This window comes from Blautia glucerasea, from assembly GCF_020537505.1.
Classification (GTDB): domain Bacteria; phylum Bacillota; class Clostridia; order Lachnospirales; family Lachnospiraceae; genus Blautia_A.
The window spans coordinates 1-57671 of sequence record NZ_JAJBMO010000012.1; the positions used below are offsets into that span (position 1 = coordinate 1).

The following is a 57671-nucleotide window of genomic DNA, read 5'->3' on the forward strand; positions in this document are numbered from 1 at the left end:
CAGTAGTCTTATTGTACTCTGAGGTATTTTCAAATTTCAACGTCTACGCTTTTTATTATACAGGAAGCTCCAATTTAGAGAAAACAGCTTCATTCTCCTTTACATACCCCTGTAATGCTGTTTTATCATTCGTTCGTTGCAAGAATCCACAAACCTGTTGCAAATCTGTTTGGAACCATTCAATGTTTTTGAAATGATACACTTCAAAAAGCAGCATTGGTTTTTCTGCAAATAATTTCTGCAGTTCCTCTGGAAAATCTTTTCCCCTAGTCAGATCGTCCATTTTGAAAGCTGATTTCCAGTGCTCCTTTCCAAAATAGACTACAATTTGAAGCACTGGATAAAAACGATCTGTCTTTTTCACTCCAGAAAGACGCTCAGGACCGTCTTTTAAATCATCGCAGTTCTTATGCTCCTTTTGTAGCTTTTTCCACTGATTATAGTAATCTATCCCTTTCTCGTGAAAAAGTCTGACTGGCATTGCATAATGCTCTAATGTCTGTAACTGAATCATAAACAAAAATTTTAGCTTCTTCCATGCCATCATAATAGATAAATCCGGCGTATTTTCTATAGCGACAACTTTGTTATTTTTCCTGTAGATATTATGTATCACTGGATTTTTCTCCACCAGATTATCTGTTGTAATAACTTGTTTGCCATGAAAGATAATTCCATTCAGAAGATCAACAATCCGCCGTGGATCCTTAAAGTACTCAATTGATGTTACGTTCTCTTCCCGCATGCACACTCCTTTCTGCATATGAAAAAGGTTACGTAAAGTCATGTGTATAATACAGAAATGAACATTTTGTACTACTATTAGTATATACATATATTTATCATATTTCAAGTATTAGTATATAAAAATATGACTTTATAACAACCGTTTCATTCAATACAAAAACATTCATAACAAATTGGAATTACCTGACCGAATGATCAGATTTAGATTTTTCTTTGGTGAAAGTAGATTAAATATACGACTTAGTGAAGGACATTGTCAATGATTAATGTAACAGCGACGGCTATTTTCTCATTTGACCGTCGCTGTATGTTACATAGAATTTCAGGGCTTCAGATTAACTTTCTGCCAATGAGCCATAGGGAACTACTGCCTTCGAAAAAATTCTAATAAAAAGAGAACTATCCGCTCTGTCAAAAGACAGTTTACTTGCTTCCAGCATTTCCCGGTGGGTAGTACAGGATAAATCAAAATCGTAACCGCATTCTAAGCAAACAAGCCTTGCAAATTCTCGCTGGGTTCTTCCATTTCCCTCCCGGAATGGATGTAATGCATTTAAATCTCCATAATTATCAGCAAAGACTCTTATAAATTCATCCCTGTTATTTTTTGCAGCTTTACACTGTGGAAAATATTTCCGAAACACAGAGTCTGCATAATCTGGAATAAATGCAGTTGCACAAAACAGATTCCCTTTTCCAATTTCTACAGTTCGAATTTTCCCAACCCATTGGTAAAGATCATGAAAAATATACTTATGAATGGCTCTTAAATGTGCGAAATCAAATTTGCCTTTAATGGGATTTTCCTGTAACTCATAAAGCCGAATCGCGGTTAATTCTTTTTCTGCCTCGGATAATTCCCGGACATCTGTGATATTTAATTTATTCTTTAGAACATTGGATCCTGGATAACAATATTGATTATCTGGCATATTTTTTGATTACTTCCTGTCTTAAAGACTCTGACGTACGTTTGCCATTGGCAACCTTAACAAGTTCGTCAACAAATTCTCTGCTAAGATACATATCTTCAATTGCCATGGTTGCGACAACATCAGTTACTCTTTTGGGCTGTTCATTTATTATCATAGCAAAATTTCCTTTTAGTGAGAGAAAGTCAGTTGTTTATATTTTTATCATTTACTATAATGATAACGACAAGCTAATATATAAACATTCTCTTCGTCAATTTTATAAATCAGCCGGTCTTTATCATTGATTCGGCGGCTCCAATAGCCGGTTAAATTGCCAACCAAAGGCTCTGGCTTCCCAATTCCGGTATTTCCATTTCTGCATATATCTTCTATAAGGGCATTGATTTTTTTGAGTGTTTTTCGGTCTTCGGTTTCCCAGTAAACATAATCTGCCCAGCCATTATCTGTAAATATTTTATTCATCAGGACCAACCTCTTTTAAATCATGGACAGACATATGCCCGGATTCTAACTGTGCCTTGGATTCCATTAACCAGTCATAATTCGCTTTATTTCCCATCACATGAAGATTTTCCAAAAGGTTGTTGTAGGATTCTTCGGACATCATTACGACGTTGCGGTTATTTTTTCTGGTAACGATCATGGTTTCGTAATCGTCAGTAACTTTGTCCATGCAGCTTTTCATATTCTCTCTTAAATTGGTGTAATTAACTGCTAACATACGAGCACTCCTTTACGTACAGTATTCTGTACTTTTATTATATGGAAGATTTATGAGAAAGTCAACGGGATTTGAAAAAAATTTAAAGAGATTTGCAAGACATAAACCTTAATTTTCTGATTGACAAGACCATTTATCAAGTCGTATACTTAACCTACTTTCACAAAAGAAAAATCTCAATCTGGTCATTCGGTCAGGTAATTCCAATTTGTTATGAATATTTTTTTATAGGTATGAAACGGGTTGTTGTGAAGTTATATTTTCGTATACTAATACTTGAAATATAATGAATATATGTATATATTAATAGTAGTACAAAATGTTCATTTCTGTGTTACGCACATGACTTTACGTGACCTTTTTCATATGCAGAAAGAAGTGTGCATGCGGGAAGAGAACGCAACATCAATTGAGTACTTTAAGGATCCACGGCGGATTTATCTATTATGATGGCATGGAAGAAACTGAAATTTTTGTTTATGATTCAGATACAGACATTAGAGCATTATGCAATGCCGGTCAGACTTTTGCATGAGAAAGGGACAGATTACTATAACCAGTGGAAAAAGCTGCAAAAGGCGCATAAAAACTGTGATGATTTAAAAGACAGTCCGGAGCGGCTTTCTGGAATGAAAAAGACAGATCGTTTTTATCCAGTGCTTCAAATTGTAATCTATTTTGGAAAAGAGCGCTGGCAGGCAGCCTTTCAAATGGACGATCTGACTAGGACAAGTTTTTTTCCGGAAGAACTGCGAAAATTATTTGCAGAGAAACCAATGCTGCTTTTTGAAGTGTATCATTTCAAAAACATCGAATGGTTCCAGACAGATTTGCGGCAGGTCTGTGGGTTCTTACAGAGAACGAATGATAAAACGGCATTACAGGAGTATGTGAAAGAGAATGAAGCTGTTTTCTCTAGACTAGAAGAAGACACTTTTGATTTACTTACCGTAATGTCTGGAATTAGGGCTATGAAACTTATAAAAAGAGATGTTGAAAGCGTGGGAGGTGGGTTTGATATGTGTAAGGCGTTTGATGATATGATGAGGGATAGTAAACGAGAAGGTAGACGAGAAGGCAAACGGGAAGGCAAACGCGAGGCAGAAGAACAGATGAGCAAATTAATTCAAAAATTAATTTCTGCTGGGCGTATTACTGATTTACAGCAGGCAAGTAGTAATAAAAAGTATCGAAAAAAATTGATGGCAGAGTTGGGGATTGCGTGAAGATAAAGCTGGGTGGTGGCTTTGAGGGCTGCCACTCTATTTGCCTGGAAATTTTATTGTGTTAAGATGAGTGAGAATCCGCGGCTTTTAGAGAGATTTCTTTTGAATTGAGTTTGTTCAATTATGGGGGGAATTGGGATGGGAAGGGCCGTGTTGGTTGCGATTAGTATTCCGATTTTTACTTCTCAGTTGGAGAAGTCTAGGGAGGCAGTTGATGCAGCTAATATCCGAGCTGGATATGCAGAATTAATGTCAGATGTTCTTACAGGAGACTACAAAACTGGTGACGGTGCAAAAACTTATTCAGTCGGACTTAAACAGCAAACAGGTGACTGGCAGAATGCAGATTTGGCTAACGGACTTAAAGAAAATATGGATTTTGACGGAACTCCAGCAAAAGACGGAACAGCAACTTTAACATATACCGCAACTCCAGAAACTGGTAAGAAAAATGTTACCGTAAAATTTAGTTAATGCCAATTAAATGATATGTTAAAAATGAACCTTGGGGTCTGACCCCAAGGTTCAATGATTCTACAGGATATTTTCATTAGAATATATAAAACTTTAATTAATCTAAAACAGCTGATTTGCCAGCAAGTCTAGTATTTATAAAGTTGTAAACAGATGATTCTTAAATGAACACAAATAAATTCAATTAAGCGACGACTTTTGCAGTCCACTGTTTTCCAGTTGCGTCTTCATCAAATGCAAAAGTAACTGTTATTTCACCAGCGGTACCGTCTTTTGCTGTCAAAGTAGAATCTAGATTAAATGGAAGTTCAGTTCCTAAGCCACTAAAGTTGTCAGATTTTTTTCCTTTTAAAGTTACCTGCTTTGGAATGGTAGTATCCCCAGATGTGCCGGCTGTTAAATAATCAGATGCTGCCTCAGCATAAGCTGCTCGAAGATTCGCAATAGAAACGGCATCCCTACTCTTCTCCAACTGGCTATTAAAAATCGGAATACTAATCGCAACCAACACGGCGATAATAGCTACAACAATAAGCAGCTCAGCCAATGTAAAACCTTTTTTGTTCTTTTTCGCTTTCTTAAACATTTTAAAGCCTCCTATTAATTATTTTTCATTTTTAAGATCTCGAAGCATCTCGGATTTTCAGTTGTCGGGAACGGCGATTTTGATGATTCCTTTGTCACCGTCGAGCTGAAATTTCAAGTAGCCGCCTACAGAATCGATCAGGTCACGCATCTTAATGATTCCCTTATCGAATTCCCGGATCATGCGGTCCTCACAGGAATACTGAATCTTGATCAGTGTCTGCTCCTGCATGTCCCGGCAACGGATTCTGATGTAGCGTCCCCGCGGGGGTGTGGTCTCAACACAATTTGATTTCGCTGTATCAAGGGCCATGCTAACTATCTGGCAAAGTCGATTACCTGATCGATTTTCCTTAAGCTCCTGAACCTCGGCAGATGTCCAGATATCGTCTGCTTCTGCTTCTGCTGTAAATCTGTTTAACACTTCATTCATCTCAGGATAAGATGTAAAAAAGCATTTGTTCTGTCTCTGATTCATTCCATCGATGGCATCTAACTTTTGCACTGCCACTATCCGTCTCGCTCCTTTCTCTTAGGATGTGTTTATTATATCAATAATTTTCTAATTTGTATACATAATGTCGATTATAGCAACATTTTTGTCAAAATTGGTTTTTCCCTGTCATTTTTGACATAAGTTCTGTAACTTTTGACATTTTATACCAGGAATGCCGCACCTCGTCTAGAGAAATATCTACATTTGAATTACTCCCGAAAAAAAGAACATATGCCAAAATGATTTCTCACTTTAACACACGCCCTTGATTTTTTTCGTATTTATTTGTTCTCACAGCTTCTCAAACATATAATCATAATAAACTTCCCGTGCCGCCCGCTGGTATTTCCTGGAGATGGGGATCTCATGGGACTGGACTACAAACTTGCTGGCGTCCATTTTTTCTACAAAGTACAGGCTGATGATGTAACTCTGATGACACCGGAAAAACAGTCTGCCGGGGAGCTGCTGTTCCAACTCGTCCAGCTTTGCGTAGCTCTCCATGCTTCCGCCGTCCTCCATGTGAAGGATCACCTTTCGGTTGGCGCTTTCCATATAGAGAATGTTGCGGCAGTAAACACGGCGGTAGCTGCCGCCTGCTTCTTTCAGCATAAGGGAAGCGCGCCGCTCCATATTTGGCTTTTGCCAGAAAAAGGTGATGCAGTTATGAAGCTCACTTACATCAAATGGATACAGAAGATACCCGGTAGCAAACACGGAAAAGGCCTCCGCGTAATATCTCTGGGAATCTGTGATGAAGCAGATCATCACTTTGCGGTTCCGGGCGCGGATGTTTGCTGCCAGCTTCAGACCATCCCCCTCGTGACGGATGGTGGTGTTCAGAATCAGAATATCAAAAGAAGAAGCGTCTTCGTTTAGATTTTCCAGATAGTCATATTCATTTGTAAATTCACTCACCTGAATATCCAGATTCGCACCCATAAGGCCAGCGCGGATGTATTCTCTGTGTTCTTTTGACTTTTCCACAATTGCTGCCCGCAGCATGATACGTTATCCCCCGTAATCCACAATTTTATAGAATGATACATGTGCACTAAATTCGAAAATATTCTGTGCTTACAACGTATGCTCTTTAACTTGAAACATTCCAAGCGAGTCAAAGCACGATTTTGGACTAATTATTTTAGCAACTATGAGACGTTGTAAAATCAATAGCTGCTATCCACTGCCTGCCCCGCAGCCGCAGATGTATCCGCCGGAAGTCCGCTGTCCGCTTTTCCGCCCTGCATGGTCTCATAAAAGGTAGCTGTGACGCCTACATTCACGCTTCCAGTCTCCAGATTGTCATCCCCTGCCACGAACCGGAGATCACTTACGATGCATCTCCACTCTCCTGTGCAAAGACTATTCACCAGGTCTGCTGCCTTATTATAATCGGAAGCTGAAAAAGTCAGGCTAAAGGACCGGCGGATCAGGTCTCCGTCCCTGGTCACATCGCTGAAACTGATATCATATGTATTTGCATCCTGAAGAAGCTGGTTCAGCTCGTCCAGCTCTGCCTTGGAATTGTTGTAGCTTCCCATTTTTCCCAGGCTGCCTCCCTGCTCGATGGAATCCAGCTCGCTCTGCATTCTGGACAAAGAAGCTGCCTTAGTCTGAAGGAGCATCATCTCTGTACTCAGCTCCTCCTGCTGGCTTTTTGCCTCATTAATGGCGGTCCGGATAGGCTGGTCTACTACCAGATAATAGCCCACCGCCAGAAGGATCAAGGTCAGCACCAGGAGCATAATTTTTTCTCTTACCGTAAAATCACGGCTCATTATCTTCATTACTGTGCCCCTCCTTCTGTACCATCCTCAAATCCATCATCTGCTGTGTCTGCGGCTGCATCTGCATCTGTATTTTCCGCCGCAGCGCCGGCTTCATTCACATCTGTACTTCCGTCCTGTTCCTGCACTGTCAGCGGATCCAGCAGATAAATCACGATCTGTCCCGTAACCTTATCCGCAGCTGCCTCCGCCTCCGTGTTTCCATCGGTAACTGCAGTCATCACATTACAATAATCCACGATCGGCTCCTGCTCCAGTTCCTGGACCAGGCTGTTAATATCGGAAAGGTTTTCTCCTGTCACCGGCAAAGACAGCTGATTTCCGCTTACACTCCAGCTGCTTACCATCACCTTCGGGAAAATAATATCCGTCATCAGCTTCAAAACCTCCGGACGGTTCAGAAAACTGAGCTCGTCCCCTGTCAGGCCCTGATATGTATAATGTGCATACGTCTCCTGCAGATCTCCAAAGCTGTCGATATATGCCGTGATATCATCCACCTGCTGCTGCATCTGGGAAACAGCGCTCTGGGCCTCGCTCATCTGCACCAGCCGGTCTGCAACTGCCACTTTTCCGATCACCCCGGCCACCACAACAATACCGCCGATTGCCGGAACCGCAACCCAATAATGCTTTTTCTTCTGCCCTGCAAGTGCCAGGTTGATCTGCTTCTTCGGCGCCTTCGCAGTACGTCCAAGTGCTGTACCAGCTGCGAGCATCCAGAGAGACGGTGCCTCCGAAACGCGTCCTCCGCCCAGTCCGTCCATGAGCTCGCTGGCATCATGAATGGTCACGTCCAGATTCTCCTTTAGGCTCTCTCGCATACTCTCAATGGATGCACCGCCACCACAGATGTAAATATCCTCCAGGCGGCTGTCCGGATTACTGAACTGATAGAAATTCAGCGCTCTCATCAGCTCTACACTAATCTGGGAAAAAGCATCCTGGCAGATCTCGCTGTTCACACAGTCCTCGTGATTGGTCAAAAGCCAGGTGTGCGCCAGATGAATGTCAATATGCAGGCTGTCTGCAAGCAGCTCTTCCACCTGCTCCATGCCCCGCTCGATAATACGGGTAACCTGGTGCCGGTCTCCTTTGAAGATCAGAAGACGGCTGGAGGTGCTTCCCAGATCCAGGATTCCGTATTCTTTGTCAGATTCCTCCTTCAATTTATAATGAAGAAGGTTTTCGCAGGCAGAAACCTCCGGTGCTGCAAAAGTAAGCTTCAGGCCAGCCTTCCTTGCCATAAGGCGAAGGTCATCTATGGCCTCAAGAGGGGCTGCTGCAGCAAGGAGCTCCATCTCGCCCCGCCTCTCTTCTGAATCCTCAGCCTTCTCATCCGGCTTTTCTTCGCCCTTTTTCTTCTTAGGCTGCTTTTTCGGCTTCTTCGCCTTCGGCAACTCCTCCGCGGAACCCCAGGAATAGTCGAACACATATTTTTTCAGTTCATCTGTAATATAATCACGGAATTCATAGGGAAGATTATAAACCAGCTGATCTGCCGTCATCTCCGGCATGGTCACATTTCGGAGAAAGCAGACTCCTGAAGACACCACAACAGCCGCTTCTTTGCAGCGGATCTTGTTTTCCTTCATGGTTTTGCGGATAAGTTCTCCTGTGGTCTCTACAGAAACGATCCTGCCTTCCTTCAAAAGGCCCTCCGGCATCTGCACAGAAACCGCCTTCTGAATGGTTTCTCCTTTCATGAGCACCAGTTTCAGCTGATCCTTACCTATATCAATTCCAAGACATGATTTTGCCATATTTTTCCTCTCTCTATGTCTCTATCTTGTTTCATTCTTTTTGGACAGGCAAAACTCCCACTGCGTTTTTCGTTTCCGCAAGCTTTCTGCCCTTGCATTTCCTAATTCACAGCAGTCCCATATACCAATTCACCAATCCATCCCCGTATAGCAGCATGGCATAAAAGGCCAGCGCAATGGCAGGTCCGAAGGGGATCTGAGGTCCGTTTCCCTCTTTTCCCCGCTTCTGTACCAGGCCTGTAATAAGACCAAGGATGCAGGAGAAAAACAGGGCAAACAGAGACGCCGCCACTCCCAGGTAAAGGCCCATTACCACGAAAAGCTTCAGGTCGCCGCCTCCCATGGACTCTTTTCCAAGGATTTTATCAAAAAGCAGGACCAGGGCAAGAAGAACGGCTCCGTAACCCACTCCCGAAAGCACATGATACAATACATCCATTCCACTCATTCCCACAAACGGGATTGCCGCGAACCAGGCGAGCACCGGGATCAGCACGCATCCATTGGGGATCTCGAAGATTTCCAGATCCACCAGGGAAAGGCAGAACAGACAGCAGGCCAGCACCATATTGCGCACAAACTCCGGGGAAAGGTCGAACCGAAGAAGGGTAAGTACGCTTACCAGGGCAAAAAACAGCTCAGTAAGCATATATCTGGAGCTGATTTTTGTTTTACAATAACGGCATTTTCCGCCGAGGAAAATCCAGGAAAAAACCGGGATCAGATCCAGGAAGCCCAGCACATGGCCGCAGCTTGTACAATGGCTTCTTCCTTTCACAAAAGATTCTCCGTGGGCGATCCGCCACGCCGCGCAGTTGAGAAAGGATCCCAGCACCGCGCCAAAAACGCCTGCTAACACACAACAGTATATCATAAAAAAGGTATCTTCATATATAGACATTTTAATTTTTTACCTGTTTTCTACTTAATTTACAAATTTTCTCAGTTATGAGAGTCACAACTAACGTTCTATAGCACTTCTTACTGTACACAACAACACGCTTCACGATGTACAGAAAGTCATGTTTTGCATAATTTCGCCAATTCTTCCTCTATTACATAACGCTGTACATCTGGAACATAGCAATATAAACAGCCAAAACAATATAACCTGCAACCACCGCCATGAAGATCAGCAGGGTTGGCTCCAGTTTTTTTAGAACATCCTGTACTGCCATGTCAAGTTCCGATTCATAATAACCGGAGACGGTATGTAAAGTGCCTTCCAGCTCACCGGTTTCCTCACCGACAGCGGTCATATCCACCAGAATATCCGGCAGGCAGTTTGCCTCGCGCATACACTCCCCGAGAGTGTGTCCCTCTTCCAGACGGGAAGTCATTTTTCCAACGCTCTGGCTGATGTAGTAATTGTTGATAACCCTTGCGGTGATGCTGACAGCTCTTGTAAGCTGCAGACCAGCACCGATCAGGGTAGTCAGGTTAGCCGCAAATTCACTTGCTGCGCTGAGAAGGGTCACATTTCCAAGCACTGGAAGCTTCAGCGCCAGCTTCGCCACGTTCATACGGCCTTTTTCTGTATTCGCATAGAGCTTAAAAAGGATGACGATGGCGGCGATCACAACAATGATCAGCAAAATATATTTCTGGAAAAAATTGGATACCCAGATCAAAGACTGGGTGATCAGCGGCAGCTCCGCATCATAGGATGCGAAAATGTCCATAAAGGTCGGCACAACCTTTACCATAAGGACGATTACAACGCAGACTGCAAGGGCAAGGACGAACACCGGGTAGATCAGGGCATTTCGCACCTTGGCGCGCATTTTTACCTGCTTGTCGTAATGCTGGTACATGGTCTCGAAGGCTCTGGCCAGGTTACCGGACTCCTCACCGGCACGGATGGTCTCAATAAAAACAGCTGGGAGAAGCTTGCCTCCCCGCTCCTGGAAGCTGGTTGCCACGCTTCGTCCTGCCTCTACGTCCTCCGCAACTTTTTTCAAAATACCTTTCAGCTTTTTGTCTGTCATCTTATCGCCGATCAGCCGGACGGTACGGCCGATTGGGATACCGGACTGGAGGATAATGGAGAACTGGGCACACATCAGGGAAAAGGCTTTGGCGTTCAGACGGTTGCCGCCAATTTCCATATTCAGAAGCCCGGGCTTCTTCTCTTCCACTTCTGTAAGCTTCAGAACAATATCGCAGTCCTGTTTGATACGGTCAACCGCGTCAAACTCGTTGAAGCCTTCTACCACGCCGGAGACTTTTACTCCGTCCTTGGAGATGGCGGTATATTTGTAGGTTGCCAATTCTTGTCCACCTTTCTTACGCAGATTATCTTTGCCTTACTGCGCTTATTCCAACTAATGTCGTTTCCGAATTGTTTTTGCAACAAATAATTTTCGAAAATCAGATACAACTCTATATTTTACTATTTATAGCCAATGCTCTGCAAAATACTTTATAAGCAAAACAACAATAGTTCTAATGAATCGCCCTTCTACTTGTTATTATCACATATTTACGCGTTTTTCTTCACATACGCCTGATCGTGGCTATACTCCACTGCCACAGCTTTGTCCACCTGTCTGGACCTTACCAGACTTACCAGGGACTGATCCATGGTCTGTCCGCCGATGGCAGCGCTGGTGGCAATGGCGTTGGCAATCTGCGGGGTGTTACCGCCGCGGATCATGTTTCGGATACCGTCAGTAACTACCATAACTTCACTTGCCAGCACACGGCCGCCCATTTTTTTCTTCACAAGCTGCTGGGAAATAACTGCCATAAGGGTCATGGAAAGCTGCAGACGGATCTGGTTCTGCATGCCTTCCGGGAAAACCTGCACCATACGGTCAATGGCATCAGAGGCGCTTCCTGTGTGCAGGGTTCCGAATACCAGATGTCCTGTCTCAGCTGCGGTAATGGCGGTCTCAATGGTATCCTTGTCTCGCATCTCACCAATGAGGATTACGTCAGGGTCTTCTCGCAGGCTGGCACGAAGGCCTTCGGAAAAGCTTGCGGTGTCTTTGCCTACTTCACGCTGGTTGATGACGCACAGATCCGGGGTATAAACATACTCGATTGGGTCTTCCAGAGTTACAATATGGTTCTTTCTTGTGTGGTTGATCTCATCCAGCATGGCTGCCAGAGTGGTAGATTTACCGGAACCAGTTTCTCCAGTTACCAGGACAATTCCTTTGTGGAGTTTGGTAAATTCCAGGGCTGACGGAGGCAGACCAAGGGAATCCAGTCTTGGGATGGATTCGCTGAGGAGACGGATGGCTGCGGATACTTTGCCCTGCTGTTTGAATACATGGCATCTGCAGCGGATTCCGTGGAGTTCACGGGAAAAATCAAGCTCTCCCGTGTATTCCAGTTTCTCGTACATGGCGTCTTTGGCAAGCTCCTGGCAAAGGGCTTCACAGTCCTCTTCTGTCAGGCGTTCGTCTGCCATGTTTTCCAACTGTCCGTCCAGGCGGTATTTGGGCGGCAGGCCGCATACCAGATGGATATCGGAGGCGCCGTTTCGTTTGGCTTGTTCGGTTAAGTCTTCTATATTGTACATAGTTTTAGTCTCCTGACTTTTTTATTTTGTGTTAAAAGTTCGCCTAAAAGGGACGCATTTGAACAATGGGTATTACTCACTCGCCGGCGCAACGCTCCAGCAAACTAATCGCTAACTGCGACTAATACGTTCGGGAAAGCCCTCACGCATAAGTCTTCGTAAGCGCTGGATTTCGCCTACGCTAAGAACGCGCCTGAAATGGCTCGCTAGAGCAATACCCATTGCCCAAATGCTGTGTACTGGCTGAAACTCCAGCGCACAAAACAGATTACTCTTCTTCTGCAGTCTTCATATCCCCAGTTTCATAGATCACTCGCTGCACTTCTTCCGCAGTGGTAATTCCGGTTTCCACCAGTTCGACAGCATTTGCGCGCAGGGTTTTGAAATCGCTTCTGTCGCTTGCCAGTTCTTCCTCAATGGCTGGTCTTCCTGCCTGCTGGGAAATCAGAGGGCGGATTTCCGGCGTGATCTCCAGGATCTCGAATACACCGATTCGGCCGCGGTAACCTGTGTTAAAGCAGTCAGCGCAGCCTTCACCGCGATAGAAAATGTGCTTATGTTCGGTGCTAAGACCAAGGCGTCTTACTTCCTCGTCCGTTGCCTCGTAGCTTTTTTTACATTTCGGGCAGATCCGACGGACAAGCCGCTGGGAAATAACAGCGCGAAGAGCGGTGGCGATCAGATATGGCTCAACGCCGATATCCACCAGACGCTCGATGGTTCCTACCGCATCATTGGTATGGATTGTGGAAAGCACAACGTGGCCTGTGATAGCGGCACGCATACTGATCTGGGCAGTTTCGCCGTCTCGGATCTCTCCTACGGCAATAATATCCGGGTCCTGACGCAGAATAGCACGAAGACCGTTGGCAAAATCCATTCCTGTTTTTTCATTGATCTGTACCTGGTTGACACCGTCGATATTGTACTCTACCGGATCCTCCAGGGTTACTACATTCACTTCTTCGGTATTCAGCTGGGAAATCATAGTATTCATAGTGGAAGATTTACCACTTCCGGTAGGTCCGGCGATCAGGATAACACCACTGTTGCAGTGAATGGCACGCTGATATTTCTTCAGGTTGTCCCCGATCAGACCGATGGAATCCGGAGTCAGGTAGCCAGCCCTTTTGTCAAGAAGACGGGCAACAATTTTTTCACCGTATACGGTTGGAAGGGAGTTGACACGAAGGTCGTACTCTCGCTTTTTGTTCTTGACATTGAAACGTCCATCCTGTGGAATACGGCGCTCTGCAATGTTCATTCCACTCATGATCTTCAGACGGGAAATAACGGAGTTCTGCAGGTTCTTGGGAATTGTCAAAATCTTACGGAGCACACCGTCAATACGCATGCGCACCTGCAGCTCTTTTTCCTTGGGCTCAATATGAATATCGCTGGCACGCTCCAGAATGGCACGTTCGATAATGGAGTTTACCAGTCGGATGGTCGGCGCGTCGTTTATGTTGTCGTTAAGGATGTTTCCTGTAAACTGTGCCTCCTCCAGATTTTTATCTTCTGTTGGAGCCTCACGCTTCATGGCCTCAATGGCTCTTGCGGCACCCTCGTTTCCATAAAGTACCAGAATGGCATGCTCCACACCCTCTGCGGTGGCGATCATCGGCACAATTTTCTTACGGACCGCCTTCTTAACCTCCTCGATTGCATAGAAGTTCATGGGGTCGCTCATGGCAAGGTAAAGCTCATCCTTCTCAATGCGCACCGGCACTACCTGGAACTGTTTCGCAATATTTTTCGGAACAGTCTGTGCCATGGAAATGGGAATCGTAGTTTTCGAAAGATCTATGTATTCAATACCGAGCTGGAGACGAAGGGCCTCAATCAACTCCGCCTCTGTGATGATTCCCGCAGAAATAAGGGCCGCACCAAGTCGTTCCTTGGTCTCCTTCTGTCTCTGCAGTCCCATGTCCAGCTCTTCCGGGGTAATGGTACCCGCCGCAATCAGCAGGTCTCCAAGACGTTTGTATGCCATTTGGGTGTCTCTCCTTTGTGTTTAGAATCGGTGTATGATACCTATTAAAATCTATATAAATTGCAATTGTTCTTTTTATTATTGAATGAATTACAACTGTTTTCTTTTTAATTATTTTTCTTGTTATTGGTTTTTAATCCTGGTTTAGCTTCACTGTATTTACCGGCATCACCTGAAATCTATTGGTAACAATCTCAGCGTCTTTATCCATGATCTGAAGTTCTACAAAAAAGATATTGTTGCCCTTGTCATATGTTACCGTGCTTACCCGCGCTTTCAGCCCAAAGGAACTGTAGCTTGCAGAAGAGATCAGCTTCTGCCAGTAAAAAGAGCCATCTTCTGCCATTAATTGAACCGCAATTTCTCCCCCGGCTGTCTCATCTGCTTTATTTCCATCACTGTCTACCGTTGCGAATGCACTTTCTGTTTTTCCATAGGTAGGACTAAAATATTTCAAAACGGTTGTTCCATCTGTGTCTGTATTCACGCTTGTAGTATAACGCAGTTCTTTTTCGATTACATTTGTTAAAGTGGAGCAAAGCTGTTTGGCATGGGACCTGGTCATAGATTCGTTATACATCCGGGTTGCAAAGGTCATTCCCTGCGTCATTACCTGACTGGCCAAAAGCAGAATAACCGTTGCCGCCAGCAGTTCTCCAAGAGAAAAGCCCCGCCTGTCAGACAGCTTTTTTCGTATTAAGTTGATCAATCTGTTTTTGGCTGTATTTCTCATTGCTTTTCTCCTGTAAAAATGCTTCTGTCCAGTCAGGTCCATATCCAGGAATTCGCTCATGCAAACATGGTTCATTCCTGGCTGCTGTCCGGAACTTTCCGGGTAAATGTTACTGTGCTTTGTAATAAATGTAGCTTTTTCCAGAGCTGTTCTGGGACTGGTAAAGGGTTACCGGGAGCTCTGCTGCTATACTTCCGGTGCCTCCTGTTGCATTTTCTTCTGAAATGATCACTTTCGCCGGAGCAGTCCCTGTTGATATCGCAGTTCCTGTCTGAAAGGAAGTGTCTGTATTATCAGCCTGTTTATTGACACGGGCGGCAGTTACCACTGCCCCGGCCAGCATCAGCACGGCCAATGACAAGACAATCATGGTGACAAGTGTCTCTGCAATGGTTTCACCGGCTTTGCTGTGTAATTTCTTTTTCAGGTTTAAATCTAGTTTTCTCATTATGAATCTCCCAAAGTACGCTCTTCATCACCGTAGAAAATGTCTTTTGCTTCCCAAAAGTATTCATACCTGGTAACAGCAATACGTTCCGAATCTGTAGTTTCGTTGTTGGATTTAAGTTCCGATTGCACCTTGCCAGTCAGACTAAGTATCACATGGCTGGAATCAGTTCCCGTACCGGTACTCAGCTTTATTACCATGTCATAGGTTACTTCATTTTCTTTTCCAGCCTCACTACTTTTTTGGGGTTTAATTGTCATTTCTGCATTTATCTTATCCAGTTCATTAAACTGTGTGAAAGCCTCTGCAGTTCCACTTCCAGAATTTGATAAGATCAGTTTTTTCGTAACAGTAAAATCTGGTGAAGCTTCATTGTAGATTTTTCCATCAGCTTCTTTCATGTAGCCTTGCAGCATTTTTGCAAAATTTCCAGACGGCTCTTCCCAGGTTTTGGTTGTCTTTGAAGTATCTGTAGCATTGTTACTTTTTCTTACTTCTACCTCCGCCCACAGCTTTACATTCATAATAGAATCCCGTAAAAGCTGCGCCGCACTGGTACAGGCCAGCTGGTTCTGCTCAGATGCCCGGTCTGAGGCCACCGTTTTCACCGTAGTCACGGCACCTTCCAGTATTGTCACGCTGAGAATAGATGCCACCAGGAAAAGCAACAGTCCAAAGAAAATGGAGGTACCTTGTTCTGATCGCAGTTTTTCCTTTATTCTTCTTTTCAGCATTTCAAGGCACCCCCTTTCCTTTAAAATCCATTGTCCCCGCTTTCCCAGCTTCCTTCCTCAGCGGAAAAATCATCCTGGGATTCGTTTGGTATAATATCTACAGTATTGTCGTTCTCGTCACCCCAATCAGATGTGTTGTCTGAGGTGAAATCGGAACTGTCTGTGCTGTTATCGGACCAGTCGTCGGATGCTGCGTCTGAATCCGAAGAATCTGTGGACACGGCCTGTCCGCCATCTGGACTAAGTACCTCTACTGTCACAACTGCATCATAAGTAGTTTTTTTGTCTGCTCCAAGCGCAGAAACGGAAATTGTCACACTTCCTACCTTAAAACCAGTAACCGTTATCTCATAAGTCTCACTTCCTACTTCATGTTTAAAACCAGTAATAGAGGCAATGGAAGTGGTTCCATTAGTGCTGGCACGTTCCATGCTCTCAGAGTCTGCTTCTTCTGACTGGACAGATGTGGCTGTAACTATGAAATCATCCTTGCTAAGATCAGATGCCAGGCAGCCTGCCGGTACCGTCAGAATAAGGTCGCCTTCTTTTGTACTTGCTGGCGTATAACCATCAGTATCATCCCCGCCAAGGGTAATCGTCATGTGATCTGTATTCCAGGTAATCTTCTTCGCCTCTGTGGTTGTCACATTGATCCAGGTGTAGCTGGTATATTCTACATTCTGGTAAGTGAAAGTTCCCTGTACAGTAAGAGTAACTGGAACAACTGCCTCACTTGTCACTGTAAATTTGCTGTCGTACACTTCTGACAGATCAACTGCACCTTCCGGATCTGCCGTGATCTTCCAGGTCATCAGGGACGCCAGATTCTTTGACGGATTTGTATCTGCGTAAACCGCTATATTCTGGTTCTCGGAATCTCCTGCGCTAAACGCCTCCGTACTTCCCTCTGTGTCTATATCTGAGATCATATCCACAGTCTCGCTTTCGGAAGAGAATGTCTCTATATCTTCCTCATCTGCGCTTCCCACAAAACTGGTCTCACTGTTGCTGACTGCAAGTGCAGTTGGCACAGCATACAGCGTAATCTCATCTGATGTAGCATAAAGCTCCTGTTGGATTTCAGCAGGATTGGAATATACAGTAAAGTTGGCTGTTACCGTCAGGGAGAAGGAAGCACTATATTCCTGTCCGTTGACTGTGGTTCTTACTGTAACAACCGTGGTTCCTGTTTTCAGAGCTTTTACAGTAGCAACATAACACTCTTTCTCTTTAGAGTACTTCAAATCTGTGATTTCCGCAATATAATCTTTCCGATCCAGAATGCGGCTTCCAATCTGTATTTCATCAGTGCCGCCTGCGGATGTAAAGGTAGAAGTGTCTGCGCCTTCTCCATATCTGTCGGAGAAGCCATCGACAATCTCATCTTCACCTGCATCAGCGGAAAACGCCTGTGTCTCAGTGGAATCTTCCACGTCACCATTACTGTACTCTACGGTGAAATTATCTAATGTCAGTTTATCTCCAAGGCTATTCTCGCCTTTTAGATTGCTCTTCAGATTAAATTGCTTCAATGCCATAGGCTGACCGTTTTCATCCTGCTGAGTGGTATCTAAATCTTCAAAAATGTCCATGGACGCACGACTATTTTCCCAGTAGATACCTTCCAGCGGCCATTCACCGTAATGGACGTGAACGTTGCTTCCGCTTCTGGTCTTCTGGGTGAGAATCGTCGGGAACGGGTAGTCTTCTCCGTCCAGGTCGGTACGGTTGCCTGGGAAGGAGTATTTACCGGTTACAGTCTGACCGTTTTCGGTTTTGGTGACTTCGGTGAATGGACCGTCGGCTTTATTCTCGTTCAGAAGGCTAATGAAGTTGCCCTGCACTTTCTCACCGTCTGCAGTTCCACCGATTGTGGAATCAACAGGTTTTTCACCGGACATTTCTTCCCAACTGATAGGGATAGCGGTATCATCAATATTATCCCAATTTTTTTGATTTTTTTCATCAATAACATAATTCTTTTGGACTGGAATATTATCTGCGTAATAGTAACAATTTTCAATGCGTATTCTAACATGGAAGTTTCGGTCATTTTCATCATGCGTTTCACCATTGCTTCCGATAGGCTCGATAGAAGTAATATTATTCGCATCACTACCACTTGGCATTTTCACATATGTATAACAATTTTTAATTATTGTAGTAGCCGTTGTACATTCCTTTTCATTATTCCAGCCATTATCACCTACTGTATCATTTGACCACCCAGCTATACCTAAAATTGAATCACCTAACAGCGTCAAAAGATTTCCAGCATTTTTAATATACACACCACCGGATATTCCAGCCAGCATCAATCTGCTCCCTGTCCATCCACTACCATTTGCAAGACATTCAGGTGTACAGGTTATTTCTCCACCAGTATAGCAGTTTGTGATCTCACCTCGCATACTTCCAACCAAACCACCAACTCTCACAGATTCCTTTCTATTAGAAAACTTCGTATTTACCACAATCTCATTAACAGCAGTACACTCGCTCAGATTCATTGTACTCATTCCAAACATACCACCAATGTTGGAATCTCCATATGCGCCTTTATCAGTATTATCCTTGATGGTATATCCCGAAACCGTACAATTCGAAATTTTTACATCTTCAGCAGAATTCCCCTGCCCTACAGCGGAAAGTCCACACATGCCGCCTAATGCATGCCAACCAATTTCAATGCCGCTGCTTCGCTGAATATAATTTCCTTTATCAGAATACAAAATGACATTGCTAACCTTAGCACCTACAATGCTTCCGAACAAACCGGTAACTGTATTTCTGCTGTTTATTTCAATATTCTTGATATAATATGTATTTCCATCATAAGTACCGTTAAAGTAGGATATGTATGCCAATGCATTTTCTGTATTCGCTTTTCCATTCGCATCGTATAATGAACCAATCTGAGTGAAAACAGTATTTCCTTTCGGTTCCATGTCTGCATCAACATCGTGACTCTGAGTCCAGTTATACTTCCTTTCTCCAGTCTCAAGCAATTCATAATTGCTGGAATCAAGAGTATTTCCATCGCTATCCAGAGCAATAGGTTCTCCATCTCCAACCCATTTCCAGTAACCGGTTTCTGTTACAACTTTCCAATAATATCTACCCTGCCAAGGATATGGATCACACCTTGTGTACGTATATGTCTGTCCGTTAGGATCCTCTATAAATTTCCAATAATTTGAGTTTTTATCAATATATCCCCAAACCATATTCCAGCCATTTCCATCAACTTCTCCTTGCTCTAATGATTTCCATTCTCTTGGATAAGGACTTTCACTTCCAGTCCAATAATACATAGATTCTGACACTTTTCCTATATTATTCATATAGCCCAAATACGTATATCCATATACATTTTTCAGATAGTCATAATCCGTATCACTGGTTTTATCCAACGTTGTCGTCGCAACCCCCGTCTTATAATTCCAGTTCATATACTCCAACTGCTCCGCGGAGCGGATCTGGTATTCGTTGCCGGTTTCGCCGGGCATTATTTCGTTGGCGTTTGTCTGGACCTCAAAGCCGTCTTCCAGGACGGTTACAGCCGTGGACTGGATTCCGTCGTAGCTCGGGGAGCTGCTACCGTACTGCATTGCGTTTGCAAAGAACGGGTTGATGGTGAAGGTGTACAGCTGGCTATTATAGCTAAACTGCCAGATACCGTTTGCAGTTCGGTCGGTGGCTGTCATTTTCATATAAGAGGCAGTCTGGTCACGATTAGCAATTCCAATCGCCGGAGCCGTAGTGTATGCCACAACTGTCACTCCGTCCAGCTGATCCGTCAGTTCAGCAGAAGCAATGGTATTCTCATTTCCGACCTGGAAATTACTGATATCAGTACCACTGATTCCATTTCCTGGTGAAAGCATGTCAGGAGCAGTATCTCCGGAATAATAATATCCATAACCATACTCCGTGATTCTTCCCCCATCATCATGACGGGTACACAAAGTGCTGTCTCCTACCTTATCCAGAACGGAAGTCGGACTCTGGCTGTTGGCTTTGTAACCAATGTAGGAGAAATGGTAACCATCATTGGCTCCGCCTTCCTCGTGCTCCCAATAAATAATGCCAATACTTCCCAGGTTAACCGGAATCTGCCAGTTGCCGTAATGAACCTTTTGGCCATCTTTGTTTACCACAGCATTAAAAGGATAATTATCCTCTGCAGTGACTCCGTGATACTTAGATTCTGCAGCCTTGGTCCCTTTGGCTGCTTTTTCTAACATATCCTCATAATCAACGTTATCACCAGCGCCCTGGTCATTGCTAAACGGAAGCATATCGTTCAGATACTGGAACGTTCCTCCACTGAGGTAGTAGCAGTCGGAAGAAACAACACCGCCGCCTTTTGGTGCAAATCCGTAGGTTTTGGAAGTTCCAGCTGCGCCCAGTGCAACTGCACAATAGTCACCTCTTAATACACCAGTATTTCTTGCGGTGAAACCACCCAGCACGCAGTTTGCGCCTTTTGAATATTCAATTGATACATTTCCAATAGCATAGCTGTTTCGGATCAGACCAGAACCGATATTCTCACCTGCAAAACCGCCCAGATAAGCATTTCCGTAGAGCACACTTGCGTTCACTACAGGGGCGTCTACTTCACTGTTATAAATATTTCCCTGGTTGCTGCCAGTCAATCCACCCATGTAAAGGGTTCCGTTTCTCTGGACATACACGATTCCGTCACGCCCCATGCTGTAACCGCAGACCGCACAGTTCTGGATGGTTCCCTTGTTGATTCCAGCCAAAGCTCCCATGTAAACACTGCGGTTGCTTCCGATAGTTCCTGTGTAGCTGAGATATGGGTTACTTACACCCGTAGTTCCTGTGAAATCATCATTCTGCCAATCGGATACAAGGAACACGTTCTGTATGGATCCCTGGTTTTCTCCGATAAATCCAACTGCGGTGCCCTTTGTGGCAAAACTGATTCCGCGGATCTCATGTCCACCGCCTCTGTAGGTAGAAGCAAAAGGAGTGATCGTTCCATTTTCTGCCACACCAATAGGACTCTGAACGGTTACCGCAGATTCAACATAGCCATACTCGTTCCATTCATATGGAGTGTTGTAATCAATATCCAGTTCCTGAATAAAAGCGGTACTTCTTCTTAATAAAGAAGCGTAAGCCTGATAGTATAAGCTCATGTGATAGAGCTGTCTCGGTGTACGAAGGTAAATAGAGGAAATATTTTCCGGAGCCTGGTCCGCAGTTTCTACTGTTTTTGCAAAATGCGGATTGAAGTAGAAGGTCTTTCCAGACATTACCTCTGTGGTCACATCACTGTCGGCCTGTTCCTCCGTTCCGTTATCTGCAAGTTCCTTTTTTGATGCACCATCCACTGTCAGTTTCTGGTAGTAAACACCCTCGATTGCCTGGGCTTTCATAATTTTTTCCGGCAATGGAAAAATAACATACGTCTCTGTATTTCCGGTATCGGCATCCCTTACAGAAATCGGGAACTTTGAAGTTTCTGAACTATTGCAATCCACTTTCCACTCTTCCAGTTTCTCCGCATCACTGCTGTTCTGATAGCTGACAATAAAACCATCCAGTTTTTCCAACGCACTCTCGGTGTACACGATACCGTATCCGTCACCAACGATTGTCAGGTCATCGGATAGGGAAGTCTGTACGTTTCCGCCGAAGAAACCGTATGTATATTCATCCTCTTCAGTCTGATACTTCTCATAATATACAAGGCTTCCTGCCTCATAACTTGCCTGCCAGTCTCCATAATGAGGAACATCCTTCAGGGATGGGTAAGAGTAATTGGTAAGTCCCTGGTTTCTCAGGTTGTAGGCGTAGGTTGTTGTGGAAGTGGTAAAGGCATCACCGTTTTCCCCATTAAGCAGGCTCGCCATCTTAGCTTTATCGCTAAGCTCGGCATATGTTTTCTCGGTTCCTCCAATATCCTGCTCAGCATTTTTTCCTGCATTTAAATAATATACACTTTTAGCGGCATACGAACTAACCGCATATATAGTGGGATTACTGCTGCTATCCCTGTCTTCCAAATAGCATACTACTGTATATCCATTCTGTATATCCGTGTCAGTAGCGGTAGAAGTAGCAACAAATCCGGCAGCTTTGCACTTCTCCCCTATAGGTTTCTGATAACCGGCCGTATAACAATACGCAATCTGAACTGATGTCTGATTGCTGACTTCAGCCACCATTCCACCTATAACATTTCCCGTCAGATAACAGTCTGCATAACTTCTGGTTATCGAAACCATACCATCAGCACGGCCAATCAATCCGCCCGCTTTGCCGTATGTTCCGCCATCTATAACGGTTGCTGCAAAGCTGTTCTGGATTTCAGCAGAGCTTGATCCTTGTTTGTTATTGGTGCGTCCAATCAATCCTCCCTGGATTCCAGCACCGCTGATCCAGACATCGTTCTCATTTTTTCCTTCTACATCCTCTGTATCCAGATATACTTCACAATTAGAAATCTTCACAGATCCGATTGTCTCGCCTGCGATCGCACCGGCACTGACCTTTTCTTTTCCATCACCGGTAATCGTTATGGTGGTTCCTGCCAGACGCAGATTCTCCACTGTCATAGGATCATTCAGTACTGCAAACAATCCGGCTCCTTTTTTGCCAGTTGTACCAGTTCCATCAACAGCGGCTATGTCCACCCCTTCTTTCACAGTCAGATGATAAATGGCCATGCTTCTGTCGCCGGTAAAGCTTTGCAGATTATTGTTGGTGATCGATGTAAAGGCCTGATTGCCATAACAGCTGTACCAGGAAGTAGTATCACCAGTCTCTTTGTCTTCCTGCTCTTCGAAATGAATGGAATTGCCAAGCTGGGCTGTTTTTATGGAATCAACCACTCCAGAGCCCTGGTCCAGGTTCTGCAGATGGCGGCCATAGTAAATGACTGCATTGTCAGAAGTACTCTGGTCTGCAAAAAGGCTGTTGGTATCACACTGGGTAAACAGGCCATCTACCTTGTGGTTGTCACTTCGTACCGTTACTTTTATATTAAGGGCAGTTCCAGCTCTTAATGGAGTCGTATGAGTGCTTTCTAAATAACTGTTTTTTGCTCCATAAAGTGATACAAATCTGGTGGCATCACTTTTCAGGTCATCCAGAGTGATCTTTAACGTATAGCTGCGTCCTACAATGGAGCTTTCCTCGTTAGCATCTGCCTCTGACTTATCGCCAATATGCAGATCATCCTGTGCATGTACTAACTTATCTCCTGATGCTTTATACTTCAGCTTCAGCTGATTTCCCTGATCATCCGTCATCACCACATCAAAAGACAACGGTTTATTGTCCTGTCCCTGACGCATGCAGGTGATGGTTGCCACTAATTTTTCTTCATTTGTAACCGTGATCTTCGGGGCAAGAACTGTGGTATTGCTGCTATCCAGCGCATCCCCGCCGTAATATCCGATTCTCGCGCCGTCGCTGAGACGATTGTCTTTATAACGAAAACTGTCATATACATTTGGATTATAATCCGGGATGTCACCTGACTCGCTGTAAAAAACCGCATATACACTGGCGCTGTCCGGGTTATATTCTACTACCCAGAAGTTGTTGTAAAGCTCGCCGTCTACGGTATCGGTTGTCACCAGTACACTGGCAGCCCTTGTTGTATCTGCCTTTTCCGAAGAAAGCGCGTAATAAAGTTTCTGTTCCTTGGTGGCATCTGAGGGCGTCCTGCCCATAGCTTTTGCCGTTTTTTCCCCGTCATAAAGGCTGCTGTTACCATTGCTCTGCAGCTTCACCAGATTATTCTGCACCGCCGTATAGATCAGCTCCGCCTTATTATCCAAAGCCTTCTGGCGCAGGTTTCTCCGGATGGAAAAAATCGCCGGAACGGCAATCGCCATCAGGATCAGGAGAATCATCACCGTCGTCAGCACCTCGGCCAGAGTGTATCCTTTTTTTCTATTTTTTCTATAATATGAAGTCATAAATTCACCTCAATATACTCTATAATATTCACCATTGTAAATTTGCCTAAAAATAGACAGAATTCGACATATCTCATTATAAAACATGGGTTAGCCTTTCGCAACCGTCTGATTGTGAAAAAAAGGTGGAGAGTTTCATAAATGGAATGATTCAGCACCTCCAGGCGCGTAAGTAATAAAAAGCCACCCCTTTTCCCCTTGAAATCCCCCTGTCGAACTGTTACTATTATAGATACAGATTGACGAATGAACGGGATTTCTGGCCTTTTGGTCAAGAAATATGGGAGATAGGAGTTTTTGATGAAGTCTTTTAAAGTCAGCATCATTTTACCGGTGTATAACGTGGAAAAATACCTGGGTGCCTGCCTGGACAGCCTGTTGGCACAGACACTTGAGGACATAGAGATCGTAGCTGTCAACGATGGCAGTACAGATGGAAGCCTGCAGATTCTGCAGGCTTATCAGGCGTTCCACCCGGAGAAGCTTTTTATCTATTCTACGGAGAATCATGGAGTAAGCCGTGCGCGAAATTACGGGTTTGCCCACTCTCATGGGGAATATGTATGGTTCGTGGACAGCGATGACTATGTGGAGACCGACGCCTGCCAGCTCCTCTATGAGAAGGCTGTGACAGACGGCAATGACCTTGTACTTTTCCGTTATTATAATGTAGATTCTGAGACCGGCGAACGCACCGAATACGAGAATTCCTGCTATAACCAGAATTTCCGCATAGCTGACAAGCCTTACGAGCTTCCTGCCATCTCCCCCTACCCCTGGATCAAATTTATTCACAGAGACCTGTTTTATGGACTTCACTTCCCGGAGGGAATCCGTTTCGAGGATCTCCCAGTGGCATATCTTCTGGCAGTGAAGGCCCGCTCCATCGGTTATCTGGATCATTGCTTCTATAATTACCGCAAGAACGTAGGATTTCTCAGCCATCTCACCCCATCCACCCTTCATATAAAGGACGCGGTCATTTTTATGAAGGAAGAGATGCAGAAGCTAGGATTTTTTGACCGATACCGGACGGAACTGGATTTTATCGCAGTCCGCCACTTTTTTTACCGTTTCTGGAAGCTGCTTACCAATTATGAAGCAGACCAGAAGGAACTGAAGCTGCAATTGATCAATGAACTTTTTGACTATATGGAGACCGAAATCCCGGACTGGGAAACCAATCACTATGTTCTTTATTCCCTTCCACCCCATATTGTGCGTCTCCTTTGCCTTTATGCTTCCCGGCAGGAAATGATCCAGTTTGTAGAAGCCTGCACTGGCATGACCATTTCCCAGCAGAAAGCCTGGATTAAAGATTACAAGGCCTCTCACAGAACCGAACCTGGTATCCAGCCAGCCGAAATGCTCCGCCGGGAAAAAACAGCGGCCCAGTTTTACCGCTTTGCTTACACTGGAAGCCTGGCACCAGATCCCGAGCAGATTTTTCTGGAGTCCAGCCGGGGAAATGAGATTTCCCCGTGGATTCTCAAATTACTGGCTCACCTGATCCAGAATTTCAGCGAACACCATATTGTACTGTCTCTTGCAGAAGAGAAACATCCTCTACTCCAGGCACTTTTGAACCGCTATCTTCCAGGCAGCGGAGTTTTGCCGGACAACCTCACTTTGATCTGCCCTGATACGGAAGAATATGGCAAAGCCCTTGCCCTTTCCGGCTATGTGATCACAGACAGCCCTCTGCCCTATTATTTCCAGAAGGAAACCGGGCAATTTGTACTGCTTCACTGTGGTCACGGGCTATATCCGGAAACGGTTCAGAATACCCCTGCTTCCACAGCAGATACCGGGCTCTGGCAGCACACCATGTTTATGGCAGATGCCTTGTATTTTAACAGCATGCAGAACCGCAATATCTATATGAACGAATGTATGACAGATGGGATCTGCCCCACACCCTATATTATCGGAAATTCTGCAGATGCCCCGGTTGTTCCGGAGCAGTCCCACAGGGAGAAGATCCGCCGCAGCCTGCAGATGGACGGCATGCAGACTATTTTGTATGCCCCCCTTCTTCCCGGCTCCTACGTAACCGACTCCGCCCAGACTTTCCGCAATTTTATGTCTGCCCTTTACATAATCGACCAGGAGCTTGAAGATCATCAGGTTATGTATCTTCACCTTGACGGGGAAAAGCAGCTGGACTATTCCGTTTTTGCCCATGTCAGGGAAATGCCTTCTGATTTTGATGTCTCGGATTTTGCCTCCGCCTGTGACTTTTTCATTTCCGATTATCACAGCGCCCTTTCTGCGAGGTACAGCCCGGACACCCAGGTTCTGCGGTTCCTTTGCACAATTTACGGAAAACAGCACTTTAAATTCGTAGATTTTAATGGAAACGAGCGGATTGTAGATGAATTTTTCCAGGACTTTGCCGCTTTCAGCAATGCGCCACAGTTAGTCCGATATATTGGACAGGAAGAGCAGCAGGTTTCCGATGCCATCCAGCAAAGCGGTTTTCAAATCACCAACAGGCTGGTACGTGCATCTGCGAAAGCTGAGAATGGAATCGGGAATACTTCGGAAGAACAGTACCTTATTACAGACATTGTAGACTTCTTACTTCATGGCAGACCATTGCCTTATTATGAGAGCCAGGTGGCTCCAGCCTCTTCTGCGCTTACTGCAGCCGAAGCAGCTGCACAGCCAGATTCTCCTGTTTCCAGCCAGCCCCGCCCCCGTGTTCTTTTCTTCACCGGGCGCAAGCTTTCCAGGAACCTGATCCGCGATTTCAATGTCCTGGCTGCCCAGGCTCCGGACAAGGAATTCTGGCTGGCTTACAACGATTTCCGGAATACGGACTCTGCCAGATATCTGGCACAGCTGGCACCGGAATGTTCCTATCTGCCTTTGAAGCCAGATCCGGAGAAGGGGAACCGCTGGAAGCTTGCCAGTGTACTTACCAGCAGAATGGGACTCCATACTCTTTATCCGCTATCCCATATATTGGGCCTTGGAAAAGAAGAGTGCAAAAAATATCTTGGAAATGCCCAGTTTGATGAAGTGGTCATTACCTCCACAGACAGCATTAAAACCGTCGCCACTCTTCTGGCGGCTGCACCGTCTGTCTCCTATACCTTCGACACCTTTAGTCCGGAACGGTACAGCACTTCCAAGCCTTACAGATGCCAGATCGCATTTCTTTGCCGACTGCTGAAGGATGCTGGAAGTCCGGAGCTGCCGTCAGAGCTTACAGGACTGAAGTTTACTCAGAATGCTGGCAGAAATAAAGATAAAAGGTAACAGTTCCGTACCTTTACCGTTATACGCTTCGCGGAATACAGCGTCCTGAATCGATATAAGAAGAGGCTTTATAATAACTGTGAAAGCCGTAATCAACAGCATTTTTAAGGAGGAGCCCCATGTCAGAATCTTTTCTGAATGATGACATACTTTATTTTAAGAATTTAATACAAGATGGCAGGGATCTGCATAACCCCTCCAAGCCCTCTAAAGCCGCCACGGATTCCGTAAAAAACACCGCGGCACCGGAAGCTTCCTGCGCCGACAATTCCTATGATGCCAGTAGCGCGCTTTTCACCCGCCAGCAGGCTTACCACACCAACCAGGTTTACGATTCCATCCGGGATCTTCTTATGGAAGATTACGCCATCTGGAACCAGTATAAATATCTTTACCATGCCAGAAAATATAGGGCTTATCTCTCCACTGTAGAGCACGCAGAACCTGCCTGCCGCCAGGAATATCTCCAGCGGTTCAGCCGGGAGTTTAAACGGGCACAGGACCTGGGGGAATTGGATCTTTCCCAGTTTTCCCCAGAGGAGAAAGAACGCCTGCTGTTTATTATGAAAGAGCCCAACCGTTTTTATAGGACTTATTACGAAGGTTCTGCCGGTAAGCCCGGACTTTTTCACCGATTGAAAAACACATTAAAGAAAATCCTTAAATAGTGAGCAGCCGTGCTCTTTGAACGAGCAATGCTTCCTACCGAAAAGTAAGAAGATAGAATCAATCAAAATAAAGCAATCTCAAAAACTATGAAGGAGGAAGATTTCACATGAAAAAGAAACAACAAAGCTCTGCAGCATTTAGTTTCATCACCAAATTACTGGTCTTTTTAGCAGTCATTGTTTTTGCCGGAAATGCAGGGACCCATCTGACACAGGCGCAAAGCTATGTCTATGATGACGATGATGACTACTACTACGATGACGATAATTACGAAGAATACACCCTGGAACTGAAGTCCACAGAATCAATTTCTGCTGCACGGCTTGCAGTTCATGCCGTGTTAGACCCATACATCACCTACATAGATGTATACCGAGCAGATTCCAATCCTGCACAGGGTGGTGCTTTTCGCCTGATCGATACCGTTAAATTCGGCAGCTGGGCAAAATACGGGAATTCCGAATATTGGCAGCATGATGGCGAAAAAAAGGTTGTCACTGCATATTCCAGGGATCCTCATGCCGATAACGCCGTTAACTATGTACTGATGGATACCAGTACTTATCTTGGCCGCACTTATTACTACAAACTGGTTACAGAAGGCGTTGTCTACGGTTCCCAGATCAGTTCCAATGTCATATCTGGTCAGACCAAACTGGAGACCACAGATCTTACCAAGTGCTGCTCTGCAGATGGAAAAACAGTCAAGCTGGAATGGTACACCGCTGAAAAAGCCCAGGGCTACCAGATTTACCGAAAAAACGGCAAGAAATGGAAAAAAATAAAAACCATTACCAAGGGCAACACCTATAAATACACTGATAAAAAAGTAAAAAAAGGCAAAACCTATCAATATAAGGTACGCGCATACAGTAAAGTCAACGGAAAAACCTATTACAGCAGTTACGGAAAAATCCAAAAAGTGGCTCTGAAAAATCCAACTGTAAAAGGCAGCTATTATGTCGGCAGCGTTTACGGACCAGCCCTTAACAATAAGGAACTTTTACAGGTAAGACGAGTGGTCCAGAGCTTCAAAAACAATTATATCACAACTGGAATGAGCAGCTACCAGAAGACCCTGGCAGCTTTCAACTACCTTCGCAGCAACTGTGCTTATGCATGGAAAGGCTGGCAGTACAACAATGCCAACACAGCATGGGGCGCTCTTGTTTATGGCGAAGCCCAGTGCTCCGGCTATGCAAGAGCCATGAAAGCTCTCTGCGATGCCATTGGCGTTCCCTGCTACTATGTACATGCAAATGCCAAGGCCATCAACCCAAGCCACCAGTGGAATGAGGTAAAAGTAGGTGGCAAATGGTATATTGTAGACGCTCAGAGCGGTGCCTTCCTGATTGGCTCCAAAACCTGGAAAAACGCAGGGCTTGCATGGAATACCAAGGGTCTTCCAAAATGCAGCACAACCGACTATAAGAAAAAATAACAAAACAGGTGACAATCTTGGAAAATATAAAAGTTTCAGTAATCCTTCCCGTTTATAAAACAGAACCTTACCTGCGGCAATGCCTGGACAGCATCGTGAACCAGACTTTAAAGGAGATTGAGATTATTTGTGTGAATGACAGTTCCCCGGACAATTCTCTCTCCATCCTGGAAGAGTATGCTGCCCGGGATCCCAGAATACAGATCCTCACACAGCCCAATGGAGGTGCCGGAGCAGCCCGCAACAACGGCATGCGCCATGCACATGGAAAATACCTTTCCATTCTGGATTCCGACGACTTCTTTGAACCAGCTATGTTAGAAGAAGCTTACCAAAAGGCTGAAGAAGTTTCCGCAGATCTGGTGGTTTTCCGGTGCAACCAGTACTTCACCGAAACCGGAGAATATAAGGAAATCCCATGGACTCTGCGTATCAAGCATGTTCCTCCATATGAGCCATTTTCCCACAGGCAGCTGACCATGAACGTATTCCGGGTTTTCCAGGGCTGGGTATGGGACAAGCTTTATCTCCGGTCCTTTGTGGAAGAAAAGGGACTGCTTTTTCAGGAACAGCGCACCAGCAACGATATGTATTTCGGCTTTTCCGCTACTGCACTTGCAAAAAAAATAGCGGTAATCGACAAGCTTTTTGTCCATTACCGCATTGATGCTGCGGACTCCCTCTCCAAAACAAGGGAAAAATCCTGGCAATGTTTTTACAATGCCTTATGTGGAATCCGGGAGAAACTGAAAAAAGAAGGGATTTTCCCAGAGCTGGAGAAGGATTTTATCAACTATTCCCTGCGTTCCTGTCTCTGGAATCTGGAAACTCTCGCCGAGCCAACCCGCACCACCCTGGAGAAAAAGCTGGTACAGGAATGGTTCAGGGACTTGGGAATTAAGGGAAAGGACGCCTCCTTTTTCCAGGATTCCAGGGATTATGCAAAATATCTGGAGATTATAAAAGCATATCCGGACTACCAAAATTAGACTTCATAGGGAATCCGGAACTGGACAGATCATTACAGGAAACCGTGCCTGCCCCTCACGCACCTTCGTTATTCGCCCTGCTCACCGACTTCTTCCTGTGCTTCTTCGCCTCATAAAGCTGCTGGTCAGCCAGGGAGATCACCTGTTGGATGTCTGTTGAAATATTTGGGCGGAATTCGGCAATTCCAAGGGAAATCTCCACCAGGAAAGGCTTGCCGGATTTCTCATTAAACAGCCTGCACGCCATCTTCACACGCTCCCGGAATTTTTCCCCGAAATCTGCTTCCTCGCACTCCAGCATGATAATATACTCATCACCGCCCACACGCCCCAGAATATCATTGCTGCGAAGGCATCCCTTTAATATTTCGGCAACACTCCTAAGGGCAAAGTTCCCCGCCGGATGCCCCCAGGTGTCGTTAATCTCTTTTAGGTGATCCAGATCACCGTAGATCATGTACGCCCTCTGACCATTCCCGGCCTGGCAAACCCGTTTGGTGTGTTCCATAAACCCACGCAGGTTCAGAAGGCCGGTCAGCTCATCATACTCGGAAATAATACCAAGAACACGGTTTTTCTCCTTGATTTCTTCCATATTCCTGGACATCTCCAGCCGTCTGGCCGCCTCTGCCTTGCTGATTTCCAGATAATGCAGGGACAGACCGATCTGCAGACTGATCACATAGAAGAAAGGAAAATCCTCCTGGTCAATGTCACAGGCCAGTAGTCCGTACTGCTTCTCCCCTGAAAAAAGAAGAAAAACCATAAACTGGTGGCGCTCTTCGTCCTCCATCAGATCACAGATTCCGTTTTCCTTCATAACCAGCGGCCTTTCGTAAGCGGCCTTGGTAATGATCCTGCCATTCTCATAGCTGGCAGCAAGATGAAGATTATAAGGGCAGGTCCACTTCCGTTTTCCATCGTAAACAATCGGTTCATCCAGAAGAAAAAGATGAGTACATCTTGTATGAAGCTCCCGCATTTTCTCCATGATCTCTTTCAGAAAAGCCTGCTCGTCATCCATGCAGTCGTTTAAATCCCGGGCAAGGACCGGAATAAACCAGGATTTCCTCTGAAAACTGATCAGCTCCAGCTTCATTCCGGCAATTGTCTTATTCAGCCTGTGCACCTGGGCACCAAGTCCCACTGGCGTCTCTTTCTTCGAAGCATCCTCTGACACACAGCCGCAGGACTCTCTTTTTACAAAAGAAACCGGCACCCGTCTGGATACCGCTCCCTTTCCGGGGTCTTTTCCATCCAGGCGGTTCACCAGATCATAGACTGCCATTTTGCCCATAAGCTCCCCGTCCTGCTGAACCGTGGTAAGAGGCGGTTCCATCCCGGAGGCACGCTCGCAATCGTCAAATCCGGTAATCATAATATCCCTGCCAATCACAAGCCCACGCTTCTCGCAGACACGATAACCGGCAAAAGCCATCTCATCATTGGCAAACACAATGGCCTGGGCATCCGGGTTACTGTCCAGAAGGCGTTCCACCTGTCTGTCCACAAACTCGGAATAATCCCCCTGTGTAATCATTTCAGGGGTTACAGGAAGCCCGTATTTCTTCATGGTTTCCAGATAAGCTTCCTTACGCTCAATGGCATCTGTGTTGTGCTCCGGTCCTGCCACAAACAGAATTCTGGACAGATGATGCTCTTCCACCAGATGGGAAACGACCATCGCGATACCGCCTTTGTTGTCGCAGATCAGGGAGTGGCAATTGGGCACATCCACGATTTCCGTAAGAAAAACCGTAGTGATCCCGTTGTATTTCCGGGCAAATTCATTGGGATCATCCTCCCGCAGCTGGATTCCCAGTGTTCCATAATTAATGATCAGACCATCCAGGCCGCCGATCAGGCTGTAGTCATGTATGGTATTAAATTGATAGTCATAGGAATTTTTCTGTTTGCTTCCCAGGACATCTTCGAAAAAGTCCTTAGTCCGGGTTCCCAGAAAAAAACAGACATTTACGTCCAGCTCTGCCGCCGCCTCAGAAATCCCCTTGATATGCTCTTTTGGAAAATAGGTATGCACTCCTCCGATGAGGACTCCAAGATTATACCTCTTTTTTTCTTCCATCTTCACACCTCTGCTTGCTGCAAAAATTTGATATTTTTTCTTTCTCCTTCATATGGCACTTTATCTTTTTTTTACGTTCTGTCTTATCCAAAATCAGCTTTTGGCTTTCGTCTATTATAACAATATTTCCCATAGCATGTAAAGTCGCTTTTGTGAATTTTCGCTAAATATGTGAATATTTTACCCCCTCATTGCAGAGCAGATTTTTTTCTGGTATACTTTAGGCATCAAGCGCACATCTGTAAATTAAAGCAGTAAAGAATTGGACTTTACCGGTTATAGAGGGAACCGTTTCAATCGTCCCGGAGCATATTAAAAAAGACTTTCTGCAAAGTGCGGCATGCAGCTTGCGGAAACGATTTTTTAAACACACTCTGACGCCTGATAGGAAGGATAAAAAAATGGCAATTAACCCCATGAAATTACTTGAACTCAAGAACCTGTGGAGCGCTTTTACAAGGCGTCACCCGAAATTCCCACAATTTATTTCCGCCGTGCAGCAGGCCGGTATTTCTGAAGGAACCGTGATCGAGGTTCAGATCACCACACCGGATGGCAGAACCTTCACTTCCAACCTGAAAGTACAGCCGGAAGACATCGCGGCTATAAAAAGTCTACAGAATTACCAATGAATATTTAGTTAAATTTCATCTGCATTTTACAACATTTTTGCACAAAAAAAATTGTACTTTCAGCGAAAATATTGTATAATATGGCTCAAAGCATTACTATTCACTGATTCATTGCTATGAATAGTAACCTTAAAGAAATGAAAGTGAGGGTTCACCATGAAACAGAACAGTATGTTAGCAATGATTCTGGCAGGCGGCCGTGGCAGCCGTCTTCACGATCTTACCAACAAAGTGGCTAAACCGGCAGTTTCCTACGGCGGTAAATACCGCATCATTGATTTCCCCCTCAGTAACTGTGCCAACAGTGGCATCGACGTAGTAGGCGTACTGACACAGTATGAGTCAGTTGAACTGAACAGTTATGTTGCAGCTGGCGGACGCTGGGGACTGGATTCCAAGAACAGCGGTGTATATGTACTTCCGCCTCGTGAGAAAGCAGACACCGGACTCGACGTATATCGCGGGACAGCCGACGCGATTTCCCAGAACATTGATTTTATAGATCAGTATGATCCGGAATACCTTCTGGTACTTTCCGGCGACCACATTTATAAAATGAATTACGACAAGATGCTTGCCTTCCATAAAGAGAGACAGGCCGATGCTACCATCGCCGTTATCGAGGTTCCTCTTAAGGAAGCCAGCCGTTTCGGTATTATGAACACAGACGGCGAGACAGACCGTATCACCGAGTTTGTTGAGAAGCCGCCGGTACCTGAGAGCAATCTTGCCTCCATGGGTATCTATATTTTTAACTGGAAGCTTCTTCGCAAGCTGCTTCTTGCAGATATGAAGAACCCGGATTCCAACCATGACTTTGGTAAGGACATCATTCCTACTCTTCTTGGCGATGAGAAGCGTCTTTTCGCTTACCGTTTCAAAGGCTACTGGAAGGATGTTGGAACCATAGATTCTCTCTGGGAGGCAAATATGGATCTTCTCAGCCCGGATAACGAGTTGGATTTAAGCGACCTTACCTGGAAGATTTACACCGAAGATGTAACTGCACTTCCGCAGTATATTGGCACAGAGGCCAGAATCCAGAACGCTTACATAACCCAGGGCTGTGTAATTGAAGGCGAGGTTACCAATTCCGTAATCTTTACCGGAGCTAAGGTAAGACCAGGTGCAAAGGTAATTGACAGTGTACTTATGCCAGGTGCTATTGTGGAGGATGGTGCTGTCGTAATACGTGCCCTTGTTGCCAATGGCGTAAACATCGGCAAGGGTGCTCTTGTAGGAAGTGCTGACAGTGAGCACATCGAGCTGATTGCGAAACGAGTAAAGGGGGCCGAATAATATGTATAAAGCATTTGGAATTGTAAACTCATCATCCAGAAACATCCGTGTAGAGGGACTTGAGGACTACCGTCCGATCGGAGCTTTCTCATTCCTGGGCAGATACCGTATGGTCGACTTCCCGATTTCCAACCTGAGCAACAGCGGCATTGACCGCATTCAGATCTACGTAAAAGAGAAGCCAAGAACTCTGGTTTCCCATATCGGCACCGGACGCCATTATAACATTAACTCCAAGAGCGGACGGCTGCAGATTCTTTTCACTGACAGCGACCAGAGAAACAATATCTATAACACCGATATTGCTTCCTATTATGAAAATATGGAATGTATCGAAGAAATGCATCATCCGTATGTGGTAATTACCCCTGATTATATGGTTTATACCGCAGATTTTTCCAGGCTGATCGAGCAGCATATCCAGTCCGAAGCTGACATCACCCTGCTTTATCACGCAGTAGACAATGCGAAGGATGCTTACCTGAACTGTAATATCCTGAATCTGAACAAGCAGAAGGGTGTGCTCTCCATTGAGCCAAACCACGGAAATGCCAAGAACCGCAATATTTTCATGGACACCTACATTATGAAGAGGGAGCTGTTTATTGAACTGATCCGCAAGGCAAAGGCAATTTCTTCAGCCTTTACTCTTGCAGACATTATCAACGAGCTTCATAATGAGCTGGATGTAAGAGGAATTTCCCACCGCGGCTTCTTCGCTTCCATCACAGATTTCCAGAGCTATTACGATGCCAATATGGATCTGATCGATATCAAGGCTGCACAGACACTTTTCGATCCGGAATGGCCAATTTATACCCGTACCAATGATTCCTGTCCGACTCATTATTATGAGACCGCCCAGATCCGCAACTCTGTTGTTTCCAACGGCTGCCAGGTGGAGGGAACCATTGAGAATTCCATTCTCGGCCGTGGCTGCATTATTCACAAGGATGCCGTGATCAAAAACAGTGTTATTCTTTCCGGTGCTGAAATCGGCGAAGGCGTACATATAGAGAACCAGGTAGTAGACAAGATGGTCAAAATCCTTCATGTGAAGGAGGTTGTCTCCGATCCGGCACTTCCTGGATATATTAAGAGAAGAGATATTCTGTAAGCATTGCATTCCAGAGCCTGTTTGGAAAATCAGCTACACTTCCAAAAAATAAAAGTCCCGAGCGGTTTTGCCCGCCGGGACTTTCTTTTTATATTCTTACCTGCTCCAGCATTTCCTCTATCCTGCCCGGTATACTGGTACCGGCAGTAACAAGCTTCAGCTGCACTCCAGGCAGCTCCGGAAATCTCAGTGCCTCTACTCTTCTGCACATTTCCTTCTGGATTTCGGAAAGCTCCTCTTCCGTAGCCTTAAAAAATACTGTCACAAAATCATCGCCGGAATATCTGAGCACATCGCCTTTGCCAGCCGCAACATCCCGAAGCACACCTGCAACCCGGCGAAGTACATCATCTCCAGCCTGATGTCCGAAATTCTCGTTAATTCTTTTAAAGTTCTTAATATCTGCAAACATAAGAGCTGCTGCATTGTCCATTTTGCTCAGCTTCTCCACATAATAGCGCTTATTATAAACTCCGGTTACAGGGTCTATATAAACCTTCTCCTTATGAATCCTTACAGATGACAGGATCTCATCTTCGGAATACCCATCAGGCATAAAATCACCATCTATCCTGGAAGCCATTTCCAGACAACAGGGTTTCCCATCAATCTCCACATACATGGATACCACCTGATAGGGAGCATCCCCTGCAACCTCAAGCTTTGTCATGCGCTTCCTGGTCTGCATGCTGAGCCTGGAAATACAGTTGCTGCATTTTTCCAGACAATTCCATATGTCTGAACAGGAAGTTTCACTCTCCCACATTTTTCCGTCTTTTTCTATATGGATAACCTTATTTGTTGTGGGATCTACATACCGTACCAGATCATAGGAGATCTGCAGGTACTGAAGCAGAAGCCACGCTTCAGTTCCATCTGTAGAAAAGCCGCATTTCTTAAACCGGTCATAAAAACTGGAAAATTCTGCACTGCGGTCTTTTTTCAAGACTTTCAGGCCCTCCTCCCGGACGGTTTCCATAACCGTATAATCATCCGTAATATCTGTCAGCTTTCCAACAACACCTGTATAACCTTTTTCAGCACCATCTGTCCAGATCACCCTGCATTCGCACCGGTAGTGGCAGGGACTTTTTCCATCTTTGAGCAAAAGATTGCTTGACACGTCCGGCGTTTCCCGGGTGGCCTGGGTAATCTTCCGGATAAGCCGTTTCAGGGATTGCTCCTCCACAAGATCTTTCAGCACACCGCTCTGCAATGGGGAAAATAAAGGTTCCGTAATCCCGCTTCGTTTGCAACCAGCCTGGTTAAAGGTGAGAAGCGGTGGTGAAATGGTATAAGTAAAAATAATATTTCTGCTGCCCTCTGCCAGGAAATTATAGCGCATTCTCTCAACTTCCAGCTGCTGCACAATTTTCTCTGAGGAATCCATCTCAAAATCGTGAAATCTGCTGGCAATATCAGAAAGGTCTGTCTGCTCATACCTTTCCTTGGATTTATAGCCCATTTTTTTCTTCAGGGAGGAAGAAATATCCAGAAGGCACTCCAGCATCAGCGGATTAAATGCACCACACTGTCCTGCCAGTATCATCTCGATGGCCTTTTCATGAGAATAGGCATCTTTATAGCATCTCTCACTGGTCAATGCGTCATATACGTCAGCTAACGCCACAACCTGTGCTGAAACAGGGATTTCTTCCCCTTTTAATCCATCCGGGTATCCGCCTCCATCGTAACGTTCATGATGCCAGCGGCAGATCTCGTATGCAGTCTTGACAAGAGGCTCCTCCTTCTGGTCAAGGGGCAGCTCTGACAGCATATTGGCACCTGCCATGGAATGTCCCTTTATTACTGCAAATTCTTCGGCTGTAAGTCTGCCCGGCTTATTCAGGATTTCATCCGGAATACTGATCTTGCCAATGTCATGGAGCGCAGAGGCTGTGGTAATCATCCGGATCTGTTCCTTGCTCAGGGCATACCTGTTATTTTCCTTCTGAACCAGCTGGCAAAGCAGCATTTCTGTGATTGTCTGAATGTGCAGCACATGAAGCCCGCTCTCTCCATTGCGGAATTCCACTATATGAGAAAGAATATTGATCATCAGCTTGCTGCTTTTTTCTCTCTCATAAATCTGATTGGAAACAATACTGGTCATCCGGCGCTGCTTGGCTCCCAGAAGTATAGCATTGGCTGAACGGCGTAATACCATGTTTGCATCAAAAGGTTTTCCGATAAAATCGGTGACACCCAGATCGTACCCACGTTTTATGTAAACAGGAGAATTTTCTGACGAAATAATCACAACCGGAATAGCCTCAATCCAGTGTTCTTTATTCATATAAGAAAGAACCTCGAAACCATCCATTTTGGGCATAACAATATCCAGAAGAAGCAGCGAAATCTCCTCGGCATGCTTCTGAAGGCAGTCAACTGCCTGCACCCCGTCTTTCGCCTGTATGATATCATATTCCTCTTCCAAAATTGCAGCTAAAAGTTCGCGGTTCATTTCTGAATCATCCGCTATAAGAATCTTTTGTTTCGTTATAACTTCACTCATTTTATAATTTCCCTCGCTGGTGCAGGTACCCCCCCCCCCCCCACGCCAGTTTCCGTTTTACTGTTAAGCTGACAGCTTTTATAATATGGGTGCTATCATGTCCTGATATTTCTGTCGTTTCATGTGTATTATTTCTTCGGTCTGAAATCCTTGATTTGTTTTGGAATTTTCAACAGAACTGTCAAGATTTAATTATCGCAGTGCAGGTATCAGAAAGCTATCGTTCGCGGACTGATCAATAGATACCTAAATTCTTTCCGATTCCACCTTTACTTATATGAGTTTAACAGTCCGCCGCATTAATGTCAACCATCTGTAACTTTTTTTGTTCAGAGGATTTACACAGCTTTGAAATACCGTTACAATAGTTGTATTTGAATTACACAGATATACTGATTACTGTTACCAGGAGGTTTTTTTATGGAAATTACAAGACCTGATTATTATAAAGATTTTTCCTGTATCGCAGGTGCCTGTCCCGACACCTGCTGTGCCGGCTGGCAGATCGCCATTGATGACAAAAGCCTGAAAAAATATAAGCGTGTGAAGGGAGCTTTCCGGAACCGTCTTCATAATGATATTGACTGGAAGGAGAAGGTTTTCCGCCAGTATGGGAAGCGGTGTGCATTTTTAAATGAGGACAGCCTCTGCGACATCTACAGCGAGGTTGGAAAACGGATGCTTTGCGATACCTGCCGGAAATATCCGCGGCACATCGAAGAATTTGAAGGTCTGCGGGAATATTCCCTGTCTCTTTCCTGTCCGGAGGCAGCCAGGATTCTGCTTGGCAGAAGGGAAAAGGTAACCTTCCAGACAGCGGAGGTTCCCTCCCCGGAAGAAACCTATGATGATTTTGACTATATGCTTTTCACTGCCCTTGAAGATACCAGGGAATACTTTCTTGAGGTGCTGCAGAACCGGCAGATTCCCATGCGGCTTCGTATGTGGAAGATACTGGCTGCAGCCAGTGATTTCCAGCGCTGTACGGACCGGAACCAGCTTTTCAAATGGGAAGAGCTCCGGGAGCGTCATAAAGCCTCTGGATATGGAGAAGCCTTTACCTCTAAGGTGCAGAAGCATCTGAACAAAAAGGCTGCGCCAGATGAACTTCTGAAGGCCATGTGGAAGGCGGTTGTTCCCAAAATGGAGGTTCTCAGACCGGGTTGGCAGGAATTTCTGAAGAAAAATTTGCAGGCGCTTTATGGCGGTGCAGAAGCTTCCGGCGTTTCCACCGCTTCCGTTTACTCTCAGAATCGTGCCGACTTTGAAAAGGCTTACCCGGACTGGAATATTCAGGAAGAGCAGCTGCTTGTGTATTGGATTTACACGTATTTCTGCGGTGCTGTTTACGACGGCGAAATTTTCGCCAAGGTAAAAATGGCTGTGGTCTGCACCCTGCTGATCCATGAGCTGGATATGGGCGCTTACCTGAAAAATGGGCGGGTGTTCTGTCTGGAAGACCAGATAGATATTTGTTACCGCTTCTCCAGAGAGCTGGAGCATTCGGATCTGAATCTGAATGCGTTTGAAGATTTACTTTCCATTAATAAGCTGTTTTCACTGGAAAATCTGCTTCGCATTTGCTAACCACGACCATCGTCCCTACTAAGCCTAATGCCAAAACGAAATTTACAAAAATGGTTCCTGTTCACGGAATGAACAGGAACCAAAAATTGAACCACAATTCATTATATGTGCCATAATACAGCTAAAATTTTCGTTTATAATTACAAAGGAGGAATCCTGCCATGCCATCACCAGTTATCATTCGCCCTGCTACGCCAGAAGACGCAGAGGCGCTCCTTTCCATCTATGCCCCTTATGTAGCGCATACCGCAATTACTTTCGAATATGATGTTCCGTCTGTGGAGGAATTTCGGAAGCGAATTGCACACACGCTACAGCATTATCCTTATCTTGTAGCCGAGCAGGTAATAAACCGCGCCACACCTGGTGTCAAAGATGAGGGGAACTGCAGTGCATGTACTGAAATCGCAGGCTACGCCTACGCAGGGCCGCTTCATGCCCGGGCAGCCTACGCCTGGTCTGTAGAGACTTCCATCTATGTAAAAGAGGATAAGAAGAAATCCGGAATTGGCAAGGCTCTTTACGCTTCTCTGGAAAAAGCACTGGCCGCCCAGAACATGACCAATCTAAATGCCTGCATCGCCAGCCCTGTAGTGGATGACGAATACCTGAACCATAACAGCATCCACTTCCACGAACATCTTGGCTACTCCATGGTCGGCGAATTCCATAAATGTGCTTATAAGTTCGGCCGTTGGTACAATATGGTCTGGATGGAAAAAATCATAGCCGCTCATCCCCACAGACAGCCCGATGTAATTCCCATTGGACAGATTCCGCCAGAAATTTACTGCTAAGTAACAGCCCGACAACATTGAGTTCAATGGCTGCATTCTCAGTTCCCTGTATTCCTTCTCAAACAGGCATTCTGCCCTGAGTGCAGGTACCTCTTTGGATACTTCCTGCTCCTCGAGCACCTGGAAATCCAGTGTTTTCACCGCAATTCTCGGGTTTTCTGTGAACTTTGTTCACAAAAAACACCCGGGAGTACAGAGACAATCCTCTGTTCCCGGGTATTTCTTCATCAGTTTATTTTTTTCAGCCAGAAGAATCCATATGCAGGTACATTTACACCTGCGGCCTCCATCTCCTGTCCGGTGATCAGATCCTTGTAAATTCCATCACGTTCATTAATCCATGCTGTCTTATCGTATTCACTGAAGTTAAACAGGCCGTAAATTTTATCCCCTTCATAATAACGGCCAATGCAGAGAATACTGTTATCCCATGTATCCACAGTCCAGGTATCTGCATTTGTCATAAATGCCTTCTCTGTTTTGCGGATTTTTTCCAGCTGGAGCAGACGTTTGTTCAATTTACCCTCCACAGTTCTGGCGTTGCTGCTCATGGCTGCGCGTTCCCAATTCATAGCCCCTCTGTGAATATATCGGGAATCCGGTGCTTTGTCCGGATCATTTTTGTATGAATAATCATTTACCTGTCCGATTTCGTCTCCACTGTAGATCACGGGAATTCCGGACTGCATAAACATATAAGCATGAAGCATAACATCCATCTGGATTGCTTTTTCCATTGCCGCTTTGTTTTTCTCAAATCCCGCCTTCTCAATACCGCACATGGAAGCGGTGGTTCCGCAGAATCTTGCATCTCCAGTTACCGGATCCTCATTGTAAAGCACTCCGCGACTGTTGCTCTCCCCTGCAAAGCCCTGGAAATAGTCATTGAGATATTTCTTATGAGAACGCTCTTCAATTCCCTCCTGCTGAAGTGTGGCATAATCTAGCCCCCAACCAATATCATCGTGGCAGCGCAGATAATTCAGAAATACGTAATCCTTCGGCAGACCATTGACAATATCAAGCTGTTTTTTCAGAAGACGTACATCCCTGGTGGCAACAGTATGCCATGTAGTAGCCATTGTAGTTACATTGTAAAGCATATGGCATTCCGGTTTTTCTACAGTTCCAAAGTATGGCACAACCTTTTCAGGCTCCATAACTACTTCTCCAAGAAGAATCACTCCCGGGCATACAATCTCGCTGATCAGGCGCATCATACGCACAATGGTGTGTACCTGCGGAAGATTCCGGCATGGTGTGTTCAGCTCTTTCCAGATATAGGGAACTGCATCAATTCGGATTACATCAATTCCCTTGTTTGCAAGGAAAAGGAAATTATACATCATCTCATTGAAAACCCGGGGATTTCCATAGTTCAGATCCCACTGATAGGGGTAAAAGGTGGTCATTACATAATGCCCGATTTCCGGCAGCCAGGTAAAGTTACCCGGAGCTGTAGTTGGAAATACCTGAGGCACTGTTTTCTCATAGAGAGACGGAATATACGGATTGTCGTAGAAGAAGTAACGGCTCATATATTCCCCGTCGCCCTGGCGGGCTTTTTTTGCCCATTCATGGTCTTCCGAAGTGTGGTTCATAACAAAGTCCATACACAGGCTGATGCCTTTTTTGTGGCAGGCACCGGCAAGTGCCTCCAGATCATCCATCGTTCCCAGATTTTCCTGTACTTTACGGAAATCAGCCACTGCATAACCGCCATCAGAACGGCCTTTCGGCGTATCCAGAAACGGCATCAGATGAATGTAATTTACGTTGTTTTTTTCCAGATAGTCAAGCTTGCTTTCCACACCTTTCATGTTTCCTGCAAAATTGTCTATGTAAAACATCATGCCAAGCATGTCATTTTTCTTATACCAGCCTGGATCTGCTTCACGCTTTTGATCCAGTGCCTTCAATGTGCTGCTTCGTTCTTCATAGAAGCGGTGCAGCTGATCGCATAACTCGAAAAACATGGAATCATTTCCATAAAGCTCCATGTACAGCCAGCGTAATTCATCTGTTTTTTTTGCCATACGATCCTGAAAGATCTTATCTGTTTTCTCTCTTTGCTTCACTTTATATCCTCCTCGTATCTGCCAGCAATTCTCAAAGCTTCAGCTCGTACTTTGTAACATCCATCTCCACTTTTCCATCTGCAAAGAAGGAAATTCCATCTGCCTCCAGATCTGTATAAATCGTTGCAGTCATCACATGCTCTCCATCATTTACAAAAATCTCAGCACTGAAACGGTCCAGAATCAGGCGAAGCTTAATCTCTCCATTTTCACTGTTCACAAGGCTTCTTCTCTGATGGATAATTGCGCGTCTGGAGCCTGAAAACTTACGATCGATTTTCAATACGGATTCATAAGGGCGAAAGCTTACTGCTGTATGGTACGTATCATTCTGGGCAAAACGCACTGCAAATTTCTTATAAATATTCTGCGCATCTGCCGGGCGAAGAGTGATTTCCATATCCACGCATCTTCCCTCTATGCCATCCAGACGAATTACATCCTCAAAAGCAACATTCTTATATTCTGTCTTATTTGTGCGAAGCTTCTCAATTTCCCGAACCGGTTTCTGGATCAGGCGGCCGTCTTTAATGGAAAGCTCTCTTGGAAGGCTCATCTGTCCAAACCATTTTCCCTTCGGAATTCTGTTATTCGCACATGTATCCCAGTTCTGCATCCAGCCGATCATAATTCTTCTTCCGTCTGGTGCTTCCACTGTCTGCATTGCATAATAGTCAATACCATAGTCCACTGCCTGGTCTTTTTCCGGGATAAAGGTTTTGGTCTCCTCATCAAATTTACCAATCAGGCAAAGAGTTCCATCACCATTGTGGTACTCAAAGCCTTTTGGAAGCATATCCTGAGGGCTTACAAGTACTACATCTTTTCCATCCAGGGTAAAGAAATCCGGGCACTCCCACATTTTTCCGAATCTGCCATCATTAGAAAGCATTACGGATTCAAACTCCCAGTTAAACCCATCTTCACTTCTATACAGAAGAATACGGCCGCCTGTTCCGTCCGCCCTGTCATTTACGATCACGCAGCGGTAGGTGCCATCCTCGCATTTCCACATTTTCGGATCGCGGAAATCAAAAGGACTGCTGTTTTCCGGCATGTCTTCTGCTGTAAGAATCGGATTTCGTACATCCTTTTCATAGTCCATTCCATCGCCAACTGCAAGGCTTTGTGTCTGTATGTCGCGGACACCTCCGCCTGGCTGTGCCTCCTTACGCACACTGGTGTACATGAAAAGCTGTTTTCCATCTGGAAGAGTAATGGCGCTTCCGGAGAAACATCCTACGTAATCATATGGCATGTCCGGGGCAATGGCTGCCGGAAGGTATTCCCAGTGAAGAAGGTCATCACTTACCGCATGTCCCCAGTGCATTGGTCCCCACTGGGAATCATATGGATAATACTGGTAAAATAAATGAAATTTGTCTTTGTAATAAGAAAAACCATTGGGGTCATTCATCCATCCAACTTTTGGAGATAAATGAAATTCCGGTCTCTCCAAAGGTGTAATATTCTGAGCCATTGCATCTTCGTATCTTCTGGCATCTCTTAAAGTCTGACTTATCATAATCATATCTCCTGTTTTTATTTATTATTCAAAACATATTTCAAAATAGTAATTATGGGGCCCAAAAATATCACTATCATTGGACCCCATCTTGATTTTAGCCTTTTACTGCTCCGGAGGTAACACCTTCAACGATGTAACGCTGCAGGAACAGATACAGAACCAGGATCGGGAGCATAGCCAGAAGGAGGGCGGCCATTACCAGTCCGAGGTCTGTTGAATAAGTACCATAGAATGCCTGTGTTGCAATCGGAAGAGTATACAGTTCTTTACGTCCGAGAACAAGGCTTGGAAGAAGGTAATCATTCCAGAATGCCATTGCATCAATAATCGCAACTGTTGCGATGGTTGGTTTCAGAAGCGGAAATACAATTTTCCAGTATGTCTGCCATCTGGTACATCCATCAATAAATGCTGCTTCTTCCAGCTCCATCGGAACGCTGGTGTGAATTGCACCATGGAACATGAAGGTCGCCATGGAAAGGGAAAATCCCACATGCATAAGAATCAGAGTAATACGGCTGTTCAGTACTCCAAAGATACCACCGTAAAGAGAAACCAGTGGGATCATAAGTACCTGGAACGGAATAACCATAGATGCGATCATCAGGGAAAACAAAATACCGCATGCTTTCCATTTGTTACGAACGATTACAAACGCTGTCATTGCAGAAAGCATAATTGTAAAGATCGTAGAAACTGTGGTGATCAAAAGAGAGTTTGTAAAAGATGTTGCAAAGTTCATCTTTTTCATGGCATCTGTAAAGTTGGTCAGAATAAAGCCGTGAGAGCCAACCAGTGCCAGCGGATCTGCCGTGATATCACCTTTTGTCTTAAACGCATTGAAAATTACCATGATAAACGGAAAGATAAATGCCAGGAACAGGATAACCAGCACTGCCATTGTAATAAAATGGCTGATTTTTTTCTTCTGAGCTGCTTTTTTGTTTTCGTCCATTATGCTGCCACCTCCCCTTTCTTACCAATGTAAACCTGAGTCACACCTACGATTGCGCAGACAACAAACAGGATCAAGGCCTCTGCCTGGCCGGTACCGTAGTTTTTGTAAGTAAATGCCTGATTGTATACGTGCATAGCTGCCATTACAGAAGAGTTAAATGGCTCACCTTTTGTCAGGGAAAGGTTTACATCATATACCATAAAGCATCTTGTAATCGTTAAGAAAAGACACTGTACAAAAGAAGATCTCATAAGCGGGATCGTTACGTTAATGGTTGCCTGTGTCTTGGTGCAGCCGTCGATCTGGGCAGCTTCCATAAGGCTCTTGGATACGCTCATAAATCCGGCAACATAGATCAGCATCATATATCCTGCGTACTGCCACACAGATACGATGATCAGACATGCCATTGCACCGTTGGTGGTTGCCAGCCAGGAGGTGGAAAGCGCACCTACGGAAAGAGATTTTCCAAGTGATACAAATGCACGGTTAAATACGAATTTCCATACATAACCAAGTACGATACCACCGATCAGGTTCGGAACAAAGAAGCCTGCGCGGAAGAAGTTCTGACCTTTGATTCCGCTGGTAAGAAGGTATGCAAGGAAAAATGCTACCACGTTTACCAGGATTACGGCGATAACAGAATAAATCAAGGTACGTCCAAGTGCCTGCCAGTAAGCTGCATCCTGAAATGTAGCAATGTAGTTTGCCAGTCCAACAAATGGTTTGTCTTTTGAAACACCGTCCCAGCTTGTAAATGTAAGATATAATCCGTAGATAAATGGAAGGATTACAACTGCACTAAACAGGACAGTGGAAACGCCAGCGAACATCAAGTACTGTTTTACTTTATATTTCATGGTGTTTTGTTCCATAATCACGATCCCCTTTCCCTTTTCTTTTTTGTCTCCACCCTTTTCCCGCTGCCTCCGAAAATCTATAATCCAGTACTTTTCTTTTTGTGAGGGAAAGAGGCCGCACGCCGCATGGCACAGGCGTGCAGCCTCTTGAGGGGGGGTGGCAAATTTCTATAAAACTACAGTATGTTTGTTAAATTAATAAGTTATTACCAAAGGATAATTCTTAGTGCTCTACAGGAGTTGTGTTCTTCCAGTAGTCTTCAATCTCTGCTGCAAACTCAGCTCTGTCAATCTGTCCTGCCAGATATTTCTGGAAGGTTGCACCGCAAATGGAAAGGTGATCATCCGGAAGGTAATTGTAGTTATCAATCAGAGCTGCTTCATCAGCATATTTCTTAACAGATTTTCCAAGTGGATCGGATACTTCTTTTTCATTGTTGGAGAATGCAGGTACAAGTGCACATGTCTCAGCAATGAAGCTCTGTCCTTCATCGGAATCAGCAAGCCATGTAAGGAAGTCCTTAGCTGCCTGACGCTGCTCATCACTTGTTGCATCAGAGGAATCGATCATCATGAATTTGGAACCTCCACCAACAAGCTTCTCATTGGATCCGTCATCTGTGTTCTGCGGTACTGGCATCATTCCCATATTCTCTGTATAATCATATGCATTGATTACGGACCAGTCCCAGTTTCCTCCGAACATGAATGCGATCTGTCCTTCAGCAAGCATCATCTCAGTTGTCTCACGCTCTGCAGCGATTGCAGAATCTTTTGCATAGTTGTTCTCCATCATGACATCGAAGAAGTCCATAAGAGAATTGAATTTCTCATTGTTTGCAAGGTCTGCTGTTCCTTCGTAAAGGGAGCTGATAAATCCTTCTACGTCCGGCTGCTGCTCGTAAACTTCAGCAAGGAAGTGAGCTGCAAGGGACCAGTCCTCTTTCATGATACCGGTAGGTGTTTCCATTCCGCCTTCTTTCAGTTTCTCAAGAAGCTCTTTGAAAGAATCAAGTGTCTTGTAATCATCCGGATTGAAGGTCTCGCCTGTGATTGCCTCGATTGCATCTGCATTGTAAATAACGCCGCGTGCCTCAAGGCAGGTCGGGAAACCATTGATCTGTCCGTCAACTCCGATTGCATAATTAGTTTCATTTACCCAGCTCTGATCGCTTAAATCGATTGCATGGTCTGCTGCAAGTGAATAGATATCTTTCGGGTCTACCATAGAGATTGTATATGGATCATTCGCAGAATATCTGGTAGCCAGATGAGCAGATACTGTATCACTGTTGTAATAAACCTCTACGCCAACGCCGGTCTCTTCTGCATACTGAGCAGCTAACTCTTCGAACTGGCTCTGAACCTCCATCTTGGAGTTAAAAATTGTGATGTTCACATCGTCTGCCATAACCGGTACAGATACACTTGCCATTGTTGCTGCTGCAGTTGCAACTGCAATTGCCATTGAAATACGTTTTTTCATTTTTGCTTCCTCCTGTTTTTTACGTTCTTGTTCAGACGTTTTCTTGATGGTTGTATGATAACATTGCGTCCTAAATATGTCAAGCGGTTGTCATATTTTTCCGTTGTTTTAAAGTCATTTCGTTAGTTTTATACTATTTTAAGTATCTTATTTTGTGCATTTTTACATGTGCTTTATATTGATATGTTGTGTAATTTCAGTTTTTTCTGTTTTTTCTTAAAATTCGCTCTTTTTAATATCGCAACCGTATATCATATCTGTTATGCTGAACAACATGTGCAAAAGCTTTGTTACCCTTTGCGTGCCAGATGCCACCTGCTTTAGCAGACAGATTCCTATTGCATAAAAAAATCAGCTGCTACGCAAAAACCAGAGGCAATTGCTATAACAGCTGACTTGTATTTTTTTATTTTGGAAATTCCCAAATCATCTTAAAGAAACTCCTGTTTTCTTCAGGTTGTTCCCCGCTCAACCAGGGTAACCGGAAATACGGCTTTGGTGGGTACCATTTTTCCCTCATCGATCTGCGCAATGGCAGCAACTGCCATCTCTGCCATCTGCTCCACAGGCTGATGAATCGTCGTAAGTCCCGGACTGGTAAACTGCGCAATGTTCACATCGTCAAATCCTACGATTTTCAACTGCTCCGGAACCTTAATTCCCAGATCCGCGCATGCCTGCAGTACATAGGCACCAATAACATCTGAACTGGCAAATACGCCATCCACCTCAGGATTGTCTACCAGTGCCTGTCTTACATATTCATAATATTCCAGAGAATCAAAAAGACGGTTATCCGTTACCATAACCACATTTTCTTCATTTCGATTCTTACAGATATCACGGAATGCAACCTCACGAAGATCTCCTGGCATATGGATGTCGACCCCTGCACTTACTCCGCCGATAAACATCAGCTTCCTGCAGCCCTTCTCTATCAGCAGCTCCGTTGCAAGCACCCCGCCCTGATAGTTATCACATTCAATTCCGGAGGTTCCCTCATCCATGGAACGCTCCAGTGTGATCAATGGGAAATTCAGACCTTCGAATTTCTCTGTTTCAAAGCTTCCACTACAGAGAACCACACCTGCAACTCTTTCGCTTTTGCACATCTCAATGCACTGTTCTTCACGTTCTTCCTTATATCTGGAAACAAAGAGCATGATGCGGTATCCCCGTTTCGCAGCTTCTCTCTCCAGGCGGCTTAACACCTTGGAAAAATAAGGATGTTCAATACTCGGCAGAATAATTCCGATGGTATTACTTTTCTGTTTAGACAGAGCGCGAGCTGTCTCGTTAGGCTGATAATCCAGTTCCTTCATCACCTGATATACTTTCTCTCTGGTCTTGTCACTAATATAGCCTCTGTTATTCAGGACTCTGGAAACCGTTCCTACCGTCAGACCCGAGGCCTTCGCCACATCCTTAAGTGTTGCCATATATATATCTCCTTTATTGCGAGCTGCAGTAATTTTTTAATTTTATCTTAATTTTATCACCTCGTAGTTTCTTGTGTCAACCGGTAAATATATTCTGCTTCTACATCCACCCGGCATCCATATTGCTGCATGCCATCACCACGCAGTCGATTCCAAGAAGGATCAGATAACCGCCAATAATAAAGCCCGTTGAAAACAACGCTACCCACGGCCAGATGATCATCAGACAGCCAAGGATGATTCCAAGAATATTTACAATCAAGGTAAAGTAATAGTAAAATTTTCCTGCTAGACGGACCAGAGGGATGTGGGTCAATCTGGAAACAGAATGAGCGATGAACCAGATTGGGAGAAGCAGGGTCATAATCAGCTCTCCGGCATTTGGGTACATCAGGAGCATTAGTCCGGCAAGGAGACTTAAAATTCCAGTCACCAGAGCAATGGTAGGTCCGAAGCCGACATAGCGCTCTGTTTTTGCATAAAATACAATATCTGAAATTCCGGTAATGACAGCAAGAAAACCATACGCAACGGTAATTCCGCGGAGCATGCCGCCTGGATTACACAACGTATAAATTCCAAGAAGGATCAACAGGATTCCCTCGATGAGTTCCAGCCAGCCATAACGTGAACGTCTTCTCATTTTTCCTCACTCTCCTCTTTGTTATTTAAAATTTTCATAAACTCTTCGCCAGTTATCGTTTCTTTTTCATAAAGGAACATAGCCAGTTCATCCAGTTTTTTACGGTTGTCTGTCAGGATCTTTTTGGCTTTTTCATGTTCTCGTTTTACTAATTCTACGACCTTCTCATCGATTTCCTTCTGGGTATCTGCGGAGCAGGAAAGGGATGCATCGCCGCCAAGGTACTGGTTGGAAACGGTTTCCATAGCCACCATGTCGAACTCGTCGGTCATTCCGTAGCGGGTGATCATAGCTCTGGCAATCTTGGTTGCCTGCTCGATATCGTTGGAAGCGCCTGTGGTGATCTCGCCAAACACGATTTCTTCTGCAGCACGTCCGCCTGTGAAGGTTGCAATCTTATTTTCCAGCTCTTTCTTTGTCATCAGATACTTGTCACCAGTTTCTACCTGCATGGTATAGCCGAGTGCACCGGAGGTACGGGGGATAATGGTGATCTTCTGAACAGGAGCGGAATGGCTCTGAAGGGCTGCCACCAGAGCATGTCCGATTTCATGATAGGAAACCACTTTTTTCTCCTGGTCGGAGAGAACTGCGTTTTTCTTCTGGTAACCTGCGATTACCACCTCAATACTCTCTTCCAGGTCTGCTTCTGTAACCACTGTACGTCCGCTGCGGACTGCGCGAAGAGCTGCCTCGTTAATGATATTTGCCAGCTCGGCTCCGGATGCACCAGATGCCATACGTGCGATGGTGTGGAAATCCACATCATCGGATGCTTTGATTTTTCTTGCATGAACCTTCAGAATTGCTTCACGTCCTGCAAGATCGGGAAGCTCAACCGGTACGCGGCGGTCAAAACGTCCTGGACGGGTAAGCGCCGGGTCAAGGGATTCCGGTCGGTTGGTGGCTGCCAGAATGATAACACCGTTGTTGCCTTCGAAGCCATCCATCTCTGTGAGCAGCTGGTTCAGCGTTTGCTCACGCTCATCGTTGCCACCTACCTGGCCGTCACGTTTTTTACCGATGGCGTCAATCTCATCAATGAATACGATACATGGGGCTTTCTCTTTCGCCTGCTTGAAAAGATCACGAACCTTGGAGGCACCCATACCTACAAACATTTCTACGAATTCAGAGCCGGACATGGAAAAGAATGGAACATTCGCTTCTCCGGCAACGGCTTTGGCAAGCATTGTTTTACCGGTACCTGGAGGGCCTACAAGGAGAACACCTTTCGGCATGGAGGCTCCCACGTCTGTGTATTTTTTCGGGTTGTGAAGATAATCTACAATCTCTGCAAGATTTTCCTTGGCTTCATCCTCTCCGGCTACATCGGAGAAACGAATTCCTTCACTGGACTGGACGTAAACCTTTGCATTGCTTTTTCCCATGCCAAATGCCATGGAGTTTTTGCCTCCAGCCTGCTCCATCAGCTTCTTCGCCATATAATTTCCAAGAACTATGAAAATGATCAACGGCAGAAGTCCGGTTACCAGGAAGCTGAGAATCGGGGAGGTCTGCTGGTCGATGTCCTTGGTAAAGGTGGCACCGCACTCATACAGACGGTCGGTGAGATCCGGGTCATTCATAAGACCGGTTTTATAAATTTTTTCGTTGTTCTTATCGGTAAAGACGATCTGGTTATCTTCTACTTCTACTTTACCGATGTTTTTGTCATTAATCATGCTCATGAAGGTACCGTAATCGGTTTCTTCTACCTGATGCTCCATTAAGATTGGGGAAACCACCAGGTTAAAGACGATCAGTACCAGAAGCACAATGCCGTAGTAATAGATCAACGGCTTTTTTGGGGTTTTTACTTCTTTCATGGTTGTAGTCCTTTCTTATGTAAACTAATAGTGTCTACTCACTCTTCTGCCTCTTTCTTCTCTTCCAGACGCTGGGCTTCAATAGCCTCCAGCGATACCAGAAGTGCCCGGTTTACTGCCTGCATTGCAAAATCAAGGGCGTATTCTGCGGTGAGGATTTTCTTCTCCGTTCCCGGGAGCACATTTCCAAATATTGGCTCCTTATTTTTCAAATTTATGTTTTCTGCCTCCAGTACTTTTCCAACTGCTGCCTCCACCTGGTCATAGACGCCTGCCAGCTTCATTACACAGTCTGTCTTGGAATGGCGAAGTCTGTTTTCCAAAGTGATACGGCTTTCCTGACATTCCTGTCGAAGATTCTGGATCTGTTGGTGGAGTCTTTCCGTATCCATACTCTCTGCCAGCTGAATCCGACTGTGGGTCTGTTCCAGTTTTTTATCCAGCTCGTACATTTTTACGGATAAAATTTCATGTGCCATATATGGTTCCCTCCTCTCCTTGCGGATTACGTTATCATTTCCAGCCTTCCTCAAACAGGCTCTAGAACATGTTTGAAAAAGGCTTTCTGCAAGATGTGCGTCACAATCACGCTCCGTAATCCTGATAATTTTATTCTAGTACAAGCAAAAGAAAGTGTCGATAGTCAGAAATTTCACCGTGTATAGACAAAACGGGCAAAGTGTAAAAAATACACCTCGCCCGTTTGATCTCTCATTTAGTTTCCTCCATGTATTTGCATCCGGCCTCTGAATTCTATTCCCAGTCGGTCTCCGCCATATACCGCTATATCTATATCGCTTCTTTCTGTATTGTTTCCCCTTGCACGCGATCCAAACAATATAACTTTTCTGACAGAATACCTCTTAGCAAACGTTACAATATCTTTTACAACCCTTTCCGGAAGATCATAGCCCATACTTTGCCGCCTCCATTTCCTGTAAATACAGTCAAATGATATTTTATAGTTCTTCTGGAGCATTCTTTCCCATCATAATCAAATAGACTTCGTGTACGATCATATCCAGATTCTTCGTATCCTCCGGTGTCCAGTCCTGAAAAATACCAAAGATAGCATGGCTGTGGTAACGGAGGATCAGTTTCAGCTCCTGGCGGCTGTAGTTCCGGTACAGATTTTCTTCCTCTACAATGCTCTCAAACAACTCGTAGGTTCCTTGCATAAGAGTTTGTTCCAGTTCTTTTCCATAATTACTTTCTATTCCTTTTCGCACTTCGGGTATAGCATTGATGGCAAAAACAAACAGATACTTCAGCGCTGCTTCTGCGCCGCCCTGCTCTTTGCACGCCTCTAGCAGCCGCCTGGTTCCCTGCTTTATGCTCCACTGAATCAGATCCGGTATTCCTTCGAAATGGTAGTAAAATGCCTGCCTGGTGATCTGGCACTCTTCCACAATGTCCTTTACTGTAAGCTTCTTTACTTTTTTCTCCAGAATCAGCTTACGGGCTGCTTCTGCGATGATCTCTTTCATGTCCATATGCTGTGGTTCTCTTTCCTTTATCTGGTGTTGAATCATAAACAGTCTCTAATTCTTATACCTTAATAGCTACATGCAAATCATATTATCGGCAACAACGACTAACTACAGCTCATACAATTTCACAGGTTATATATCTTTAACAATTTTCCCACTGCATTTTCCTATGACGCTTATACCCACTGCATTTTCCAATGATGCTTATATTCATACTTTGAGTTTCTAATTTGACTCTTCTGAATCTGCAATATCTTCCTCATCTACAGTATCTTGTTTCTCTGGTACCACTGCATCTTCTCGCGCCTGCAGAGCGGCTCTCTCACGAATGCTCTTCTTCGGGGTAGCCGGTTGAGATTGCTGGGAGGATTTCTTCCTGGCTGGGTCTACTGCAAATTTGCGTTCCGGATCAGCCTTGGCAACTTTGCCTAAACGGGTGGCACCCCAAAGTAAAAACAGCGGAAGTACAATGGCTGTAAAAAGAAGCCCCAGATTCATCAATCCTGTAAAAAACAGAATTACCTGCATGACAATCTCTGTTATAAGAAGAGATATAGCCAGTTTCACAGAAAATTTGCTTTTATCTACTCTGTTGGAATTCCTTACAGATAGAAAACCAACTACAACTTCCCAGATTCCTACTGCAATAAAACAAATACCAATCCCTTTCAGAAGTCCACTTCCCACTCCGGCATTCTCAAGGAGTTCTACATACTCTGCTGTTCCCTTGTCTGCTTCCAGAGCTGTCATAAAGAAATTGATTCCATACATGATCGTGGAGGTAATGGCTGAAAACATCAGGAAAATACCACCAAACATCAGACACATCCTGCCATTCATCGCCTGCCGTGTCACCTTCATCCTCTCAAATTGATCCATAATCAAACCTTCCTCTCTTTTTTGTAAACCAACAAAAACACAATTTTAATATTAGTCTAACATATCATTTTTCGTTATTCAATGTACAGATTCCTGTTCGTGTAACAAACATTATGGGTTACGATTCTCGATCTTCGCAGAAACACGCTCTAGAGCGTGTTTGAAAAAGGCTTTCTGCAAGATGTGCGTCACAGTTTGTGGGAAATTTTGTCCGGATGAGGGCGCCGTAGCGGGCTACGGCAACCGAATTCGGGCAAAATCTCCCGCAAAATGGGGCGTGCAGATTGCGGGAATGATTTTTCAAACAGGCTCTAGCTTAATAATTACCTTTACTTTCCAGATTCAGCTTTATATAATGTATTAGAGTGTGTTTGACACACAAGTTACATGTGAAAGGCAGGTTTTACCAATGAACTGCAATAAAAAAGATCTTTTACTTTATGCCGTTACTGACCGCAGCTGGTTAAATGGCAGAACTTTATATGATCAGGTCGAAGAAGCCTTAAAAGGTGGGGCTACTTTCATTCAGCTACGCGAAAAAACTCTGGATACAGATAGTTTTCGTAAAGAAGCTGCGGAAATCAAAGAGTTATGTGCGCGCTATCATGTACCATTCGTGATCAATGACAATGTAGAAATTGCAAAAGAAATCAATGCCGATGGCGTTCATGTAGGGCAGGAGGATATGGCTGCTGGTAATGCCAGAGCCATCCTCGGTTCTGACAAAATCATCGGCGTTTCTGCGCATACAGTTGAAGAGGCTGTTCTTGCTGAAAAAAATGGCGCAGATTATCTGGGAGTAGGTGCCGCATTCCAAACCGGAACCAAAAAAGATGCCGGCAATATCAGCCATGAAACTATAAAACAAATATGTGAGGCTGTAAATATTCCCGTTATTGCTATCGGTGGAATTACACATGACAATGTAATGGAGCTGGCTGGAAGCGGTATCTGCGGAATTGCAGTTGTAAGTGCCATCTTTGCAGCTGAAGATATTACAAAAGCAACCAGAGAGCTTAAAGAGCTTACTCTCAAAATGAAAGATTCTACTTGTATTTCCAAAGACAATGCATCTTCCAGGAAAGGAATTTCATGTTAAGGGGTGTCATCTGGGATCTGGATGGTACGATTCTGGATTCTATGTCAGCCTGGGATCATGTAGGCGAAAATTACCTGCGAAGCCAGGGAATTGAACCTGAACCGAATCTGGATGAAGCAATCGCCACTATGAGTCTCCACCAGGCAGCTGACTATTTTATTGAGCACTATGGTGTAAAACAGACCCGAGATGAATTGATCAAGAGTGCTGTAGCAATTGTAGATGATTTCTACCGCTATGAAGCTCAGCTGAAGCCTCATCTGAAAGAATTTCTGGCTCAGCTTCATGAGACCGGAGTCAAAATGTGTATTGCCACTGCTACAGAGCGCTCCCTCGTGGAAGCTGCCCTGGCACGTTGCAGAGTGCTTGACTATTTCAGCGAAATCTTTACCTGCTCCTCTGTGGGTGCCGGAAAGGACGAACCAACCATTTATCGGGAAGCCTTGAAATTTCTTGGTACTGACCGAACCAATACCATGGTCTTTGAAGATTCTCTTCATGCCCTTACTACAGCTAAGAAAGATGGCTTCTATACCACTGCTGTGTACGACTCTCATGAAGAAAATCAAGAGGAAATACAGCGTCTGGCAAACTGTAGAATTCATGATTACGGTGAGCCGGAAGAGTTTATTGATTTTACAAAAAATCTATAGAACTTTTTATTTTTCGGGAAGCTTAATTGCTTCCCGATATTCTTTATTCAACCAAGTATCTACTACATTGACGCAGGATGATTTCTTCATATGCAAGATGGAGGAAGGAGCCGTAGCGAGCTACGGCAACTGAATTCGGGCAAAATATACCGCAAAGTGGAGCGTACAGATTGCGGGAATGATTTTTCAAACAGATTCTAGCTTATCTGCCACTTCACATGACTTCCCTTCTCGTCTTTGCTGACGATTAGCTGATCTTCAATCTCCTGCTTCAGCTCGGTCACATGAGAAATAATTCCAATCAGCTTGCTTCCTCCCGCCAGTTCCTGAAGAACCTTTACCGCCTGTTCTCTGGAATGCTCATCAAGGGAACCGAAGCCTTCATCCACAAACATTACATCAAGATGTATCGCTGCAGAACTCTCCTGGATCTGATCTGCCATTCCAAGTGCCAATGCCAGGGCTGCCATAAAGGATTCTCCTCCGGAAAGGGTACGGACTTCACGCTCTTTGCCGGTAACATTAGAATATACCATAAGATCCAGACCACGATTCTTGCCTTTCCCCGCATTCTCCTCGTCTACCATACGAAGCTCAAACTGTCCGGCAGACATATCTGCAAAACGGCGATTGGCCGCATAAAGAATCTTCTCCAGGTAATATCTCTGCACATAGGTTTCAAGATCCATACGGTTTCCAGATATATTTCCAGACAACAGCTTATAAAGAGTTTCCAGTTTGGTATGCTTTTCAATGATCTTGCCCCGCTTCTCCATCTGGGGACTAAGAATATCATATGCCCCTTTATCAGCTTTATACTGTTCTTTATAAAGATCCAGCTTCGTCTGGGTCTGAAGCCGTATTTTCTCAGCTTCCTCCATCTGGGACTTCGCAGCTTCCAGATCTGGCTTGCTCCTGCCATCTATGGCTTTTCCAGCTGTTTCTGCAGTGGTCTGTGCGGCTAGTTTTTTTCGCTGCCAGCTATCTGCTTCTTTTTGCAAAAGCTCCGCTGTTTCACGGGTATAGTTCTCTGCTATATCCGCCCATTCTGCCTCTGTCATATTCTTCTCATTCATCAGAGTCTGATAAAAGGCCTGCCGCTCCTGGTAAAGCTTCTGGTGATCCGGAAGCTCCCCTTCAAATCGCTTAATCAGGCTGGTACAGTTAACCAGCTCTTCAGAAGACGCTTTTTCTTTCTTTTCAGCTTCCTTGGAAGCAGCTTCTGCAGCTTTCCATTTTTCTTTTGCCTGGTTAAACTCTGTCATAGCTGCCTCTTCTGATGGGTATTCCCGGGAATCATTCAGCTGCTTCAGAAGAGCTTCTGCGCTCTTGGCTGACGCAGCTGCCGCAGTCAGCTTTTGTCCACATTCCTCTACGGCAGTTTTTCCTGATTTCTTCTGCTCTTCTACCTGTCCCAAAGCATCCTGAAGATTACGCAATGTTTTCTGGGCTGTATTAAGTCTTATACCCTCTTCCTGCAATAAAGTTTTCCAGGCTCCAAGAAGTGTTTGTATCTGCTTCAGCAAGGCATTCCAATTACACTCTTTATCCGCCATCTGATTCAGAGCTGCACCAGTGCCTTCGGAATTTCTGCTCTCCTGGAATTTTTTTATATTGTCTCCCAAAGAATCAAATACTTTCAGCATTCCAGCTTCCGGAAACTGCTCATGATCATTTAAAATACGCGTGCACAGCTTCCTTCCTGTCTCTTCCAAAAGTCGTTCTTTTTCTGCAACTATATCTACGGCTGACCTTACTTCACCGGCAGACTGTTCCTGCCTGTTTCGAAGCTCAGAAACTTCTTTTTCTGCCAGCTCCAATTGCTCACGGGTAAGATCTCTATGAAGGGTAGAAGCTATACATGGATTCGGATGTTCTATTGCGCCGCATACAGGACATGGTTTCCCCGGCTGAAGTTCTCGCGCCAGAAAACCAGCCTGCTCATCCAGAAAAATTCTCCGCATAGACTCATATTCCTGGCTCTTTGCGTCATATCTGGTTCTATTCTTCTGGTATGTCTCTCGTGCTTTCTTCGCCAGTTTTTTCTGTGTTTCTACACCTTTAAGAAGGTCTTCCGTTTCTTGTACTTCAATGCCAAGTACTTCCAGTTCCTGATTTTTCCCTTTCCAGACAGCAATTTTCTCATTAGTGTCGGTCAGCTTCTCTGACTGAGCCCTCCAGTCTGCTTCCTG

At 44.9% G+C, this 57671-nt stretch carries 48 protein-coding genes and 2 pseudogenes (1 of these 50 running past the window's edge); 15 read left to right on the forward strand and 35 right to left on the reverse strand.

Annotated features, from left to right (window positions below; translation table 11 throughout):
* Positions 1-55 precede the first annotated feature (55 nt).
* From LIQ05_RS10955 to LIQ05_RS10975, 5 genes are all read right to left on the reverse strand, one after another.
* The gene (locus LIQ05_RS10955; protein WP_226820554.1) at positions 56-616 is read right to left on the reverse strand and encodes a hypothetical protein; all 561 of its coding nucleotides are present in this window, start codon (positions 614-616) and stop codon (positions 56-58) included.
* 466 nt (positions 617-1082) lie between these two features.
* Positions 1083-1679 (reverse strand): Fic/DOC family protein, encoded by a 597-nt coding sequence (locus LIQ05_RS10960; RefSeq protein ID WP_226820556.1) that lies wholly within the window; start codon positions 1677-1679, stop codon positions 1083-1085.
* The gene (locus LIQ05_RS10965) at positions 1669-1836 is read right to left on the reverse strand and encodes a hypothetical protein (protein ID WP_226820558.1); all 168 of its coding nucleotides are present in this window, start codon (positions 1834-1836) and stop codon (positions 1669-1671) included. The genes LIQ05_RS10960 and LIQ05_RS10965 overlap by 11 nt, the downstream gene beginning before the upstream one ends.
* Positions 1837-1883: 47 nt before the next feature.
* The gene (locus LIQ05_RS10970) at positions 1884-2144 is read right to left on the reverse strand and encodes a Txe/YoeB family addiction module toxin (protein ID WP_226820560.1); all 261 of its coding nucleotides are present in this window, start codon (positions 2142-2144) and stop codon (positions 1884-1886) included.
* Positions 2137-2403 carry a type II toxin-antitoxin system Phd/YefM family antitoxin gene (locus LIQ05_RS10975; protein WP_226820562.1) on the reverse strand — a complete coding sequence of 89 codons (267 nt, stop codon included), beginning with the start codon at positions 2401-2403 and terminating at the stop codon, positions 2137-2139. The genes LIQ05_RS10970 and LIQ05_RS10975 overlap by 8 nt, the downstream gene beginning before the upstream one ends.
* A 446-nt stretch (positions 2404-2849) precedes the next feature.
* Between LIQ05_RS10975 and LIQ05_RS10980 the strand changes: the two genes are divergently transcribed.
* Both LIQ05_RS10980 and LIQ05_RS10985 read left to right on the forward strand, forming a co-directional pair.
* The gene (locus tag LIQ05_RS10980) at positions 2850-3629 is read left to right on the forward strand and encodes a hypothetical protein (RefSeq protein ID WP_226820564.1); all 780 of its coding nucleotides are present in this window, start codon (positions 2850-2852) and stop codon (positions 3627-3629) included.
* Positions 3630-3767: 138 nt separating this feature from the next.
* Entirely contained in the window at positions 3768-4103 is a 336-nt protein-coding gene (locus LIQ05_RS10985; protein WP_226820566.1) for a hypothetical protein, read from the forward strand.
* A 184-nt stretch (positions 4104-4287) separates the two neighbouring features.
* On the opposite strand, the gene LIQ05_RS10990 is transcribed toward LIQ05_RS10985, so the two are convergent.
* From LIQ05_RS10990 to LIQ05_RS11050, 13 genes are all read right to left on the reverse strand, one after another.
* Complete coding sequence (locus LIQ05_RS10990; RefSeq protein WP_226820568.1) at positions 4288-4689, reverse strand: type IV pilin protein; 402 nt, start codon at positions 4687-4689, stop codon at positions 4288-4290.
* Positions 4690-4746: 57 nt separating this feature from the next.
* Positions 4747-5199 (reverse strand): hypothetical protein, encoded by a 453-nt coding sequence (locus tag LIQ05_RS10995; protein ID WP_226820570.1) that lies wholly within the window; start codon positions 5197-5199, stop codon positions 4747-4749.
* 276 nt (positions 5200-5475) lie between these two features.
* Complete coding sequence (locus LIQ05_RS11000; RefSeq protein ID WP_226820571.1) at positions 5476-6189, reverse strand: LytR/AlgR family response regulator transcription factor; 714 nt, start codon at positions 6187-6189, stop codon at positions 5476-5478.
* A 164-nt stretch (positions 6190-6353) separates the two neighbouring features.
* A complete protein-coding gene (gspM, locus tag LIQ05_RS11005) occupies positions 6354-6974 on the reverse strand; it encodes a type II secretion system protein GspM (protein WP_226820573.1) in 621 nt (206 codons plus the stop codon).
* The gene (gene pilM / locus LIQ05_RS11010; protein ID WP_226820575.1) at positions 6974-8737 is read right to left on the reverse strand and encodes a pilus assembly protein PilM; all 1764 of its coding nucleotides are present in this window, start codon (positions 8735-8737) and stop codon (positions 6974-6976) included. Before pilM ends, gspM begins: the two co-directional genes overlap by 1 nt.
* A 106-nt stretch (positions 8738-8843) precedes the next feature.
* Positions 8844-9638, reverse strand: coding sequence for a prepilin peptidase (locus tag LIQ05_RS11015; RefSeq protein WP_318289529.1), 795 nt, complete (start codon positions 9636-9638; stop codon positions 8844-8846).
* 154 nt (positions 9639-9792) lie between these two features.
* Positions 9793-11007 (reverse strand): type II secretion system F family protein, encoded by a 1215-nt coding sequence (locus LIQ05_RS11020; RefSeq protein WP_226820578.1) that lies wholly within the window; start codon positions 11005-11007, stop codon positions 9793-9795.
* 212 nt (positions 11008-11219) lie between these two features.
* Positions 11220-12266 carry a type IV pilus twitching motility protein PilT gene (locus LIQ05_RS11025; protein WP_226820580.1) on the reverse strand — a complete coding sequence of 349 codons (1047 nt, stop codon included), beginning with the start codon at positions 12264-12266 and terminating at the stop codon, positions 11220-11222.
* A 268-nt stretch (positions 12267-12534) separates the two neighbouring features.
* A complete protein-coding gene (locus tag LIQ05_RS11030; RefSeq protein ID WP_226820582.1) occupies positions 12535-14259 on the reverse strand; it encodes a GspE/PulE family protein in 1725 nt (574 codons plus the stop codon).
* A 133-nt stretch (positions 14260-14392) separates the two neighbouring features.
* Entirely contained in the window at positions 14393-14992 is a 600-nt protein-coding gene (locus tag LIQ05_RS11035) for a hypothetical protein (RefSeq protein WP_226820584.1), read from the reverse strand.
* 109 nt (positions 14993-15101) lie between these two features.
* On the reverse strand, positions 15102-15440 hold the full coding sequence (locus tag LIQ05_RS11040) for a hypothetical protein (protein ID WP_226820586.1): 339 nt from the start codon (positions 15438-15440) through the stop codon (positions 15102-15104).
* A complete protein-coding gene (locus LIQ05_RS11045) occupies positions 15440-16174 on the reverse strand; it encodes a hypothetical protein (RefSeq protein WP_226820588.1) in 735 nt (244 codons plus the stop codon). Before LIQ05_RS11045 ends, LIQ05_RS11040 begins: the two co-directional genes overlap by 1 nt.
* Before the next feature lie 20 nt (positions 16175-16194).
* On the reverse strand, positions 16195-24138 hold the full coding sequence (locus tag LIQ05_RS11050) for a type II secretion system protein (protein ID WP_226820590.1): 7944 nt from the start codon (positions 24136-24138) through the stop codon (positions 16195-16197).
* 300 nt (positions 24139-24438) lie between these two features.
* Between LIQ05_RS11050 and LIQ05_RS11055 the strand changes: the two genes are divergently transcribed.
* From LIQ05_RS11055 to LIQ05_RS11070, 4 genes are all read left to right on the forward strand, one after another.
* Positions 24439-27402: a bifunctional glycosyltransferase/CDP-glycerol:glycerophosphate glycerophosphotransferase gene (locus LIQ05_RS11055; protein ID WP_226820592.1), complete on the forward strand. Its 2964-nt coding sequence runs from the start codon at positions 24439-24441 to the stop codon at positions 27400-27402.
* Positions 27403-27521: 119 nt separating this feature from the next.
* Positions 27522-28070: a hypothetical protein gene (locus LIQ05_RS11060; RefSeq protein WP_226820594.1), complete on the forward strand. Its 549-nt coding sequence runs from the start codon at positions 27522-27524 to the stop codon at positions 28068-28070.
* A 107-nt stretch (positions 28071-28177) separates the two neighbouring features.
* Positions 28178-29512 carry a transglutaminase domain-containing protein gene (locus LIQ05_RS11065; protein WP_226820596.1) on the forward strand — a complete coding sequence of 445 codons (1335 nt, stop codon included), beginning with the start codon at positions 28178-28180 and terminating at the stop codon, positions 29510-29512.
* A 17-nt stretch (positions 29513-29529) separates the two neighbouring features.
* Complete coding sequence (locus LIQ05_RS11070) at positions 29530-30501, forward strand: glycosyltransferase family 2 protein (RefSeq protein WP_226820598.1); 972 nt, start codon at positions 29530-29532, stop codon at positions 30499-30501.
* Between the two features lie 55 nt (positions 30502-30556).
* Here LIQ05_RS11070 and LIQ05_RS11075 read toward each other — a convergent pair whose 3' ends face one another.
* On the reverse strand, positions 30557-32587 hold the full coding sequence (locus LIQ05_RS11075) for a diguanylate cyclase domain-containing protein (RefSeq protein ID WP_226820600.1): 2031 nt from the start codon (positions 32585-32587) through the stop codon (positions 30557-30559).
* A gap of 401 nt (positions 32588-32988) precedes the next feature.
* On the opposite strand from LIQ05_RS11075, the gene LIQ05_RS11080 reads away from it, so the two are divergent.
* From LIQ05_RS11080 to glgD, 3 genes are all read left to right on the forward strand, one after another.
* The gene (locus LIQ05_RS11080) at positions 32989-33219 is read left to right on the forward strand and encodes a hypothetical protein (protein ID WP_226820602.1); all 231 of its coding nucleotides are present in this window, start codon (positions 32989-32991) and stop codon (positions 33217-33219) included.
* Positions 33220-33375: 156 nt separating this feature from the next.
* Positions 33376-34518 (forward strand): glucose-1-phosphate adenylyltransferase, encoded by a 1143-nt coding sequence (locus LIQ05_RS11085; protein ID WP_226820604.1) that lies wholly within the window; start codon positions 33376-33378, stop codon positions 34516-34518.
* Between the two features lies 1 nt (position 34519).
* Positions 34520-35635, forward strand: a complete 1116-nt coding sequence (glgD, locus tag LIQ05_RS11090) for a glucose-1-phosphate adenylyltransferase subunit GlgD (protein ID WP_226820606.1) — start codon at positions 34520-34522, stop codon at positions 35633-35635.
* A gap of 88 nt (positions 35636-35723) precedes the next feature.
* Here the strand turns inward: glgD and LIQ05_RS11095 are convergent, their stop codons facing one another.
* Complete coding sequence (locus LIQ05_RS11095; protein WP_226820608.1) at positions 35724-38150, reverse strand: HD domain-containing phosphohydrolase; 2427 nt, start codon at positions 38148-38150, stop codon at positions 35724-35726.
* 420 nt (positions 38151-38570) lie between these two features.
* Between LIQ05_RS11095 and fliB the strand changes: the two genes are divergently transcribed.
* Positions 38571-39737 (forward strand): flagellin lysine-N-methylase, encoded by a 1167-nt coding sequence (gene fliB / locus LIQ05_RS11100; protein ID WP_226820610.1) that lies wholly within the window; start codon positions 38571-38573, stop codon positions 39735-39737.
* A gap of 161 nt (positions 39738-39898) precedes the next feature.
* Positions 39899-40534 (forward strand): GNAT family N-acetyltransferase, encoded by a 636-nt coding sequence (locus tag LIQ05_RS11105; RefSeq protein WP_226820612.1) that lies wholly within the window; start codon positions 39899-39901, stop codon positions 40532-40534.
* Between the two features lie 227 nt (positions 40535-40761).
* Here the strand turns inward: LIQ05_RS11105 and LIQ05_RS11110 are convergent, their stop codons facing one another.
* The 13 genes and pseudogenes from LIQ05_RS11110 to LIQ05_RS20315 all read right to left on the reverse strand — a co-directional run bounded on the left by LIQ05_RS11110 (position 40762) and on the right by LIQ05_RS20315 (position 54010).
* Positions 40762-42570 (reverse strand): amylosucrase, encoded by a 1809-nt coding sequence (locus LIQ05_RS11110; RefSeq protein WP_226820676.1) that lies wholly within the window; start codon positions 42568-42570, stop codon positions 40762-40764.
* Positions 42571-42643: 73 nt separating this feature from the next.
* The gene (locus tag LIQ05_RS11115) at positions 42644-44137 is read right to left on the reverse strand and encodes a glycoside hydrolase family 32 protein (protein WP_226820614.1); all 1494 of its coding nucleotides are present in this window, start codon (positions 44135-44137) and stop codon (positions 42644-42646) included.
* Between the two features lie 97 nt (positions 44138-44234).
* Positions 44235-45095 (reverse strand): carbohydrate ABC transporter permease, encoded by an 861-nt coding sequence (locus LIQ05_RS11120; RefSeq protein WP_226820616.1) that lies wholly within the window; start codon positions 45093-45095, stop codon positions 44235-44237.
* Positions 45095-45976, reverse strand: coding sequence for a carbohydrate ABC transporter permease (locus LIQ05_RS11125; protein ID WP_118581952.1), 882 nt, complete (start codon positions 45974-45976; stop codon positions 45095-45097). Before LIQ05_RS11125 ends, LIQ05_RS11120 begins: the two co-directional genes overlap by 1 nt.
* 208 nt (positions 45977-46184) lie before the next feature.
* A complete protein-coding gene (locus tag LIQ05_RS11130; RefSeq protein ID WP_226820618.1) occupies positions 46185-47447 on the reverse strand; it encodes an ABC transporter substrate-binding protein in 1263 nt (420 codons plus the stop codon).
* 452 nt (positions 47448-47899) lie between these two features.
* Positions 47900-48886, reverse strand: a complete 987-nt coding sequence (locus LIQ05_RS11135) for a LacI family DNA-binding transcriptional regulator (protein WP_226820620.1) — start codon at positions 48884-48886, stop codon at positions 47900-47902.
* A 100-nt stretch (positions 48887-48986) separates the two neighbouring features.
* Entirely contained in the window at positions 48987-49529 is a 543-nt protein-coding gene (locus tag LIQ05_RS11140) for a DUF308 domain-containing protein (RefSeq protein ID WP_226820622.1), read from the reverse strand.
* Positions 49526-51358, reverse strand: a complete 1833-nt coding sequence (gene ftsH, locus LIQ05_RS11145; RefSeq protein WP_226820624.1) for an ATP-dependent zinc metalloprotease FtsH — start codon at positions 51356-51358, stop codon at positions 49526-49528. The genes LIQ05_RS11140 and ftsH overlap by 4 nt, the downstream gene beginning before the upstream one ends.
* A gap of 38 nt (positions 51359-51396) precedes the next feature.
* Positions 51397-51837, reverse strand: a complete 441-nt coding sequence (locus LIQ05_RS11150) for a hypothetical protein (protein WP_226820626.1) — start codon at positions 51835-51837, stop codon at positions 51397-51399.
* Between the two features lie 287 nt (positions 51838-52124).
* A pseudogene (locus LIQ05_RS11155) lies at positions 52125-52274 on the reverse strand (nucleotidyltransferase family protein); the annotation flags it as partial.
* A gap of 43 nt (positions 52275-52317) precedes the next feature.
* Positions 52318-52890, reverse strand: a complete 573-nt coding sequence (locus LIQ05_RS11160; RefSeq protein ID WP_226820628.1) for a TetR/AcrR family transcriptional regulator — start codon at positions 52888-52890, stop codon at positions 52318-52320.
* Positions 52891-53073: 183 nt separating this feature from the next.
* Entirely contained in the window at positions 53074-53727 is a 654-nt protein-coding gene (locus LIQ05_RS11165) for a hypothetical protein (RefSeq protein WP_226820630.1), read from the reverse strand.
* 118 nt (positions 53728-53845) lie between these two features.
* Complete coding sequence (locus LIQ05_RS20315; protein ID WP_318289533.1) at positions 53846-54010, reverse strand: DUF6783 domain-containing protein; 165 nt, start codon at positions 54008-54010, stop codon at positions 53846-53848.
* On the opposite strand from LIQ05_RS20315, the pseudogene LIQ05_RS20320 reads away from it, so the two are divergent.
* The 3 genes and pseudogenes from LIQ05_RS20320 to LIQ05_RS11175 all read left to right on the forward strand — a co-directional run.
* Positions 53948-54091: pseudogene (locus LIQ05_RS20320) on the forward strand (DUF6783 domain-containing protein); the annotation flags it as partial. The gene LIQ05_RS20315 and the pseudogene LIQ05_RS20320 overlap by 63 nt on opposite strands.
* A 45-nt stretch (positions 54092-54136) precedes the next feature.
* Positions 54137-54826, forward strand: coding sequence for a thiamine phosphate synthase (gene thiE, locus LIQ05_RS11170; RefSeq protein WP_173718366.1), 690 nt, complete (start codon positions 54137-54139; stop codon positions 54824-54826).
* Complete coding sequence (locus LIQ05_RS11175; RefSeq protein ID WP_226820632.1) at positions 54820-55479, forward strand: HAD family hydrolase; 660 nt, start codon at positions 54820-54822, stop codon at positions 55477-55479. Before thiE ends, LIQ05_RS11175 begins: the two co-directional genes overlap by 7 nt.
* Positions 55480-55522: 43 nt before the next feature.
* Here the strand turns inward: LIQ05_RS11175 and LIQ05_RS20640 are convergent, their stop codons facing one another.
* Entirely contained in the window at positions 55523-55648 is a 126-nt protein-coding gene (locus LIQ05_RS20640; protein ID WP_368366522.1) for a DUF6783 domain-containing protein, read from the reverse strand.
* On the opposite strand from LIQ05_RS20640, the gene LIQ05_RS20325 reads away from it, so the two are divergent.
* Positions 55613-55723, forward strand: a complete 111-nt coding sequence (locus LIQ05_RS20325; protein WP_308768456.1) for a DUF6783 domain-containing protein — start codon at positions 55613-55615, stop codon at positions 55721-55723. The genes LIQ05_RS20640 and LIQ05_RS20325 overlap by 36 nt on opposite strands.
* Here LIQ05_RS20325 and LIQ05_RS11180 read toward each other — a convergent pair.
* Positions 55677-57671: the 3' portion of an AAA family ATPase gene (locus LIQ05_RS11180; protein WP_226820634.1), read on the reverse strand. The gene runs 1317 nt beyond the window's last position; the window shows 1995 of its 3312 coding nt (coding positions 1318-3312); its start codon lies beyond the right edge, outside the window; the stop codon is at positions 55677-55679. The two genes, LIQ05_RS20325 and LIQ05_RS11180, sit on opposite strands and share 47 nt — an antisense overlap.

Coding starts and splice junctions, on each gene's coding strand:
- LIQ05_RS11085 (WP_226820604.1), top strand. CDS start 33,376: ATGAAACAGAACAGTATGTTAGCAATGATTCTGGCAGGCGGCCGTGGC.
- LIQ05_RS11000 (WP_226820571.1), bottom strand. CDS start 6,189: ATGCTGCGGGCAGCAATTGTGGAAAAGTCAAAAGAACACAGAGAATAC.
- LIQ05_RS10985 (WP_226820566.1), top strand. CDS start 3,768: ATGGGAAGGGCCGTGTTGGTTGCGATTAGTATTCCGATTTTTACTTCT.
- LIQ05_RS11030 (WP_226820582.1), bottom strand. CDS start 14,259: ATGGCATACAAACGTCTTGGAGACCTGCTGATTGCGGCGGGTACCATT.
- LIQ05_RS11140 (WP_226820622.1), bottom strand. CDS start 49,529: ATGAGAAGACGTTCACGTTATGGCTGGCTGGAACTCATCGAGGGAATC.
- LIQ05_RS11175 (WP_226820632.1), top strand. CDS start 54,820: ATGTTAAGGGGTGTCATCTGGGATCTGGATGGTACGATTCTGGATTCT.
- LIQ05_RS11035 (WP_226820584.1), bottom strand. CDS start 14,992: ATGAGAAATACAGCCAAAAACAGATTGATCAACTTAATACGAAAAAAG.
- glgD (WP_226820606.1), top strand. CDS start 34,520: ATGTATAAAGCATTTGGAATTGTAAACTCATCATCCAGAAACATCCGT.
- LIQ05_RS10970 (WP_226820560.1), bottom strand. CDS start 2,144: ATGAATAAAATATTTACAGATAATGGCTGGGCAGATTATGTTTACTGG.
- LIQ05_RS11150 (WP_226820626.1), bottom strand. CDS start 51,837: ATGGCACATGAAATTTTATCCGTAAAAATGTACGAGCTGGATAAAAAA.
- LIQ05_RS11065 (WP_226820596.1), top strand. CDS start 28,178: ATGAAAAAGAAACAACAAAGCTCTGCAGCATTTAGTTTCATCACCAAA.
- gspM (WP_226820573.1), bottom strand. CDS start 6,974: ATGAAGATAATGAGCCGTGATTTTACGGTAAGAGAAAAAATTATGCTC.
- LIQ05_RS11105 (WP_226820612.1), top strand. CDS start 39,899: ATGCCATCACCAGTTATCATTCGCCCTGCTACGCCAGAAGACGCAGAG.
- fliB (WP_226820610.1), top strand. CDS start 38,571: ATGGAAATTACAAGACCTGATTATTATAAAGATTTTTCCTGTATCGCA.
- LIQ05_RS10975 (WP_226820562.1), bottom strand. CDS start 2,403: ATGTTAGCAGTTAATTACACCAATTTAAGAGAGAATATGAAAAGCTGC.
- LIQ05_RS11055 (WP_226820592.1), top strand. CDS start 24,439: ATGAAGTCTTTTAAAGTCAGCATCATTTTACCGGTGTATAACGTGGAA.
- LIQ05_RS11160 (WP_226820628.1), bottom strand. CDS start 52,890: ATGATTCAACACCAGATAAAGGAAAGAGAACCACAGCATATGGACATG.
- LIQ05_RS11060 (WP_226820594.1), top strand. CDS start 27,522: ATGTCAGAATCTTTTCTGAATGATGACATACTTTATTTTAAGAATTTA.
- LIQ05_RS11115 (WP_226820614.1), bottom strand. CDS start 44,137: ATGATAAGTCAGACTTTAAGAGATGCCAGAAGATACGAAGATGCAATG.
- LIQ05_RS11040 (WP_226820586.1), bottom strand. CDS start 15,440: ATGAGAAAACTAGATTTAAACCTGAAAAAGAAATTACACAGCAAAGCC.
- LIQ05_RS10990 (WP_226820568.1), bottom strand. CDS start 4,689: ATGTTTAAGAAAGCGAAAAAGAACAAAAAAGGTTTTACATTGGCTGAG.
- LIQ05_RS11120 (WP_226820616.1), bottom strand. CDS start 45,095: ATGGACGAAAACAAAAAAGCAGCTCAGAAGAAAAAAATCAGCCATTTT.
- LIQ05_RS10980 (WP_226820564.1), top strand. CDS start 2,850: ATGATGGCATGGAAGAAACTGAAATTTTTGTTTATGATTCAGATACAG.
- thiE (WP_173718366.1), top strand. CDS start 54,137: ATGAACTGCAATAAAAAAGATCTTTTACTTTATGCCGTTACTGACCGC.
- LIQ05_RS11045 (WP_226820588.1), bottom strand. CDS start 16,174: ATGCTGAAAAGAAGAATAAAGGAAAAACTGCGATCAGAACAAGGTACC.
- LIQ05_RS11125 (WP_118581952.1), bottom strand. CDS start 45,976: ATGGAACAAAACACCATGAAATATAAAGTAAAACAGTACTTGATGTTC.
- LIQ05_RS11095 (WP_226820608.1), bottom strand. CDS start 38,150: ATGAGTGAAGTTATAACGAAACAAAAGATTCTTATAGCGGATGATTCA.
- LIQ05_RS11025 (WP_226820580.1), bottom strand. CDS start 12,266: ATGTACAATATAGAAGACTTAACCGAACAAGCCAAACGAAACGGCGCC.
- LIQ05_RS11110 (WP_226820676.1), bottom strand. CDS start 42,570: ATGGCAAAAAAAACAGATGAATTACGCTGGCTGTACATGGAGCTTTAT.
- LIQ05_RS11050 (WP_226820590.1), bottom strand. CDS start 24,138: ATGACTTCATATTATAGAAAAAATAGAAAAAAAGGATACACTCTGGCC.
- ftsH (WP_226820624.1), bottom strand. CDS start 51,358: ATGAAAGAAGTAAAAACCCCAAAAAAGCCGTTGATCTATTACTACGGC.
- LIQ05_RS11080 (WP_226820602.1), top strand. CDS start 32,989: ATGGCAATTAACCCCATGAAATTACTTGAACTCAAGAACCTGTGGAGC.
- LIQ05_RS11130 (WP_226820618.1), bottom strand. CDS start 47,447: ATGAAAAAACGTATTTCAATGGCAATTGCAGTTGCAACTGCAGCAGCA.
- LIQ05_RS11165 (WP_226820630.1), bottom strand. CDS start 53,727: ATGGATCAATTTGAGAGGATGAAGGTGACACGGCAGGCGATGAATGGC.
- LIQ05_RS11135 (WP_226820620.1), bottom strand. CDS start 48,886: ATGGCAACACTTAAGGATGTGGCGAAGGCCTCGGGTCTGACGGTAGGA.
- pilM (WP_226820575.1), bottom strand. CDS start 8,737: ATGGCAAAATCATGTCTTGGAATTGATATAGGTAAGGATCAGCTGAAA.
- LIQ05_RS10960 (WP_226820556.1), bottom strand. CDS start 1,679: ATGCCAGATAATCAATATTGTTATCCAGGATCCAATGTTCTAAAGAAT.
- LIQ05_RS11075 (WP_226820600.1), bottom strand. CDS start 32,587: ATGGAAGAAAAAAAGAGGTATAATCTTGGAGTCCTCATCGGAGGAGTG.
- LIQ05_RS10965 (WP_226820558.1), bottom strand. CDS start 1,836: ATGATAATAAATGAACAGCCCAAAAGAGTAACTGATGTTGTCGCAACC.
- LIQ05_RS11015 (WP_318289529.1), bottom strand. CDS start 9,638: ATGTCTATATATGAAGATACCTTTTTTATGATATACTGTTGTGTGTTA.